The organism is Aeromonas sp. QDB54 (genome assembly GCF_027707385.1).
GTDB lineage: Bacteria > Pseudomonadota > Gammaproteobacteria > Enterobacterales > Aeromonadaceae > Aeromonas > Aeromonas hydrophila.
The window spans coordinates 1-57,671 of record NZ_JAPCIT010000016.1; the positions used below are offsets into that span (position 1 = coordinate 1).

Here is a 57,671-nt window from a genome sequence, read left to right on the forward strand (position 1 = left end):
CCGAACTCAGAAGTGAAACGCGGTAGCGCCGATGGTAGTGTGGCATTCGCCATGCGAGAGTAGGACACTGCCAGGCATCAATTAAGCAATCACAGCGATGTGGTTGGTCGCGATACAACGTCAGGTTGTATTGGACAGAAGATTTAGATAGCGCACATAGTGCGGTCTTTACCGGTTAGTGTGCTGATATGGCTCAGTTGGTAGAGCGCATCCTTGGTAAGGATGAGGTCCCCAGTTCGACTCTGGGTATCAGCACCATTATTGAAGTAGTAAAGCTTTTGCCTGACGGCAATAGCGCCGTGGAACCACCTGATCCCATGCCGAACTCAGAAGTGAAACGCGGTAGCGCCGATGGTAGTGTGGCATTCGCCATGCGAGAGTAGGACACTGTCAGGCACCTATTTAGAAGAGGCCTCCCATTCGGGAGGCCTTTTTGCATTGGCATTTTGCCATCCTGACGGGTTTCTTTTAGTAAAAATGCTGGGATGTCAGCACGTTGCCCGTTACTCTTGGTCTGGTATTGTCGGGAGTCATCGCCAGAGGAGTATGCATGGCCACGTTGAAGGAAATTGCACTGGAGGCAGGGGTTTCCCAGGCCACCGTGTCACGGGTGCTCAATGAAGATCCGACGCTGAGCGTCAAGGAAGAGACCAAGCAGAAGATCTTCGAGATCGCCGAGCGGCTGGAGTACAAGACCAGTGGTGCCCGCAAGGGGGTTCACAAGAGCAAACTGCACTTCCTGGCGGTTTATGCCTACCCGCAGAGCACCGAGGTCAACGACCCCTATTATCTGGCCATCCGCTATGGCATCGAGACCCAGTGCGCCCGTCTCAACATCGAGCTGACCCACTTCTACAACGGTGCCGAGGGGCGCGATCTCTCCGCCGTCGACGGTATCCTGGTCATCGGCCATCTGCCTGCAGAGCGTCTCGCCGCGCTCCACTCTCTCTCTGCCCAGCTGGTGTTCGTGGATTGCCGTTCTCAGGGGGACTTTGATTCGATTGACGTGGATCTGGCGCTGATCAGCCAGCAGGTAGTGGACTTCTTCATCGCCCAGGGACACCAGCGCATCGGCTATATCGGCGGTCAGGATGATGGCCCGGATCTGCGCGAGCTGGCTTTCCTCGACTATGGTCAGCGCCTTGGTGTGGTGCAGGAGAGCGACCTCTATCGCGGGGATTTCTCCAGCGCCTCCGGCTACAAGCTGGCCAAAGAAATGCTGGCGGGAGATTGGCCCAGGGCGCTGTTCGTTGCCTCCGACTCCATCGCCATCGGTGTGCTGCGTGCCATCCATGAGAAGGGACTGGCGATTCCCCAACAGATCGAGCTTATCAGCGTCAACGATATCCCGACCGCCAAGTTCACCTTCCCGCCGCTCTCCACGGTGCGGATCCACTCCGAGTTGATGGGCTCCCAGGGGGTCAATCTGCTGGTTGAACGGCTGCGGGACGAGCGGGATATCCCGCTGCGGGTGCTGGTACCGAGCAAGCTGACCCTGCGCGGTACCACTCAGTAGTTTTAGTAAAATATTCCATCTTTTAGTCGCACCATCTTGCGGTGGTGCGACACCTCTCCCAAGCAAACCTCTTTCCCATGTCATCCAATGACGTCATATCATATTGTTTTATAGTTGATTTTATTGCAGCTCAGCCAGCTACTATCAACATCCATGCCATTCATCCATATCTTGCCTTCCTTTATCTCCCGCTTCTGATCTTGCTCACAAAACCATCTGTTCATTGTGATCAGGTTAAAACTTTACCAATTCAAAGCTGATATTTAGTAAATATTTATCTAGAGTTTACCCAGTTAACGTTGCCTTGTTCCGGGAGGACATGTGAATAACTGGGAAAACGTCCAATTCGTTGGTGAAAACAGGCTGGCTCCGCGCGCCTACTTCTTCTCTTATGCCGACCACGCGCTGGCGGCCACCATGCAGCGCGAGCTGAGCCGCCGTTTTCTGAGCCTTAGCGGCCAGTGGCAGTTCCACTACTTCGACCACCCCCTGCAGGTGCCGGAGGCCTTCTATCACAGCCCCATGAGCGAGTGGGGCCAGATCACCGTGCCCAACATGTGGCAGATGGAAGGGCACGGCCAGCTGCAGTACACCGACGAAGGTTTTCCCTTCCCCATCGACGTACCCTTCGTGCCGACCAGCAACCCCACCGGCGCCTATCAGCGCAGCTTCACGCTGAGCCCGGCCTGGGACGGCGAGCAGGTGATCATCAAGTTTGACGGGGTGGAGACCTACTTCGAGGTCTATGTGAATGGCCACTATGTCGGCTTCAGCAAGGGCAGCCGCCTCACCGCCGAGTTCGATATCAGCGCCTACGCCAAGGTTGGCGAGAACCTACTGTCAGTGCGGGTGATGCAGTGGGCCGACTCCACCTATATCGAAGATCAGGACATGTGGTGGATGGCGGGGATCTTCCGCGACGTCTATTTGGTGGGCAAACCGGCCGCCCATGTGCAGGACTTCTTCATCCGCACCGCGCTGGCCGATGACAATCAAAGCGCTAGCCTGAGCTGCGACATTCAGCTGGAAAATCTGGGGGCGCCCGCCCGTGATCACCGTCTGGCCTGGTCGCTGCTGGATCAGGGCAGCGAGATCGCCAGTGGCTCGCTCGACCATCTCGCCATCGATGGCAAGTGTGATTGCCGCTTCACGCTGGATCTGGCCCACCCCCATCTCTGGAGCGCCGAAGATCCTTATCTCTATCAGCTGCAACTCTCCCTCTACAACGGTCAGGGCGAGCTGCTGGAAGTGATCCCGCAGCGAGTCGGGGTGCGTGAAATCAAGGTCAAGGATGGGCTCTTCTACGTCAACGGCCACTACCTCAAGCTGCACGGGGTGAACCGTCACGACAACGACCACCTCAAGAGCCGTGCGGTCGGCATGGATCGGGTGGAACGCGATATCGTGCTGATGAAGCAGCACAACCTCAACTCGGTACGTACCGCCCACTACCCGAACGACCCGCGTTTCTACGAGCTGTGCGACCAGTACGGCCTGTTCGTGATGGCGGAGACCGACGTGGAGACCCACGGTTTTGCCAACGTGGGCGATCTCAGCCGCATCACCGACGACCCCTTCTGGGAGCCGGTGTTCGTGGATCGCATCGAGCGCCACGTGCACGCCCAGAAGAACCACCCCTCCATCATCATCTGGTCGCTCGGCAACGAGTCCGGCTACGGCTGCAACATCAGAGCCATGTACCAGCGCTGCAAGGCGATCGACTCGACCCGGTTGGTGCACTACGAAGAGGATCGCGATGCCGAGGTGGTGGATGTGGTGAGCACCATGTATTCGCGCGTCTCCCAGATGAACTGCTTCGGCGAGTTCCCGATGGAGAAGCCGCGCATCCTCTGCGAATACGCCCACGCCATGGGCAACGGCCCGGGTGGCCTCAGCGAATATCAGCAGGTGTTTGACCGCCATCCCCACATTCAGGGCCACTACATCTGGGAGTGGTGCGATCACGGCATTCTGGATCAGGACGAGCAGGGCCGCCCCGTTTACAAGTACGGCGGCGACTACGGCGACTATCCCAACAACTACAACTTCTGCATGGATGGCCTCATCTATCCGGATCAGACCCCGGGGCCGGGCCTGCGCGAATACAAGCAGGTGATCTGCCCGGTCAAGGTGCGCGCGCTGGATCTGGCGAGCGGCAAGCTGGCGGTGGAAAACCGCTACTGGTTCTCCACTCTCGACGACATCCGCCTGCTGGTCGAGGTGAAGGCCGAAGGCGAACTGCTGGCCAGCCAGCAAATCCGGCTGGAAGGGGTTGCCCCCGGTGCCACCACAGAGCTGCAACTCGAACTGCCATCCCTCGATGGGCGGGAAACCTTCGTCCAGCTGCGGGTCATCAAGGCCAGTGCCACCCGCTACAGCGCGGCGGAGCATGAGCTGGGCCAGTACCAGTTCCAGCTGAAAGAGTCGACTCGCCAGCTGCAGCCCTTTGCCAATCCCAACGCCACGGCGTTGCAGATCGCCGACGAGCGCCTCGCGCTGACCTTGAGCGGCAGTGGCTTCGCCCTGCGTTTCTCACGCCTAGACGGCAAGCTGGTGAGCTGGCAGCAGGATGGTGTCGAGCTGATTGAGCGAGCCCCGCGTCTCACCTTCTTCAAGGCGATGATCGACAACCACAAGCAGGAGTACGAGAGCCTGTGGCACCCGAACCACCTGCAGATCATGCAGGAGCACTTCCGCACCTTAAGCTGGCGCCAACTGGGCGAGGCGGTCGAGGTGACGGTGGAGAGCCTGATCGCGCCGCCGGTGTTCGACTTCGGCATGCGCTGTCGCTACGTCTACACCCTGAGCCCGAACGGCCAGCTGCACGTGGCGCTCTCCGGTCAGCCCTACGGCGGTTATGACGACATCATCCCCAAGATCGGTTTCGAGCTGGGCATTCGTCAGGATCTCGACCGGGTGCACTACTACGGCATGGGGCCGGGCGAGAACTATCAGGACAGCCGCCAGAGCAACTGGATCGACAGCTTCCAGAGCACAGTCAGCGAGATGTGGGAGCACTACCCCTTCCCGCAGGACAATGGCAACCGCCAGCAGGTGCGCTGGGCGACCCTGACCAACCGTCACGGCGCCGGTCTCTACGTGCGGCCCGATGCCCCCATCAACCTGAGCGTCTGGCCCTACAGCTGGGAGCATATCCACGCGGCGCAGCACATCAACGAGCTGGAACCCTGTGGCTATCTCACCCTCAATCTGGATCACAAGGTGCTGGGGCTCGGCTCCAACTCCTGGGGCTCCGAGGTGCTGGACTCCTGGCGGGTGCGCTTCGAGCCATTCAGCTTCGGCCTGACCCTGCTGCCCATCGCCCGTGGCAACCTCAATCCGGCTGCGCTGGCCGGGCTCGATCTCACCATCAACGGCGGGAGGAACCTCGCATGATCACCCTGGACAACCTGACCCTGTTCAAAAACATCTACCGGGAGGGCAAGAAGTGGGGCCGCTGCGTGGAGGCCATCAACAACCTGCCGAACCTCAAGCCCGGTATCTGCCACTCCATCGGTGACTCACTCACCTATCGCTTGCAGGAGGGGGCCAGCCCGGCCACCTCCCTGTTCGAGGGGCAGCGCCGCTACTTCGACGTTCACTACTACCTGGAAGGGGCAGAGACGGTGGAGTGGGCTGCCAAGAGCGAGCTGGCGGTCGAGCAGGGCTATGACGACACCACCGACCGCGAGTGGCTGGCCGGCGAGGTGCACGAGCGCCAGAAAGTCGGCAACGGTCAGGTGGTGATCTTCGAGAACGACGAGGCTTACAGGTTTGTCGGCGACGGGCCGGTGCGCAAGCTGATCATCAAGGTCACCGTCGAAGGCGGCTACTTCAAGAACAAATAACAAGCCGCCGGTTCTGCACTGATAAAAGCCGGAAGGGCGGGGCTCACCCTACAAATCATGCCCCGCCCTTTCGCGAGATAACTACAGGTCTGGAGATGCACCATGTCTGATTCCAAACGCAATACGATAGGCAAGTTTGGTCTGCTGTCGCTCACCTTCGCGGCGGTATTCAGCTTCAACAACGTCATCAACAACAACATCGAGATCGGTCTGGCCTCGGCCCCGATGTTCTTTCTGGCCACCATTTTTTACTTCATTCCGTTCTGTCTGATCATTGCGGAGTTCGTATCACTGAACAAAAACTCCGAAGCGGGGGTGTATGCCTGGGTGAAGAGCTCCCTCGGCGGTCGCTGGGCCTTTATCTCCGCCTACACCTACTGGTTCGTGAACCTTTTCTTCTTCACCTCCTTGCTGCCGCGGGTCATCGCCTACGCCTCCTACGCCTTCCTCGGCTATGAGTACATTCTCACCCCGGTGGCGACCACGGCATTGAGCATGGTGCTGTTTGCCTTTGCCACTTACGTCTCCACCAACGGCGCCAAGATGCTCGGCCCTATCACCTCGGTGACCTCGTCCCTGATGCTGCTGCTGACCCTCTCCTACATCCTGCTGGCGGGCACGGCTCTGGTGGGCGGCGTGCAGCCCGCCGACCCCATCACGGTCGAGGCCATGGTCCCCGATTTCAGCTGGGCCTTCCTCGGCATCACTACCTGGATCTTTATGGCGGCCGGGGGCGCCGAGTCGGTGGCGGTCTACGTCAATGACGTGAAGGGCGGCTCCAAGTCATTCGTGAAGGTGATCATCGTCGCCGGGATCTTTATCGGCGTGCTCTACTCCATCGCGTCTCTGCTGATCAACGTGTTCGTCCACAGCGACACCCTGAAATATACCGGCGGCTCGGTACAGGTGTTCGAGGGGCTGGCGGCTTACTTCGGTTTGCCGGAGATCCTGATGAACCGCTTCGTCGGGCTGGTCTCCTTCACCGCCATGTTCGGCTCCCTGCTGATGTGGACGGCGACTCCGGTGAAGATCTTCTTCTCCGAGATCCCGGCCGGCATCTTTGGCAAGAAAACCGTCGAGTTGAACGAGAACGGCGTGCCCGCCCGTGCAGCCTGGATCCAGTACCTCATCGTGCTGCCGCTGATGGTGATCCCGACCCTGGGCTCCAACACCGCGCAGGATCTGATGAACACCGTCATCAACATGACCGCTGCCGCCTCCATGCTGCCGCCGCTGTTCATCATGCTGGCCTACCTCAATCTGCGGCTGAAGCTCGACCACTTGCCGCGGGAGTTCAAGATGGGCTCACGTACCACCGGCATCGCCGTGGTCTCGGTGCTGATCGCCATCTTCTCGGTGGGCTTCCTCGCCTCCACCTTCCCGACCGGCGCCGACATCATGACCATCATCTTCTACAACGTCGGCGGGATCCTGATCTTCCTCGGCTTCGCCTGGTGGAAATACAACAGATACGAGGCCTCCCTCAGTGCTGAAGCGCGTGCCAAAGAGGCCCAGCCGGCAGCGCAGGTCGCCATGCAGACGCCATAGCCACTGCATTGACTCCCAATCAAACCGGGTGGCCGTTGGCCACCCGCAAACCGTTGAACCAGAAAAGGAAAAGAGAATGAGCGAGACGATCGAGTTTGCCGAATTCAAGCGGGTCGAGATGAAGGTGGGCAAGGTGCTGGAGGTGGTGCGCCACCCCGGTGCCGACAAACTCTACATCGTTCAGGTCGACGTGGGCGGTGAGCGGCCGCTGCAGACCGTCACCAGCCTGGTGCCCCACTACCGCGAAGAGGAGCTGATAGGCAGTGAAGTGGTGGTGCTGACCAACCTCAAGCCCACCAGGATGCGCGGCGAGCGATCCGAATGCATGTTGCTGTGCGCCGAGACCCCGGACGAGAGCCAGAGCGTGCTGCTGCAGCCGCGGGTGCCGATGGCGCCGGGCACCCCGATCGTCTGACTGGTATTGCGAGCCGGTGCGGGAGACTGCACCGGTTCAGCAACGAGGCCGTCCAAACGGCCCGTTCATAACAAGAGAGTAAAGCGCGGGGCCGACAGACCCTTGCCAAACACATCACAGAGTCACAGCGTTACCCGCAGGGAGCGCGAGTCCATTGGAGGACACCATGTCTGAATCCGTACGCGGCACCATAGGCAAGTTTGCCCTGTTGTCGATGACCTTTGCTGCCGTGTTCAACGTGCGCAACATCGTCAACAACAACATCGAGCTGGGGCTCAGTTCCGCCCCCATCTTCCTGCTGGCGACCCTGGTCTACTTCATCCCGTTCGTCTTCATCATCGCCGAGTTCGTCTCGGCCAACAAAAACTCCGAGTCGGGCATGTACGACTGGCTTAAAAAACCGCTCGGTACCCGGATGGCCTATCTGGGCTCGTTTCTCTACTGGTTTGTGAACCTGTTCTGGTTCGTCTCCCTGCTGCCCAACGTCATCGCCTACGCCTCCTACGCCATGCTGGGCTATGAGTACAGCTTCTCGCCCATGGTCACCTCGGTCATCTCCATCGTGCTGTTTGCGGCGGCGACCCACATCTCCACCAAGGGGGCGAGCTGGCTCGGCAAGATTGCCGAGATCGTGGCCTACGGGGTGTTTGCCCTGTTCGCCATCTATGTGCTGGGTGCCCTGATGGCGCTGAGTGGCGACCATGTGCCGGCCCAGCCCATCACCCTGGAGGCGATGACTCCCACCATCAACTGGGCGACGCTCGGCATCATGTGCTGGATCTTCCAGGCGGCGGGCGGTGCCGAGACGGCGGCGGCCTACCTCAATGACGTGAAGGGCGGCCAGAAGTCCTTCATCAAGGTGATCATCAGCGCCGGTATCGTCATCGGCGCCATGTATGCGGTCGGTTCCCTGCTGGTGAACGTGTTCGTACCGCGCGAGAGCCTCACCTATGCCGGCGGCATGGTGGAGATCTTCACCGGCATGGCCCAGTACTTCCAGCTGTCGGAGGCGCTGGTGGGCCGTTTCGTCGGCGTGGTGCTGTTCATCGCCATGTTCGGCTCCATGATGATGTGGACCTCGGCGCCGGTGAAGATCCACTTCTCCGAGATCCCGCAGGGGGTTTACGGCGAGAAGACCACCCAGCTCAACGAGCACGGCGTGCCGGTGCGCGCCGCCTGGTGGCAGTTTGCCTTCGTGTTCGTGATGCTAGTGGTCAACGGCTTCGGCTCCGAGTCGGTGCAGCAGATGATGAACACCGCCATCAACCTCACTGCAGGGACTGCCATGCTGCCGCCGATCTTCATCATGGTGGCCTACTTCGTGTTCCGCTGGAAACATGACGACACCCCCCGCGAGTTCCGTATGGGGTCGCGCAAGTTCGGTATGGGGGTGGTGTCTGTGCTGATCGCCATCTTCGTGGTGAGCATGAGTGCCTCCGCCTTCCCGAGCGGGGTGGATCTGGTGCGCGCCTTCTTCATCAATGTCTTCATGACCGCGCTCTTCTCGGCGCTGGCCTACTGGTGGATCTCCCGCTTCGAGAAGCGCCAGGCCCGCAAGCAGGCCACCGGCACAGCCGGCGGCAAGCTGGCCAAGCAGAGTTGAAGCACAAGGCTGGCCGGATCCGGTGGCCAGCCGGGCTTGCTTAATTTCCGGCAGATAAAGGGGGGTCGCTCAACTTTGCGCCTCCCGCTTATCGGGGTAAGCTGGGGATTCGTTTCAACAGGAGCTGTGCCACAGCTCCTGTTGTGTTTCCTGTCGTCCCCGATCACCGGCCCCGCGAGGGGACGGGATCTGCTTTCACCGGAGACCGCTCGTGCGTCTGGATCCCTTTACCTCTGTACTGATTGTGGTGGTCGCCCTGGCCTCCTTCTTCCCCTGCGAGGGGCAGGTGGCCATCTGGTTCGGTCTGCTGACCAAGCTGGCGGTGGCGCTGCTGTTCTTCATGCATGGCGCCAAGCTGTCGCGCCAGAACCTGCTGGCGGGCCTCGGCCACTGGCGGCTGCACCTGGTGGTGATGGCCAGCACCTTCGTGCTGTTTCCGCTGCTGGGGCTGCTGCTCACACCGCTGGTGCCCCACTGGCTGAGCCCGGCCATCTACCTCGGTTTCCTCTACCTCTGTGCCCTGCCGGCCACGGTGCAGTCGGCCATCGCCTTCACCTCCATGGCCGGCGGCAATGTGTCGGCGGCGGTGTGCAGCGCCTCGGCTTCCAGTATCCTCGGTATCTTCCTCTCGCCGGTGCTGGTGGGGCTGATGATCAATGTGCAGGGGGAGGGGGTCGATACCTGGCACTCCATTCAGGCCATCATGGTGCAGCTGATGCTGCCGTTCGTGGTGGGCCACCTGTCGCGCCCGCTCATCGGTCGCTGGGTCGACAGCCACCGGCCGCTCATTGGCAAGCTGGACCAGAGCTCCATCCTGCTGGTGGTCTATGTGGCCTTCAGCGAGGCGGTGGTGCAGGGGATCTGGCATCAGGTCGGCTGGTATGATCTGGCCAGTATCGTGCTGCTGAGCTGCGTGCTGCTGGCACTGGTGCTGGGCTGGAACGTCTGGATCAGCCGTCGCCTCGGCTTCAACAGGGCGGACGAGATCACCATTGTCTTCTGCGGCTCGAAGAAGAGCCTGGCCAACGGGGTGCCCATGGCCAACGTCATGTTCCCGGCCGCCAGCGTCGGCGTCATGGTGCTGCCGCTGATGATCTTCCACCAGATCCAGCTGATGGTGTGCGCCGTGCTGGCCCGTCGCTACCGCGAGCAGGAGGCCGTGCCCCAGGTTCAGCAGGGGTAAGCCGTCTGGATAAAAAAAGGGAGGTCATGGGTCTCCCTTTTTCGTTTACCGCCTCGTCAGCGTTTGCGCCAGACGGTGAGCTGGGCCACCGTGTGCTGGTACTTGCGGGCGGTCTCGCGGATGACGAAGGGGACGTCCCGCGGGGGCATCTGTTCCTCAAACTCCGCCGCCAGCAGCCGTTGCAGCGCCTGATAGGTGCCGAGGGCCTCGCCGTTCTCGCGCACACCGCCGAGCCAGTTGGCCTTGGGGGTGTAGTCGGTCAGCCAGGTGTAGGGGCTGGTGAGCACCAGCAGGCCGCCGCTGCGCAGTCTGGGCGCAATGTCCCGCAGGAAGCGGGCGGGCTCCCGCAGCCGGTCGATCAGGTTGGAGGCGAGCACCAGGTCGTAGTCGCCGTATTTGGGCTTGAGGTTGCAGGCATCCCCCTGGCTGAAATGGACCCGCTCGCTCTGCTGGCGGCCGAGCTCGTGGCGGGAGAGCCGCGCCTCGCAATATTCCACCAGCTCCCCTTCCACCGGTACCGCGTAGCGGAAGCTGTCCTGGCTGGCGAGGGCCAGCGCCACGTCGATGAAGCGGGCCGAGTAGTCTACCCCGTCCACATGGGCGAAGTGACGGGCCAGTTCGAAGCTGGCACGGCCGGTGGCGCAGCCGATGTCGAGCGCCCGTTCATGGCGACCGCACAGCTCGCTGGCAAGGCTGGCCAGGGTCTGGGCGTAGTTGGCTACCCCGAAGTGGGTCGGCCCGTACTGGAAGTCGAGATACTGAGCGACGAGCGTGTCGGTTTCATAGGGATTTACGATAACGGGTTCCTGATGGCGGGAGACCAGATAGCGGAAACCCGCATGCTGGAAGAAGTGACGGCGGAAGGCGTAGCGGGAGGACTTGAGCGCCTCGTTGCCGGTGCTGATCCAGCTGCCCCCCTTGATCAGGGTGTGTTTGCCGTCGAAGGTGGGTGTGGAGAAGTCGTCGTAGAGGGGATGCACCTTGAACCCCTCGAAGCCGTCGATGGCGGTGCTGGTCCATTGCCAGACGTTGCCCACCAGATCGAAGAAGCTGCCCTGCGGGCAGGCATCCACCGGACAGGACGACGCGAAGCGGGCCAGGTTGAGGTTGCCGGGCGCCTCGATCCAGTCCGGCTGATCGCCGGTCAGCTGTTCGCGCAGCAGCATCCACTCCGCCTCGCTCGGCAGCTGGACGGGCAGGCCGGTCTGGGCTGCCTGCCAGCGACAGAAGGCGGCGGCCTCCAGCTGGTTCACCTCGGCCGGCCAGTCCCAGGGCATAGGGACCTGCTCGGTCATCAGCCGCAGTTGCAGTTGCTCGGGTTCGAGGGGATCGCCGACCCAGAAGGTGGGCATGCGGGCCCTGGCATACTGGCGCCAGCCCCAGCCTTCGTCATCCCACCAGGCGCGGTTCTCGTAGCCACCCGCCTGCACGAAGTCGAAAAATTCTGCGTTGCTCACCAGCATGCGGCTGGCCTGGAAGGGGGCCAGTTCGATGTGGCGCTCGCCGTATTCGTTGTCCCAGCCGTAGGTGGCGTCCTGTTTGCCGAGCCGCACCCGGCCACCGGCCACCGGCAGCAGGCTGTTAGCGGGCACCTCGTCACGGCGATGGCGCGCCTCGGGGCAGACTGGCCACTGGGGCTGGCTGCGCACCCAGGCCAGCGGCAGCTGGCGGATCAGCACGCTGGAGGTCTCGAGGTGGATGCGCTCGTGCTCTATCCCCATCAGGATGACCCAGGCCGGACTCTGCCAGTCGATGGGCAGGGTCAGCGGCATCCGCTCGATGAAATCACACACCAGGGCGCGCACCCGGCCACGGTAGTCGCGCAGCTCGCTGACGGAGGGCCAGTCGTAGTGGGTCTCGTCCAGATCGTCCCAGCTCATCTCGTCCACCCCGATGGCGACCATTGCCTCGATGCGGGCGTCGAGGCGGCCCTCGATGAGACGGGCCGCCAGCAGCTTGTTGATGAAGAAGGCGGCGGTGTGGCCGTAGTAGAAGATGAGCGGGTGGCGCAGGGGGATCGCCTTGTCAAACCAGGCGCGTTCGTCGGCCAGGCAGTCGAACAGTGAGTCGTAGAGATCGAAGGTCTGGCAGAAGTAGGCGAGCAGCTCGCGGCGCTTGTGTTCGGGATCGCTGCCGGTCAGCAGCGGGGTACGGGTCGGTTCCGGCAGGCCGGTGGCGGTGGAATAGAGAAGAGTGGCTTGGGTCACGCTCTGACTCCTTGTTGGCAGTGAAGACTGACAAGACAGTGGTAATGGCATTACCGCAATGGAGAGCTTTGTACGCACAAGGTACCACTATTGGCTCAACAGACCGGCTCGGCAACCAAAAACTTCCACGGCTTGTCAGCATAGCGACCCCGCGAACGGCTCGCCAATCGGTCGTCCACCTGCCCGTTCGGGGATGGTCAGATTCGCCAGATTATGGTCTGAATGACTCTCCACTTGTTGTGCTCATGTGGCGTAAAAATGGATATTTTCTTGTAAATCATGCGGTTGATTAACTGGCACAGGCTTTGCGATGGATGCTGACCAAGGGGCCACGACTGGCCAATACACAATGAGGAGAGTGGCAATGAAATGGATGATGGGCGTGGTGCTGGCGGTCGGGCTCAGCGGGTGCAGCTGGCTGGATGATACCCGGGTGAGCGGGGCGGGGGCCGTGATCGAGCAGCAGCACGGGGTGGGCCGGCAGGTGACGCGGGTGCTGGCCGGGGTGCCTGCCAGCGTCCATCTGGTGGCCGGCGAGCCGCGCGGGCTGCGCATCCGTGGGCAGGAGAACCTGTGCCCTACCTGGTGCTGAGCGAGCGGGGCGACAAGCTGGAGATCGAGGTGAAGGACGGCTACCGGCTCGATCTCTCCGAGCCCATCGATATCACCATCACCCTGCCAAGGCTAAATGAGCTGGCGCTGGCGGGTCTGGCCCGTGGCGATCTGGGCGGCTTCAAGGGGGATGAACTGGTGCTGTCGGTGGCAGGTCTGGGGGATATCGTCGCCAGCCAGCCAGCTGGAGCTGGACCGCCTGGAGGGCAACATCGCCGGCGCGGGCAACCTGGATCTGGGGGAAGGCTCGGCCATGGAGATAGAGCTGAATATCGCCGGTGCCGGCGGCGTGCTGGGGGCCGGACTGCAGGGGGAGAAGGTCGAGGTCAATATCGCGGGCAGCGGCGACGTGGAGGTGCGCGCCAGCGAGCTGCTCAAGGTCGGCATCGCCGGCTCGGGCTCGGTCAGCTACTGGGGAGATCCCGTGCTGCAGAGCGAGATCGCCGGCTCCGGCGAGGTGAGCCGGCAGGGCAGCTGATGGTTTTGTCCACCGAGCAGAAAAAAACAGGCCCGTCACGGGCCTGTTTCGATCAGAGGTGGCGGGCGTGAAAGCGCAGGTGCGCCTCGATGAAGCTCGCCACGAAGTAGTAGCTGTGGTCGTACCCGGCGTGGCGGTTGAGCTCCAGCGGCCACTCCTTGCCGGCAGCCGCATCGGCCAGGGCGTCGATGTGCAGCTGTTCGGCCAGGAAGGGATCGTCCAGCCCCACGTCCACCAGGGTCGGCAGCGGCGTCACCGGGTGGTGGCGCAGCAGCTGGCAGGCGTCCCACTCCTGCCACAGCAAGGGGTTGTTGCCGAGGTAGGCGCCGAGTGCCTTCTGGCCCCAGGGACAGCGGCTCGGGTGGCTGATGGGGCTGAAGGCCGACACCGAGCGGTAGCGACCGGGTTCGCGCAGGGCGGCGATGAGCGCCCCGTGGCCGCCCATGGAGTGGCCGCTGATGGCGCGCTTCGTCGAGACCGGGAAGTGGGTCTCGATGAGCTCGGGCAGCTCGCGGGTGACGTAGTCGTACATCTGGTAGTGATCGCGCCAGGGATGCTGGGTGGCGTTGACGTAGAAGCCGGCGCCCATGCCGAGATCGTAACCGGGGTCGTCCGCTACGTCTTCACCGCGCGGGCTGGTGTCCGGCGCCACCAGGGCGATGCCGAGCTCGGCGGCGATGCGCTGGGCGCCCGCCTTCTGCATGAAGTTTTCATCGGTGCAGGTGAGGCCGGAGAGCCAGTAGAGCACGGGCACCTTCTGGCCGGTGAGGGCCTGGGGCGGAAGGTAGATGGCGAAGCGCATCTCGCAACCCAGCACCTCGGAGGCGTGGCTGTAGCGCTTGTGCCAGCCGCCGAAGCTCTTGTTGCTGCTGATTATGTCCAGATTCATCGGGGGAACTCCTGCACCCCGCCCACGGTGGCGGGCGGGGTGATCATGCTCAGTAGTGGATGACGCTGCGGATGCTCTTGCCTTCGTGCATCAGATCGAACGCCTCGTTGATCTGCTCAAGCCCCATGGTGTGGGTGATGAAGTCGTCCAGCTTGAACTCGCCCTGCATGTAGCGCTGCACGTAGCTCGGCAGCTCGCTGCGACCGCGCACGCCGCCGAAGGCGCTGCCGCGCCAGACCCGGCCGGTGACCAGCTGGAACGGACGGGTGCTGATCTCCTGGCCGGCACCGGCCACACCGATGATGACCGACTCGCCCCAACCCTTGTGGCAGCACTCCAGCGCCGCGCGCATCACCTTGACGTTGCCGATGCACTCGAACGAGAAGTCGACGCCGCCGTCGGTGAGCTCGACGATCACCTCCTGGATGGGCTTGTCGTAGTCGTTCGGGTTGATGCAGTCGGTGGCGCCCAGCTTGCGTGCCAGCTCGAACTTGCTCTCGTTGATGTCGATGGCGATGATGCGGCCGGCCTTGGCCAGGCGAGCCCCGATCACCGCGGAGAGGCCGATGCCACCCAGCCCGAAGATGGCGACGCTCTCACCCTCTTTCACCTTGGCGGTGTTCATCACGGCGCCGATGCCGGTGGTGACGCCGCAGCCGAGCAGGCAGACCTCTTCCAGCGGGGCGGCCGGGTCCACCTTGGCGATGGAGATCTCGGGCAGCACCGTGTATTCGCTGAAGGTGGAGGTGCCCATGTAGTGATAGATGGGCTGGCCATCCTTGGAGAAGCGGGTGGTGCCGTCCGGCATCAGCCCCTTGCCCTGGGTGGCGCGGATCTTCTGGCACAGGTTGGTCTTGCCGGATTTGCAGAACTTGCACTCGCCGCACTCGGGGGTGTAGAGCGGGATCACGTGATCGCCCACCTTGACGCTGGTGACGCCCTCGCCGACGGATTCGACGATGCCGCCCCCCTCGTGACCGAGAATGCAGGGGAAGACCCCTTCCGGATCTTCACCGGAGAGGGTGAAGGCATCGGTGTGACAGACGCCGGTGGCGACGATGCGCACCCGCACTTCGCCTGCCTGGGGCGGCATGACCTCGACTTCTTCGATGGAGAGGGGCTGGCCCGGGCCCCAGGCGATGGCGGCCTTACACTTGATGCTTTGAACCTGTGCCATGACGGATGTCCTTATTGTTGAGTAGGGTGAGGAGAATGGGTTCGGACATCCAGTGTAGTTTCCCGCCTATTTGGTGATAATAAGGCGAAATCTGAAATCACTTTTACAGACAGGTAATAATGTTCGGCTGGGAAGGGATCTGTGAATTTGTCAGCGTGGCGGAGCAGGGGGGGTTTACCCCGGCGGCGCGCAAGCTGGGGGTGTCGGTGGCGCAAGTCAGCCGGCAGGTGGCACAGCTGGAGGATCGGCTGCAGGCCAAGCTGCTGCTGCGCACCACCCGTCAGGTGCGGCTCACCGAGCTCGGCGAGATCTACTATCGCCACTGCCGCCAGCTGCTGGACAACCTCTACGAGGCGGAGCTGGCGGTGGGGCGCCATCAGGCGGTGCCGCAGGGCACCCTGCGCATCACGGCCCCGGTCTCCTACGGCGAGAGCCGCATCGCCCCGCTGGTGAACGACTTCATGGTGCGCTTTCCCCAGCTGGAGGTGACTCTCAACCTCACCAACCAGCTGCTGGATCTGGTACACGAAGGCTACGATCTGGCGCTGCGGCTCGGCCACCTCAAGGACTCCAGCCTGGTGGCGCGCAAGCTGGCGCAGCGGGTGCCCTATGTGTGCGCCTCGCCCGCCTACACCGCCCGCCACGGCATGCCCAACAGCCTCTCCGAGCTCACCCGCCACACCTGCCTGGTGGGCAACAGCGACGAGTGGCACTTCACCCTGGATGGCCGCCCCCACAGCGTGCGGGTGCACGGTCTGCTGCACTGCAACAGCGGCCATGCCCTGCTGGATGCGGCGCTCAAAGGGATCGGCATCATCCAGCTGCCGGACTACTACGTGAGCGACCACCTGGCCCAAGGCGAGCTTATCGAGCTGCTGCCGGAGCTGCGGGCGCCGGCGGAGGGGATCTGGGCCCTCTATCCCCACAACCGCCACCTTTCCCCCAAGGTGCGGCTGCTGGTGGACTATCTGGCGGAGCGGCTGAGCGATCCCCATCAGCCCGCGCTGGTGCGCCCCGTCGGCTGACCTCGCTCAATAAAAAAGGCCCGCATGTGCGGGCCTTTTGCATGGCATGAAGGGCGGGGCTATTCCCGCTCCTTGACGTAGGGGGTGCCGAGCGCCTTGGGGGCCACCGCCTTGCCGATGAAGCCGGCCAGCAGGAACACGGTCAGGATGTAGGGCAGTGCCTCGATGGCCTGCACCGGGATCGGGAAACCGCCGATGCTGACCCCTTGCAGCCGGATGGCGACCGCATCGAGGAAGCCGAACAGCAGGCAGGCCGCCATGGCGTTCCAGGGGCGCCACTTGCCGAACACCAGCGCCGCCAGCGCCATGAAGCCCTTGCCCGCGCTCATGTTGGGGATGAACTGGGCGGTCTGGGCCACCGCCAGGTAGGTGCCGCCGATGCCGGCCAGCAGGCCGCCGATGATGAGCGCGGTGTAGCGCATGCGCACCACCGAGATACCGGCGGTATCGACCGCTGCCGGTGCCTCGCCCACCGCCCGCAGGCGCAGGCCGAAGCGGGTACGGAACAGCACCCACCAGGCCAGCGGCACGGCGGCGAACGCCACGTACTCCAGCAGGGAGTGGCCGCTCAGCAGCTCGCTGTAGAGCTGGCCGATGACCGGCACGTCATACAGCTCCTTGGCATAGGGCAGGTCGATGGGGGCGAAGCGGGCCGCGCCGGACAGCGCCGGGGTCTGACCGCCCTGATCGAACCAGTAACGGCCCAGGGTGACGGTCAGGCCGGCCGCCAGGATGTTGATGGCCATGCCGCTCACCACCTGATCGCCGCGGTGGGTGATGGTGGCAAAGCCGTGCATCAGGGCGAACAGGATGGAGACACCCACCCCGGCACCCAGCCCAATCCAGGCAGAGCCGGAGACGGCTGCCGCCGCCGCGCTGGCGAACGCCGCCGCCAGCAGCTTGCCCTCCAGGGCGATGTTGACCACGCCGGAGCGCTCGCAGAACATGCCGGCCATGGCCGCCAGGATCAGCGGTGGCGCGGTGCGGATGGTGGCATCCAGCATCAGGATCAGAATTTCGAACATGATCAGGCCCCCTTGACTTGCGCAGAGCGGTTGGCAAACGCCAGATAGAGCTGCTCGATGCGCGGACGCATCATGTGCTCAAGGGCGCCACAGAACAGGATCACCAGACCCTGCAACACCACCACTATGTTGCGGTCCACCCCGAACTCGAAGCTCAGCTCGGCGCCGCCCTGATAGAGGAAGCCGAACAGCAGGCTGGCGATGATGACGCCGACCGGGTGGTTGCGCCCCATCAGCGCCACCGCGATGCCGGTGAAGCCAAAGCCTTCCACGAAGTTGAGCTTGATCTGGTGCAGTTCACCCTGCAGCACGTTGAGGGCGAAGAAGCCCGACAGCATGCCGGAGATGACCATGGCCAGGATCACCACCTTGGGATAGGAGATGCCGGCATAGGCGGACGCACTCTGGCTGGCGCCGACCGAGCGGATCTCGTAGCCCCAGCGGGTATGCCAGATGAAGACCCACACCAGGGCCGCGCAGAGCAGTGCCCAGAAGAAGCTGATGTTGAGCGGGCTGTTCGACATCTCCATGCCGAATGCCCCCGCCAGTTCGCTCATCTTCGGCAGCCAGCTCGCCTCGGCAAACACCTTGCTCTCGGTGGCCATGGAGCCCGCCGGCTTGAACACCTCGACCAGCAGGTAGGCCATCAGGGAGGCGGCGATGAAGTTGAACATGATGGTGGTGATGACGATGTGGCTGCCGCGCTTGGCTTGCAGCCAGGCAGGGATGAAGGCCCAGGCCGCGCCGAACAGGCCGCCGGCGATGATGGCCAGCGGCAGCAGCAGGGCGAACGGCAGGGAATCACCCAGCAGCAGACAGACCAGACCGACGCCGAGGCCGCCGATATAGGCCTGCCCCTCGCCACCGATGTTGAACAGACCGGCGTGGAAGGCCACCGCCACCGACAGACCGGTAAAGATGAAGCCGGTCGCGTAGTAGAGGGTGAAACCGACCCCTTCACCGGTGCCGAAGGCGCCGTACCACATGATCTCGGCGGCATCGACCGGGTTGATGTCGAGGTAGTAGAACAGGATGGCCGACACCAGGAAGGCCAGCAGGATGTTGACCGCGGGCAGTACGCCCACGGAGATCCAGGCAGGGATACGTGCTTGGCTCATGGGCGAGCCTCCTTGGCAATCTGGCCGGTGACGGGGGTATTGACCATCAGCAGGCCGAATCCGTTACAAGTGGCTGTGAGCTTCATGATGTGGCTCCTTGTGATTGGCTTGCCGCCACCTCGTCAGGAACTATGTTTGCCATCATCAGACCGATAGTGCGCTCATCCGCCTTGGCGGCATCCAGCTCACCGACGATGCGACCGTCGGCGATGACCAGAATGCGGTCAGAGAGGCTCATGATCTCGTCCAGTTCCACCGATACCAGCAGCACGGCTTTGCCCTTGTCGCGCATGGCAATAATCTGCTGGTGGATGTACTCGATGGCGCCGATGTCGACCCCGCGGGTCGGCTGGCCGATCAGCAGCACGTCCGGGTCCTGCTCCACTTCCCGGGCGATCACCAGCTTCTGCTGGTTGCCGCCGGAGAAGTTGGCGGTCTTGTGCTCGGGATGGGGCGGGCGCACGTCCCACTTGTCCATCTTGGCCTGGCAATCCTGCAGGATCGCCTCTTTGTTCTGCAACCAGCCCTTGTTGTACTGGGGACGGCGGTGATAGCCGAGGATGAAGGCCTCTTTCGCCTCGAAGCGGTTGATGAGACCCATCTTGTGTCTGTCTTCCGGCACGTGGCCGAGACCGAAGTTGCGTACCCGCTCCGGGTCGGCCGGGTGGCTCACACTCACTTCGTGGGCCTGACCGCCACCGGTGATGGTGAAGCTGCCCTTGCTCGGCTTGAGGATGCCGCCGAGCAGGCTGAGCAGCTCGGACTGGCCGTTGCCGGAGACGCCGGCGATGCCGACCACTTCACCGGCCCGCACCTCGAAGCTGACGGATTTGACCCGCTCCACCCTGGCGTCGTCCACATAGCTGAGGCCATCGACCTTGAGCTTGGCGTCGCCCGGCTGGGTCGGCCCCTTGTCGACCTTGAGGCGCACCTTGCGGCCCACCATCAGTTCGGCCAGCTGCTCCTTGTCGGTATCCTTGGTGGCGACGTGGGCCACCATTTCACCCCGGCGCATGATGGAGACCTGATCGGTGATGGCCAGGATCTCGCGCAGCTTGTGGGTGATGAGGATGATGGTGGCGCCCTGATCGCGCAGCTTCTTGAGCACCTCGAACAGGTGATCCGCCTCTTGCGGGGTCAGTACCCCGGTCGGCTCGTCCAGGATCAGGATGCGGGCGCCGCGATAGAGCGCCTTGAGGATCTCGACCCGCTGTTGCAGGCCTACCGGCAGATCCTCGACCTTCTCGTGCAGCGGCACTTCGAGACCATAGTCCCGTGCCAGCTCGCCCAGCAGTTTTTCGGCCGCCGCCAGGCTCTTGCCCAGGTGCCAGCCGTTTTCCGCGCCGAGAATCACGTTTTCTAACACTGTAAAATTGTTAACCAGCATAAAGTGCTGGTGCACCATGCCCACGCCTGCGGCAATCGCATCTTGTGAGCCATGGGGTTTGAACGGGTTGCCGTCGATGAACATCTCGCCTTTGTCGGCGTGGTAGAAACCGTAGATGATGCTCATCAGGGTCGACTTGCCGGCGCCATTTTCGCCGACGATACCGTGAATGCTGCCTTTACGAACCTTAAGGTCGATCTGCTTGTTGGCGTACACTTCGCCAAACCGCTTATCGATACCCCTTAATTCGATGGCATAGCGATCTGTCTGGTCCATGATGCAGTCCTTGCGGGTCATGAAAAGAGACTAAAAACCGGCCCGTGCGGGCCGGTCGTTGGGTTGAGAGTAGTAGCGGTTACTCAGTATTTGCAGGTGCTGTCGCTCATGTAGTCGTGCACCTTGACCTTGCCGGAGATGATTTCGGCCTTGATGGCGTCCACCTTGGCTTTCATCTCGGGGGTGATCAGCTTCTCGTTGTCTTTGTCGAGTGCCCAATCCACACCACCCTCGGCCAGGCCCAGGTTCTTGATACCCGGTTTCCAGGTGCCCTTGGCGGCGTCATCCCAGGTCTGGTAGGCGGCCAGGCCAACCGACTTGACCATGGAGGTCAGCATGGTGCCCGGTTGCAGGTGGTTCTGGTTGGAATCTACGCCGATGGCCAGCTTGCCTTCGTCCTTGGCGGCCTGGTAAACACCGATGCCGGTACCGCCGGCGGCGGCATAGACTACGTCGGCGCCCTTGGCGAACTGGGACTTGGCCAGTTCAGCACCCTTGGCCGGGTCAGCAAACGCCGCCGGGGTGGAGCCGGTCATGTTCTGGAACACTTCGATCTTCGGATTGACGTACTTGGCACCCTGCTCGTAGCCGCACTCGAACTTGCGGATCAGCGGGATGTCCATGCCGCCCACGAAGCCGACCTTGCCGGTCTTGGAGGCGATGGCAGCCAGCGCGCCCACCAGGAAGGAACCTTCATGCTCCTTGAAGATGACGGACTGGACGTTCGGCTTGTCGACCACCATGTCGATGATGGTGAACTGGGTTTTCGGGAACTCGGTCGCTACTTTCTCTACCGCGGAACCCATGTTGAAGCCGACGGCAACGATCGGGCCGTTGCCACGGCTGGCCAGACGACGCAGGCCCTGCTCACGCTGGGCTTCGTTCTGGGGTTCGAACTCCTTGACCTTGACGCCTTTGTCTTTGTTGTAGACTTCGACGCCATTGCGGAACACGGCTTCGTTGAACGATTTGTCGAATTTGCCTGCGGTGTCGTAGATGACGGCGGGCTGGGAGGCTGCCTGGGCAGACAGGGCAGCGAGAGTGAGGGCGGCAACGGTGGCCAGCTTGAGCACTTTAGTCACGATCGTATCCTTGATTGTTATGTGAGGGTCCACAACCTGCCGGGGCAGGCCATAAAGCACGCTGGCTAACTGTAAGTGAGCCACGGTGTGGGTCAAGGAGATCATAAAGGAAAAACGTTTGCGTTAACGGTTTGAAATATAAGCAAATCGCTTTATAAGTGGTTGTTTTGATGCCTGTTTTCAGATTTAAATTCTGTGAATAATTAGCTCCAAATGACATTTCTGTTTGTATTCATAAGGTTATAAGCAAGCGTTTTCACATGATGACCAATATTTGAGATTCCATTGGCGCCATTTGATGGTTTGGTATCAGTATCTTTCGTTATTAGCACTAGTTGGAGAGTACCCCAGATAGTGGATTTGCCGGCGAGAGTGAACGAGCTCATATAGCTGCACATTACCGCTTTTCATATGAGTACTCTTGTGTATTATGCGACTCGACTGCCCTCCTGGATGGGGGCGTGTTTTTTCACTTATTCGAGCGATAAAAAATGAAAAAAAATGTGCTGAGTGCAGCAGTGGCTTGCGTATTGTCAGGTGTCATGTTGACCGCTTGTGGAGGTGGCGGCGACGAAGGTGGCAACGGTGGCAACAGCGGTGGTGGCACCGACACCGGCAGCAAGCCCCTGCACACAGCAATTTTCCTCGATGCCGCCGTTGCTGGCCTCAACTACCGGTGCGCCAATTACAGCAGCATCACCAACGCCAATGGTGAGTTTCTGTTCAATGATGGCGACAGCTGTTCCTTCACTCTGGGCAACCAACTGTTGGGTTCGGTGACGCTCAAGGCTGGTAGCTCTTTGGTCACTCCCTATACCTTGGCGGGTGATGACAAGAACAAGGCGATCCGCATCGCAGCCCTGTTGCAAACTCTCGACAGTGATAACAACCCGGAAAATGGCATTACCCTCGACAAGGCACAGGTCGCACAACTGGGGATCATCGAATTAGGTAGCGATGACGCCTTTAACACCTCACTGGTCGAGGCCCTGAAAACGGCAGGCCTGACCAAGGATGTCGTCTCCCTGGCCGCAGCGAAAGACCATCTCTCTGCCACTCTGGCGGGTGTCAATGGCCGCTCTGTCGCGGTCGACAAGGTGCTATCGGATTTACAAGCGCTGACCGATCTGAAAACCCTTAACGTTGAAGAGAAACTCAAGGAGTACAAAGACACTCTGCTGGCTGAAACCACAGATAATGGCAAGATTGACCGCCAGATCGTGCTGGCCACGCTGGCCATGCTCGAAGTAACCAACGACCCCATTGTTGCAGAACGCCTGGGCTTTACCTCCTCTGAAATGGGCGTGAATTACAGCACCAACCTGGCCAAAGTGATCGATGTCATCATCCACACCCCCTATTCCGCCTCCGTTATCCTCAAGGGTGACAAGGGGTATACCCGCGACGTAGCCAAGCTAATGGGGACCTATGCCGATAGCATGGACAAGGTCGCCGCCACCCTGGCCGATATTCAGGACCCGGGTTACAGCGCTACCTATGGTGATGACAAGTCTGTCACTCTCAACTTCGACGGCGCCAAGGCACTGCGCGCCTCAGCCATCGCGATGGCATCGGCACTCAATATTGCCGCATCATACCAATATGGCCCGGACAAAGCCTATTCTGTCCAGGAAGAAGAGGTGACCTTGCCTCGCATGCTCATCACTTACTCTTGGGATGGGCAACAGCAAAACACCATCTATGGTGAGAATGCCAGCACCTTCAAGACCCAGTTCAGCCCGGTGGATATCGAGCCGGATAGCCTGATGAGTCACCCCGATTTCTTCCGCCTGACTGACGAGGCCAAGATGCACTTGGGCAAGGCCAAAGCTCAGCTGAAGCAAGCGGTAGACATTGCGCTGACCATCGATCAGAGCAAGCTGGACGACTCTTTGACCGAAGAGGATATCGCCGCCAACACCAAATTCCTGACCCAGCTGGCGAACCATTTCTTGGGCAAGGAGCCTACTGTCGAGTGGACAAATCGCAAGATCAAGTACGTCAATACCGGCATGAATTGGGAGCCCAAAGAGGTGGGCGTCAAGTTCAACATCAACGTCATCCCGTTCTTTGACGAGATGCTGGATCGCAGCGATATGACCATCAAGGTATCTGGCAACTGTGCTGTGGGTATTCGGGATGCCGAACTCTCCAAGGCAATGGGAGAACCCATGTGCCTGATCTCGAGTGACGAGTTCAAGGCGCTTCTTGCCCAAAACGATTACGATGCACTCAAGTACATCGGCTGGATACAGGAAGATCAATACAGCCACACTAGTATCTATGCCAAGGGAGTGGGCTATGATTGGTCAACCCAAATGACACCGGTGGCCGGGTCGACCTTCGACAAGGTCTTCGTATCTTGTACCGATCTGGATGGCAACAAGGTCAGCTGTGCTGATCAGCTGTAAACAATGCAGAGCGCTCCTGTTGGGAGCGCTCTTTTTGCTGATGCCGGCGGCGCAAGCTGCCGGCATGTTGGCACGCTACAACGACTATCGGGAGCGTGTCTTCGATAGTCAGGGCCAGTTGCAATATCAATTGAACACCCGTGAATACTTGCAGCGGATGCCCAGCGGGCGTCCGTCATTGTCCAGTCTCTTTGCGTTGCGCGAAATACAACGGGAGTCACTGGAGTTGAAACAAGGCACCTTGATGGTGGATGCCGTCATAGTGCACTTCCAGCATGGGTATTATCAGGACGGCATGCTCATGATGGGTAGCACGGAAGTGACGCTGCCTGAAGGCCGTTTGCGAGCCGCCTCCCTTCGTTTTGATCCTGTTCATCAGGTGCTGGATGCACCACGCGCCATGTTATTGAGCTTTTCTGGTGATGTGTTGGGCCAATATCGGAACTATCACCGCCCCCTTCGTTGATCCTGCTGGTTGGTCTCTGGCCACTCAGGTCGTATAATCCCCGCCTGTATAAATAAACAGGAGTGGTGATGGACGTTTCAACCCTGCTCGACGGGCTCAACGACAAGCAAAGAGATGCCGTTGCGGCCCCCCGTTGCAACCTGCTGGTGCTGGCCGGTGCCGGTTCGGGCAAGACCCGGGTGCTGGTGCACCGTATCGCCTGGCTGATGCAGGTGGAACGCTGTTCACCCTTCTCCATCATCGCGGTGACCTTTACCAACAAGGCGGCGGCCGAGATGCGTGGCCGGGTCGAAAAAGTGATCGGTGACGGCGTGCGCGGCATGTGGATCGGCACCTTCCACGGCATCGCCCACCGATTGCTGCGGGCCCACCATCTGGATGCGGGGCTGCCGCAGGATTTCCAGATCCTCGATTCCGACGACCAGTACCGCCTCATTCGCCGGGTGCTCAAAGCGCTCAACCTCGACGAGAAGCACTGGGCCCCGCGCGCCGTGATGGGCTACATCAACGGCAAGAAGGACGAGGGGCTGCGCCCCGGCGACATCGACCTCTACGGCGACCCCGTCACCCGCACCTATCAGCAGATCTACAAGACCTATCAGGAGACCTGCGATCGCTCCGGGCTGGTGGATTTTGCCGAACTCTTGCTGCGCGCCCACGAGCTGTGGCTGAACAAGCCCCACATCCTCGAGCACTACCGCGATCGCTTCCAGAACATCCTGGTGGACGAGTTCCAGGACACCAACGGCATCCAGTACGCCTGGCTGCGGATGCTGGCGGGCGACACCGGCAAGGTGATGATCGTCGGCGACGATGACCAGTCCATCTACGGCTGGCGCGGCGCCAAGATCGAGAACATCCAGCGCTTCCTGACCGACTATCAGGGCGCCGAGACCATTCGCCTCGAGCAGAACTACCGCTCCACCGCCAATATCCTCAAAGCGGCCAACTGCGTCATCGCCAACAACGCCGAGCGCCTGGGCAAGGAGCTGTGGACCGAAGGGGCCGAGGGCGAGCCGATTTCGCTGTACGCCGCCTTCAATGAGGTGGACGAGGCCCGCTTCGTGGTTGGCCGCCTCAAGGACTGGAAAGAGAAAGGTGGCTTGCTCGCCGACTGCGCCATCCTCTATCGCTCCAACGCCCAGTCGCGGGTGCTGGAAGAGGCGCTGATGCAGGACGCCATGCCTTATCGCATCTACGGCGGCCTGCGCTTCTTCGAGCGGCAAGAGATCAAAGACGCCATGGCCTACCTGCGTCTCATCAACAACCGTGGCGACGACGCCAGCCTCGAGCGGGTGGTCAACACCCCGACCCGCGGCATCGGCGATCGCACCCTGGAGATCTTGCGCAACAACGCCCGGGATCAGGGCCAGAACCTGTGGCAGTCGGCCAAGACCCTGCTCAATGACAAGGTGCTGACTGGCCGTGCCGGCAACGCGGTGCGCGGCTTTGTGGAGCTGATCGACGCGCTGGAGGAGCAGGTCTCCATGCTGCCGCTGCACCAGCAGGCGGATATCGCCATCCAGAACTCTGGCCTCAAGGCCATGTATCTGGCGGAAAAAGGCGAGAAATCCCAGGCGCGGGTAGAGAACCTGGACGAACTGGTCACCGCCTGCCGCCAGTACCAGCGCCCGGACGAGCTGGAGGATATGAGCGATCTCTCCGCCTTCCTCGCCCACGCGGCGCTGGAATCCGGCGAGAATCAGGCCGACGAATATGCCGATGCAGTGCAGCTGATGACATTGCACAGCGCCAAGGGGCTGGAGTTCCCGCTGGTGCTGCTGGTCGGCGTGGAGGAGGGTATGTTCCCCAGCCAGCAATCGACAGAAGAGTCGGGCCGCCTCGAAGAGGAGCGGCGTCTCTGTTACGTCGGCATGACCCGCGCCATGGAGAAGCTCTACATCTGTTATGCCGAGAGCCGCCGCATCTACGGCCGCGAGATGTTCCACAAGCCGAGCCGCTTTATCCGCGAGATGCCCGCCGAGTGTCTGGAAGAGATCCGGCTGCGCACTCAGGTCAGCCGCCCCACCCAGTACGGCCGCTTTAGCCAGAACGAGGTGCAGCAGAGCTTCGACGCCAGCGGCATCAAGCTCGGCCAGCGGGTGCTCCATCCGAAATTCGGGGAAGGTATCGTGCTCAACTTCGAAGGGGTCGGCCAGCAGAGTCGGGTACAGATCCAGTTCGACGACGTCGGTGCGAAGTGGCTGGTGACTGCTTACGCGAGATTGGAGGCGCTCTAATCCCCTCACCCTGACCCTCTCCCAACGGGAGAGGGGATCATCCCCGCGATAGTCTTTGCCTCTTTCTCCCATTGCGGGAGAGGTGCTTGTTCCCGTGATCGTCTTTGATCCCTTCTCCCCTTGCGGGAGAAGGGTTGGGGATGAGGGGTTCGTAAATGGCTTTGGATCTTGGCACGGCTGGCGCCGTGCAGGATGCGAGTGCTGGGTCCTCGACAGGATTTCGCCCGCCCTTCGGGCTGGGGCGAGTGACTTTGGAAAGACCCAAAGTCACCAAAGGTCTTCTCCCCCGCCAATCCGCTGGCTTCGCCAGTCCCCTCCGCTCAGAGCCAACGTCGGACGGGTCGCCGCAGACGGCACTTTGGCCTGCGCCATCCATGGCTTCGGCCAAAGCCCGCTTCGAACATCCCTGTTCTCGCGCCAAATCAGGGTCGAGCTGTGCTCGCCCTGACCCGATTTGGCCCCTGTCCGCTGCGGCTACGCCATCATCCCTGATGGCGTCCCTGACGTTGTTTCTGATCCTCGGTGGATTGGAGGGGGAGCAATACCGTGCCTGTCTTTGACTTGAAGGTATCCAGTACAGCCGCTTTAGTCAGAATGAGGTGCAACAGAGCAGGATGCAGATCCAGTTCGGCAATGTTTGGTTATCGCTTACGCCAGATTGGAGGCGCTCTGATTTTTCCCGCCTTTTGATGCAATCAACCCGGCTTAGGCCGAGCTGATTTTTATTTTCGCAAGCACTGGAAGAATGTTCATCGCGTGTCAGGACCGATATCATCATCCCCCTGCGATAAGGAGTGATGATCCATATTTAAACGTAAGAAGTCATTTAAGAATGATACCATCGTATTATTTTCTCTATCAGCATAGATGGTACTGTTATCAGTGAATCCAGAGATTATAGATAACTGTTCAGCCATATTTTCAACCGTTTGTTGAATATTGGACATAACGGTATCATTCACATCGCATCTCAAAAGAGAAAATAATTCAAAACTATATTTTTCAGCCTCATCCAAGTTGTCAAGTCTGACATACATGGCTCTAATGTAGCTTTTGTAATCAGTATGCTCGACGCTGGCCGCTGATTCAATCTTCTCAATATGTTCTGCAAGAATAGGAGCCAGATAGTCATTGAATTTATTAGGAAGCCCGGTTCTATAGTATCGATTTGCTCTCCATACTGGAATAGTCATGCTATATTCTTTTGATAAATCAAAGACACTAAAACTTGCATGTGACTCAATGATAGATAACAGCTCATCCTTAGCTACAGTTACAATGTATTCTGAGCTGGCTTCATACCATTGTTCTCCATGTTGAAACTGAAGTTTTCTAGAGCTAATAGCAAACATATTAGCGTGAAAAACTTGTTTCGGTTTGATCGGTTTGCAAACAAGCAGTTCAATTGCACTTTCCAAGTCATCATTGTAGGCAGCAATATCACAATTCTGGGACAGAACGAGAAAGATAGTTGAGTCACTAATTTTCGACTCAATACCACGATGCTTAAATTTTGAGAATGAGTCAGTCCAAGCAATTCTCACCTCTTTTCCTATAAGAGATGCATGAAAACATGTTGCCTGTTTTATTCCGTGTTCAAAGAGTAACTTTTGACCATTCGAATACATGTAGTCATTCCTTTACACAGATCTTGTTAGATTGAACAACGTAGTTTCATCCTTTGAATGAGATGCAGGGATTTTATTCATCTTATCAGCAAGTAGCTGCGAATGATGGAGTATTTTACTAGTATCCAACGTCTCAGAAGTTAACAAATCCAGCAATGAACTACCTTCAATAGTAAAGTTCTTGGACATGGCTCCAGGGCTATGGGGAAGCAACGGTGAAATCGCCTTGATAATCTCATGTAAAGCAATCACCCTATCTCTGGTGCTAGACTTCATTGATTGAGATATTTCAGCCTCGGTTGCATATGAATGTAATGTCTGTCTTGTCACTCCAAAGATTGAGGCGATATCCTTATTTGGTAAACCCAAGGATACTTTTACAAAAGAAATAATATCTGAAATTCCCAGCAATTGTTTTTCTTTGCTGGGTTTTGTTCCATGAAAATTATAAGACGCCCAACGACCATTATCATAATTAGATGAGTTTTGATCGTGAAGAACATCATAAGTAGTAGGGTGTGAAATAACCCCGGCATGAGTCTGAAACATGACTGCCCCAGCCATAATTACCGCGCTAGCAGGGGAGTTTTTGATAGCAGAAGCACTATTCCACATTGACAATCTCCTCACCCCAAGTATCCCTTGCCTTTTCTGAAATAACGTTCCAGAAAACATCGCTTGCATGTTGATATAACTCATTTGCAGCTGATTCTATCAGGGTTATTGAAAATTTTGGGCTTCCGACAAAATTATGTGAGTGATCGACATCTAATAGACCATATGTCTCAGAAGAAACAACTAGCCACTCTGATTGGCCATTAATTATTAACCCACAATTAGGATCAGGTTCAACAAGATTGTCAGGTAATATCTTGTATACTCTACCCCCATTGCATCGTAGCTCTTCGAAATTAACAACAAGAACTTGTCCGGGTTTAGTTTCGATAACTTTTAACGTAGCACCTTGCACATGGTGGGTTAGAGGGCCAACCATGTCGAGTGAAGGTGGTAACACTTCGGAACTAACAAACTCTTTTAAAGTGCATCCACCGGTAGGTGCAATAACATCAACATATCTCAAGCCAACACTTTTCAGGAGTGTCGAATTTAACCCACTAAATATGTCTAAACATCCATTTAAGACGCGATGGAATTTATCATAAAAGTCTTTGAAACCTTGATAGTTTGTTGTTTTAAGCACAATGGAGTCGTTAAGAATCTCAACAATATCTTGTTCACCAGCAGCCCGGAAGAGAACCCTCTTTCTTTGAACTTGATTTTGCACCATTTGCTGTCTGACCGGGTCAAAACCAACATCAACGATGTTAGCTTCACTTTCGATCTTTTCTTGGAATCCTTCGCTAATCATCCTTTCATGCAGAGCCTTCATCAGCTCATTACTGATAGGATTTAGACTTGGCGCCTCACTAAAACGCAGGTGTAAAACTGCATGCACTAGAGGGGCGTGTTTCAAAATTCTTTTGCTCATCAATGGCAACCTTACTGTTCATGCTTTACTTCATTTTACACATTTTTTTACATCAGACAGCTTACTTTCCTCAAAATCAGAAGTATCAATCGTTAACTGAGTCGCAAAAAAGAAATCTAGGCGCCAACCTTTCTGACGGGGCCGTAGGTTCAATAATGACTGTGCTAATCGAACCTACAACCCCTTATGTTGTGTCATTCCCGTCATCTCATATCGGCCATTGTCTTCCAGAGCCCCGCTGACGACTAAACGCAACTCTGGCTCGGACCCCCGTGACAGGCACCAACAAGAGGTTGGCCGACTTCAATTGCGGCTGCACCTTGCTTTAACCCCACCGCCAGCCAAGGCATACTGCTCCATCATCAAATGGGAGTCATTGATGTCTAAGTGGATGCTGGCGCAACGTAGGCCAGAGACTTAGGTTCGATTACACCTCGCTGATCGAACCTGCACGGGCTGACAGGGAGAATGGCCACTTACCGTCTGATATCAAACATGGCCGTCAGTTATTTGAGTGCGCTTTTACGTCAGGGTGTTGCAGGCTTGTCAGCGCACTCTGGACGGTCTGGAACAAGCTGATCAGGCGCGATCGATAGGTGTGGTGGATCAGCACCGTCTGTTGCCCATGGGCGGCGATGGCGGCGCGCTCTTCCTCGTGGCTCAGGTAATAGCGACAGATCTCCAGCAGGTCCTGCTTATCGCGGAAGATCACCAGATCCTTGCCCGGGGTGAAGAGATGATGCAGATCCTCCTTGTCGTTGGTCACCATGAATCCACCGGCGCCAAGAATATCAAACACCCGCATGGGGAGCCCCGACTCGACGAAACTGCGCACCAGATTCAGGTTGATCCTGCTGCGTTGAAACAGGCGTGGCATCGCTTGGTAATGTTCTGCGTATCCGCAATAGGTCTCTGTGTGTGTCGCCCATTCCGGGTTTCCATACACGGCGACCCGCTCAAACCGGGCCGCCAGAGCCTGGATGCAGGACACCCTTTCCCGATAGGAGTGTTCGCGGCCCAGCAGATAGGCCAGTTTTTCATATTCACTCAGGTAGGCTAGCCCGCTCAGCGGATACACCTCTTTCACAAGCCGTATATGAGATTCCGTGAGTTGTGCGGTCAGGGGCTGCCCCTCAAGGTGCGCATCGAGGTGCCCAATCAACGCTTCCAGCGTTTGCAGTGGTCCGGGGGCCAGCCGTGGTTTGATGTGGGTCTGGTATTCCGGCGGGGTCAGGTTGGCGATGAGGGAAATATCGTGGTCATAGCCCGGCTCGGCTGACGGTTGGCGCTGCTCGTTGACGGCGACCGGCAGGTAGTAGACGTTGCCATTGCTCCGCTCCTTGAGCCTGCTTGCTACGGCAAGGTCGTAGACAAACGTGAAGGAAAAGGGGTTGGAGATGGCCTCATGATGCATGCCATAGCAAGGCGTATCGACCACCCACGCAATGTAGGGCTTGCGCAACGCTTCGGCCGCTTGAGAGAGGAGGGGGTTGAAGTTGATGCTGAAGAGGTAATCAAAATTGAGAAACGGCAGCTTGGTAAACACCTCGGCAGAATAGGCGATGCGTATCACGTTAAACCCCAGCGCCTGGAGCGTGTCCATGCAGTCTCTCGCTATGGTGACATGCTCAAAGCAGAGAACGGTTGCAGCCTGATCCTTCATGTTTTCTCCCCATTATCCCGTGTGTGTCTCGTCAAGGAGAGGGCACTGCAAGCGCTTGAAGACTCCTGCCCGGTGACAACCTTGAGGCCCTGTGCCCTCGTAAAGCTCTGATGAGTGTTTTGCGACCCATATCATGGGTGGCGCCTGTTGTTGGCCCTCGCCTCTTGGCTTGTCAGGACAGAGAGGTGACCAAGGCGACGTTGTTTGAAGTGGTCTCAATTGTGCCTTTATAACGCAGGGTTAAGTCTCGGGTGAAGCTATTTGACCAACAGTCACCCAAGTAGGTGCCAACGAATGGCAGATCTTCAGATGCGGGCACTCACCTTGCTTCCCATAAGCTCGGGCCTGCTAACGCTTTATGACGCTTCGCTAATCGAGTCAGTGCAATGGGAGGGTGGGTAAAACAGAGAGGAGAAATCAGAAACCCGGCCACTGACGGGGCGTGGTGGCCGGGTGAATTGTAAAGAGTAGGGTGACAGAGAACGCGGGGTATCAGCCTAGTCTAATCAACTCGATGGGGGCGTACTGCTCCCGGGAGTTGGCCAGCAGCACGCACTTCTCATGCTCGGCCTGATAGGGGGTCAGGTTGTCGGTGTGGGCCTCTTTCAGAAAGTCGACGGCGCCGGTGGCGGCGATCATCACGCGCTGACCCGCTGTGAGCGCATTGCGGTTTCGGTCATAGATTTTCATGGCACTCTCCTTTTGTGGGGCCCGGCGGTATGCCCGGGCTGCGCGAATCAGCCTACACCCCTGCCAAAGTGTGATAAATGTCACAGATCAAAAATGAGCCAAAGAGGGACTCGGTGCGTCGGCAAGGGCGAGCGGGCTTGCCGCGCGGGGTCGTCCAATCCTGTCGCTGGGAAGGCAGGTGGATTCTGCTTTTTGCGGGGGCGGGCTCGAACAAACGGGGGGATACGCTATAGTGGATGCCGCTCGTACAACTGCCTTCAACCAACCGAGAGCGCATTATGAATCGTGATATCGTCGCCCAGTTTATCAAGATGCTGACCAACCTCGACCAGTGCCTGGCCAAGGCCGAGGCCCACGCCGCCGCCAAGAAATTCAATGTGGAGAACTTCTTCGGCGATCGGCTGATCGTCGACATGCTGCCATTCAGCAAGCAGGTGCTGATCTGCTGCGACAGTGCCCGCGCCGTGGTGGCCACCGCCAGCCTGAGCGAGCCGCCGGTGCTGGGGGATGACCCCAAGACCATGGCGGATCTGCGCGCCCACGTGGCCAAGACCCTCACCTATCTGCAGAGCAAGCTGGATGCCGATTTCAGCCAGTATGCGAGCGGCCACTACTACCCCTACTGGGCCGGTGGCAAGGGGATGGACGGCTACACCTGCGTGCACGAGTACGGCATCCCCAACTTCTACTTCCACCTCACCATGACCTATGCCCTGCTGCGCAAGGCCGGGGTCGAGCTTGGCAAGGGGGATTACCTGGGCGCCATCAACCTGCAATAAGCGCTCCGCGTCATCCGGGCTTTGGCCCCGCATAAAAAGAGCCTGCCACTGTGGCAGGCTCTGTCGTTTTCGGGGTCACCGCAGGTGGGTTACTGCGCCGGGATTTCGGGCTCCACCAGGGCGGCCAGCTGGGCCAGCGACTCCTGCCAGCCGAGATAGCACATCTCCACCGGGATCACCTCGGGGATCCCCTCCTGCACGATGGCGAGCTCGGTGCCGCACACCACCCCGGTCAGGATCACGGTCACGTGCATCACACCCGGCAGGTTGGGATCGTCGAACCGGTCGGTGTAGCGGATGCGCTTGCCCGGTTCGAGCTCCAGGTATTCGCCGCCAAAGGCGTGGCTGTTGCCGTTGCCAAAATGGGTGAACGCCATCCGGAAGTGGCCGCCGACCTGCGCCTCCAGCTGCTCCACCCGGCAGGTGAAGCCATAGGGCGGCAGCCACTTGGCCAGCGCATCGGCCTCGATAAAGGCCCGGTAGATCCGCATCGGCGGTGCCTTGAGCACCCGGTGCAGCCGCACTGTTCCTGTCCTCATCTCTCTGTTCCTCGTTGCCTTGGGTCCATCAAGGATAGTCGGTTGCGTCCGTTTGCCGACGGCTGGCCGGCTGCGGGCCCTAGAAGGGGCCGTTGCGCTCGCGCAGCTGGTCGGGCAGGCCGTCGTGATCCCCAAGCTCGCGCTCGGGCACCGCATCCCAGTGCCGCGCGCCGATGAAGCGGTTGCGCTCGGGGTGCACGGCATAGTGGATGTGGTTGTCCGCCCGATCGGTGTCGCCCACGCAGAGCAGTCGCACCGGCTGATCGGTATTGTTGATGAAGGTGTGGGCCAGCCCGTCACCGGCCTTGAAGCCGACCGAGTCACCGGGCTGTAGCCGATGCAGCACGCCATCGAGCCAGACGTCCGGGGTGCCCTCCAGCACATGGACGAACTCGTCCTCGGTCTCCTCGGCGTGGGGCCAGCTGGTGCGCCGGCCCGGCGGCAGCAGCTCGTGGTGAATGCCGAGGCGGGCAAAGCCGTAGTGCCTGCCGAGGGCGCTGCCCAGGGAGAGTGGCTCCTCGCTGCCGGAGTAGCGGCCGGGCTCGGGCTCCTGCAGTTCGCGCCAGTGCTTGATGCTGGGGTGACGGTTCATGACGGCTCCTTGTCGAATGAAAGGGGAAACAAGCGGCCCCGTGCGGGCGCACGGGGCCGGGATGGGCGTCTTGCGCCCGGGAGGCGGCGAGCCGGACTAGCGGCCCAGGTTGTCGGCCAGCTGCTTGGCGCGGCCGGCGGCCCACTGGTCGATCATCTTCTCCATCTCGCTGGCGGTGATGGGGCTGTCCTTGTGGGTGGTGTCCGGGCTCTCGCGCGCATCCATCACCCGCACCAGCAGCTTGCCGTTCTGGGAGTCGAGTAGTTGGGCCATGCTGCCCACCTTGAGCAGATAGGGCTCCTTGCCGATCACCTCGCGGGTGACGTTGATGGCGATCTTGGCGGGCAGCAGATCCCGCAGCTTGGGGTCGGGCCGGGTCAGGTCGAAGTTGGTGATGGCAGCCTGCACCCGCATCACGCCGGGGCCGGGGGCGGTGGCAATCTTGACGCCGTGGCTCATCAGCTCGCGCTGGAAGGTGGCGTGGTAGTAGCGGCCGATTTCGTTCTGTTCGTTGGCGGTCAGCAGGTACCACTGGCCGTTCTCCTGGCGGATGAACTGCAAGGGATCGAGCAGCACCTGATGGTACTGGCGCAGATCCACGCCGGGCTCCTTGTAGATGCGCTGGTTGGGGTTGCTTTCGCTCTGCTGGAAGGCGGTCAGCGGAATCGCCTGCAGGCTGTGGGATACCTGGTTCTTCACCGCGCAGCCACCCAGCAGAATGGCCACCATGCCCGCGATTACGGCTCTTTTCATCTTTTGCTCCTGATTGCGGCGCTTGCCCGACCCTGGCATCCGGTGCGCAGGGCATTGCAAGAGAAATAACCGATTCAAAGAGCGCCCACAAGCGAAGAGTGCAGCGGCGTTCAGGCGGGATCCAGCCCGCAGGCGGCAGCCACCCGTTGGCCGGGACATGACGCTAATACAATGATTTTGCTTCGGATAGGCAATCATTTGATCAAGGTTGCGGATATTGGCGCCGTTCGCTCATATAATCGCCGCCATGAAACTGATTCGGAAGGATTCGATGACCAGCCTGATGGCGGCCCTGTGCGGGCTGCTGCTCTCCTGCCTGGCCTGGGCGGCACCCACCCCCTTCGTCACCACGCCCCCTGACAGCACCACCACGGCACCCTCCGCCAGCATGGAGCCGCTGCTCTCCTGGTTTACCGGCGAGTTCTCCAGCCGCGAGCAGGCCAGCTACGACAACCGCTTCACCAGCGCCGAGCTGCGGCTGGTGGAGATCTGGCCCGGCTACAAGGGTTTTCGCTGGGTCTATGCCGAGCAGTTCCTGACCGAGCGGGCGGTACGCCCGTTCCGCCAGCGCATCTACCGCTTCTCGCTGGTGCCCGACGGTCGCATCCTGATGGCCGAGCTGACCATGCCGCGGGCCATCGACTTCGCCGGCGCCTGGCGCCAGCCCGAGCTGCTCGATTCCCTCACACCGCAGCAGCTCTCTTTGCGTCAGGGCTGCGAGATCTGGCTGACTCGCCAGCCGTCGGGGGAGTACGCCGGCCACAGCAAGGTGGGCAGCTGCTCCACCAATTTTGGCGGCGCCAGCACCCTGGTGCAGTACCTCTGGATCGGTCCCCACAGCGTGAGATTGCTGGACCGGGCCTACGACACCGAGGCCTATCAGCGCTGGGGCAGCCCGGGGGAGGGCTATGTCTATCTGCGCCGGGTGAAACAGCGCGGCGAGTAGGGCTACGCCCTACAGCTGGTGGCGCTGCTCGCTCAGGTAGTCGATGAGCAGCCGCAGGCGCAGTGGCAGCGGCTCCCTGGCCGGGTAGAGCAGGTTGACCGGGCGCGGGGCAGGCAGGGCATCCGCCAGGATCTCCTGCAGGGTGCCGCGTTCTAGCTCCTCGCTCAGCAGGGCGCGCGGCTGCAGCAGGATGCCGGCATGGTTGAGGGCGGCCACCTTGAGGGCGCTGCCGTGGTTGCTGATGAAGGGGCTGTCCCACAGGTGCAGCTGTTCGAGTGGAAAGGCCTCGGCCAGGCTCGACTGGCCGAGCCAGGGACTGAATCCCAGGCAGTGGTGGCGGGCCAGATCCGCCAGCGTGAGGGGAGTACCGTGGCGTTGCAGGTAGTGCGGGGATGCGCAGAACACCGAATCGGAGCTGGCCAGCGGCCGGGCGATGTAGCCGGCGTCCTTGGGCTGACCGACCCGGAAAATCAAATCAAAGCCGTCACCGATGACGTCCACCAGCCGATCCGACAGGTCCAGCTCGATGCGGATCTGCGGGTAGCGCTCCATGAAGCGGCACAGCAGCGGCGTCAGCCGGTAGCTGCCGAAGGTGACGGGGGCATTGATGCGGATCCGGCCCGCCGCCTGGCCGGTATTGGCCAGGGTGTTCTGCTCCAGCTCCCGGTAGTGTTGCAACAGGTTCTGGCAGCCGGCGAGGTACTCCTGGCCCGCCTCGGTCAGGCTCTGGCAACGGGTATTGCGATTGAGCAGGCGGGAGCCGACCCTGGCCTCCAGCCACTTGATGTACTTGCCGATCATGGCCGGCGTCATTGCGAAACGCTCCGCCACGGCGGCAAAACTGCCCGCGCGGGCAACCTCGACGAAGATCTCGATGGCCGTCAAGCGATCCACTCTAAACTCCTGGTTTATAAAGCCGAGCGCCACTATGTCTGGCTGGCGTCGCGGGTGTCAATATACTGGGCGGCAGCCAATCCACGCTGGAATCTCTCCCGATGACACTCGACTATTACGCCCTCTATCTGCTGCTCGCCATCGGCACCGTGCTGAGCCCGGGGCCCGCCGTGATCTACACCATAGGCAACACCCTGACCCGGGGCACCCGCCACGCCATCGCCGGCTTTTGCGGGGTGGCGGTGGGCATCCTGCTGGTGGCGAGCCTGGCCTCGCTGGCGGTGCTCTGGTTCACCCGCTGGCTGGCCGCGGGCCAGCAGATTCTCACCCTGGGCGGCGCCCTCTACCTGCTCTATCTGGGGCTCAACTCCTGGCGCCAACGGGCGGTGAGCCCGGTGCCGGGGGCCGGGCCGGATCGGGATTGCCGTCGCAGCTTCATCAAGGGGGCGCTCATCAGCCTGCTCAACCCCAAGGCGATCATCTTCTTCACCAGCCTGTTTCCCCAGTTCATCGACTTTCGTCACGGGGCCCTGGGCCAGTGCATGCTGCTGGCGATCACCTTCAGCGCCGTGGTGCTGGTGGTGCATGGCGGTTACTGCCTGGTGTTCCACTGGATAGGAGCGCAAGGCTATGGCGAATGCTTCGCCAGGGGGATCAACCGGCTGTCGGCGGTGATGTTCACCGGCTTCGCCCTGTTGCTGCTGTTCAAGGGGTTGAGGTAGAGAAGAATAGGGGCCGGTGGGCAGCGTGGGAGCTGCCCACCGGCTTGGAAGGGAAATCGTGACGGGATGGCGTTTAACCGCGCCATCCCGTTGTTTTATCAGAGCTTGAACAGCGGGCGCAGGCGGATGCCGATCAGGCTGCCGGCGAGGGCCATCAGCATCCAGACCCAGCCGTGCAGGCTGCCGGAGGCGGTGCCGTCGAAGAAGCCGCCGAGGTTGCAGGCGCTGTACATGGCGCCCATCCCCATCAGCAGGCCGCCGAGGATGGAGGCCAGGCTGTTGCCGAGCCGCATCGGGGCGAAGGTGCCGCCACCGCTGATGCAGCGCGCCAGCATGGCCCCCAGGATCCCCAGCCAGAACATGCCGACCATGGGGTTGATGAACAACGGTTGGGCCAGCTTGGGGTTCCCCTCGAACAGGCCGAACAGGGAGGCACCGCGCAGCGCCATGTCATAGACGGCGCCGGTGATGGTCCAGGCCGAGCCGTGCAGGGCGACCACGGACGAGTTGAGCAGAGCGATGATGATGCCGCCGGTCAGCACGGTGAAGCGGCCATCGCGCCAGAACAGGTTGCCGCCGCTGAAGAGAGGCTTGAGCTCGCCGGTACGCTTGAGTTCGCTCTTGCGAAACAGCAGGAACAGCGCGGCGACCAGCGCCAGGTTGAGCAGCATGCCGCTCCAGATATTGCCGGTCAGGTCTTTTGCCAGTACCACATGGCTGGAGAAGGTGGCCTCCAGTTCGGGGCGGAACTGGTTGCTGATGAGGGTGCCGATGCCGTAGCAGAGCAGCACCAGCCAGAAGCGGGGTTGCCCCTCGCCGCAGCAGTAAAGGGTGCCGGTGGCACAGACGCCCGCCAGCTGCATGCCGATGCCGAACAGGAAGGCGCCGACGATGAAGGGAATGCCGATGGCCATCACGTTGCCCACCATGGCATCGCCAAACAGGGCGTGGCTAAAGGAGAGGAAGCAGGTGAACAGCAGAATTTCGATGGCGATGGTGAGCAGGTGAACCCGCACGTAGTAGCTGTTGCGCTTGGTCAGCATCTCGCGCCAACCGAACACGATGCCGAAGCGGCTGAAGGAGAGGGTGAAGCCGAAGCCGAATCCGATCAGGGCCATCAGAGCCCATTTCATACCAAAGGTGTTGCCGAGCCAGAGTAACGCTCCCCCCGCGATTGCCACGATGGGGAGCGACCATTTTCGATTCATGCTGTTGTTTCCTGTGCGTCATGGATGGAAGCCGTGCATCCTATTCCCACATTGAGTCCGATTCCAGCCCGGATCGGGTGGATGGCCGGAAAATCCGGGCAAAACCCCATCCAGATCAATTCATGATGGCAGGGGAAGCGAAATGAGGATGAATCCGTTTTCGTGCGGGAAATAATGTAGCGGCAGCTCCTTGCTGGAATTAAATAGCAAAAGATGAATTTATATTTTGCGCCGCCAAATATTTCTGGGTAGAATCTTGGCGTGTTATCAACAGATGGAAGGATATTATGGAAAGCGACAGTTGTAGCCGATTGCACAGCGCGATGTGGGCTAATCAGAACTGAGGTTGATATCCCTTCTTCTCCCTCACTCTGATCGCTCAGAGTGTGGCATCTAGCGAGTCATCCCGACTCTTGCAACCCAGTCCCGCCGGGATCTGCGTTGCTCCCCGGATTGTTCCACTCACTCTGCGAGCCATGCCGCCTCGCGCCCCAGCAATTGCACGCCTTGCCACGTACGCCCTTTGTCATGGGCCCGGGGCTGCCCGTTGCGCCCGTTCACCGGATCTTTGGCGAGCAGGGACAAACAGGCCGGCGTGAAATAACAGGATGGACAGCTTGTATTGAAAACAACGTGGTTTTCGATAGGCTGTGTTGCGAATTTAAATAATGAAGGTCTCTTCTTTATATATTTGGAAATATGCGCTGGCTATTTCTCAATATATTCATGGGGTGCGGTTGATTGCTCATGTGACCGGACCATGAATCCTCCTCATTATTATTCGGCCATCATGCCGTTATTGTTGCCTGTGGTTATCCTGATCTCCTTTATCGGTCCGGTCGCCCCGTTGCGGCCCTTGCCTCCTGCCGATAACGCCGCCGCGCGGATCTGCCCGCCGGCGATGACCTGCCGTGCCCTCGATATGCCGGGGCCGGCTTGCTACCGCTCAACTCGGAGGAACCGTCATGACCGAAGAGCCCAAACCTAGACCCTCGGGGTCCACGCCTACCCACTCCTGATCCCCCTGCGGGGAACGGGATGCGGTGTCCTGACCCCTGATCCGACCCGAGCATGCCGGTGTGGTCGCGCAGACTGCTGTCTGCGGGCCCCCAGTGTGCGGCGGCTATTTGCCCGCTGCAGGGTCCATTGCATTTCACTTCAGTACTGACGCCAGGCCCGGCCCGCGACAGGGCCCGCTTGCGCGTAGAAATCAGGATAACGAGTCATGAAACAACAACATACCGCCAGCCGGCACAAGCAGCAGGGGTTCGTTGCCCCGGCCAGTGCCAGGGAGAAGCTCTCCTCCCGGGTGCTCGACGAGGCCGACAAGTCCCTCGAGTACACCCTCACCGCCGTGCGCGGCAACATCGATGGCCTCACCGCGACCGAGGCCGCCAACCGCCTGATCCAGTTTGGTCCCAACGAGGTGACCCACGACAAGCCGCCCCATGCGCTGATCCAGCTGCTGCAGGCGTTCAAGAACCCCTTCGTGATGGTGCTGATCGTGCTCGGGCTGGTCAGCTACGTGATGGACGTGCTGATGGCCGAGCCGGGCGACGAGGACTGGGTCAAGGTGATCATCCTCGGCGTCATGGTGGGCCTGAGCGGTCTGCTGCGCTTCTGGCAGGAGTACCGCTCCGCCAAGGCGGCCGAAGCGCTCAAGTCGCTGGTACGCAACACCGCCACCGTGCAGCGCCGCCCTTCGCCCGGGGTCGCCCCCCAGCGCAAGGAGGTGGCGATGACCGAGCTGGTGGCCGGTGACATAGTGCACCTGCAGGCGGGGGACATGATCCCGGCCGACATCAAGCTGATCGAATCCCGCGATCTCTTCATCAGCCAGGCGGTGCTGACCGGCGAAGCGCTGCCGGTGGAGAAGTACGACACCCTGGGCGCCGTGGCCGGCAAGTCGGCTGACGGCACAAGTGCCGGGGAGGCGGGCATGCTCGATCTGCCCAACATCTGCTTCATGGGCACCAACGTGGTGAGCGGTACCGCCCGCGCCGTGGTGGTGGCCACCGGCAGCGACACCTATTTCGGTTCGCTGGCCCGCAACGTGGTGAGCCACAAGCGCATCGAGACCAGTTTCGATCGCGGCGTGAACAGCGTCACCAAGCTGCTGATCCGCTTCATGCTGGTGATGGTGCCCATCGTCTTCATGCTGAGCGGGGTCAGCAGCGGTGACTGGATGTCGGCGCTCACCTTCGCGCTGGCGGTGGCGGTGGGGCTCACCCCCGAGATGCTGCCGATGATCGTCTCCGCCAACCTGGCGCGCGGCGCGGTGGCCATGGCCAAGCGCAAGGTGGTGGTGAAGCGGCTCAACTCGGTGCAGAACTTCGGCGCCATGGACGTGCTCTGCACCGACAAGACCGGCACCCTGACCCAGGACAAGATCATCCTCGAGCACCACTACGACGTGCGTGGCCAGCGGGACGACCGGATCCTGCAGCTGGCCTGGCTCAACAGCTTTCACCAGAGCGGCATGAAGAACCTGATGGACATCGCGGTGGTCGAGCACGCCGATGCGCTGGGGGAGAGCTGCAAGCCAGCCAACTACCGCAAGGTGGATGAGCTGCCGTTCGACTTCGTGCGCCGGCGTTTGTCGGTGATCGTGCAGGACGATCTGGGCCAGCAGCTGATGGTCTCCAAGGGGGCGGTGGAAGAGATGCTGGCCGTCTCCAGCCAGATCGCCGATGGCCAGGAGGTTAGGGAGCTGACCGACGCGGATCGCCGTGCCCTGCTGCGCCAGAGCGAGGAGTTCAACGCCGAGGGCTATCGGGTGCTGATCGTGGCGACCCGCGAGATCCCGGCAGGCGAGTGCAAGCAGAGCTATCAGACCCGTGACGAGATGCAGCTGGTGGTACGCGGTTTCCTCACCTTCTTCGATCCGCCAAAGGACTCTGCCGAGCCTGCCATCCGCGCGCTGCGCGAATACGGCGTGGCGGTCAAGGTGCTGACCGGCGACAACCCCATCATCACCAGCAAGGTGTGCCGCGATGTGGGACTGAATCCCGGTGTGCCGCTGCTCGGCAAGGATATCGAGGTGATGGACGACGTGGCGCTGTGCACCGTGGTCAAGCACACCACCATCTTCGCCAAGCTGACCCCGCTGCAGAAGTCGCGGGTGGTGAAGGCGCTGCAGGCCAACGGCAACACCGTCGGCTTCCTCGGTGACGGCATCAACGATGCGCCGGCGCTGCGGGATGCGGACGTGGGGATCTCGGTGGACAGCGGTGCCGACATCGCCAAGGAGACCGCCGACATCATACTGCTGGAGAAGAGCCTGATGGTGCTGGAGGAGGGGGTGATCAAGGGGCGCGAGACCTTTGGCAACATCCTGAAGTACCTCAACATGACCGCCAGCTCCAACTTCGGCAATGTCTTCTCGGTGCTGGTGGCCTCCGCCTGGCTGCCCTGGGCGCCCATGCTGGCGATGCAGATGCTGATCCAGAACCTGGTGTACGACGTCTCCCAGATGCTGCTGCCGTGGGACAAGATGGACCCCGAGTTCCTCAAGCGGCCGCGCAAGTGGGAGGCGAGCAACATCAAGCGCTTCATGCTGTGGCTCGGCCCGACCTCGTCGGTGTTCGATATCAGCACCTACTGCCTGATGTGGTTCGTGTTCGGCGCCGGCGCCCTCTATGCCACCGCCAACGGCAGCATGGATCCGCTGGTCAACGGTCAGGCCATCATGAACTCCGGCTGGTTCATCGAGGGGCTGGTGTCGCAGACCCTGGTGGTGCACATGCTGCGTACCCGCAAGATCCCGTTCCTGCAGAGTACCGCCACCCTGCCGGTGCTGCTCTCCACCTCGATCGCCATCGCCATCGGCTGCTACCTGCCGTTCTCGCCGCTGGCCGAGCACTTCGGCTTTATCACCCTGGATGGGCCCAAGTACTTCATGTGGCTGGTGATCACCATGCTGGCCTACATGGGGCTGACCCAGACCGTCAAGAGCATCTACATCAAGCGCCACGGTCAGTGGTTCTGATGAAGGGCCAGTGAGAGGGCCGGTTACCCGGCCAGGAATAGTGAACGCAAAGAGGGATGGCCCGGGCCATCCCTCTTTTTCATGGCTGGAACACGGGTGTCAGTGCAGGACCAGGGCATAGGCCTCGCCGGCCATGCCGGTCAGGATAGAGAGGCTGACGGCGCCAAACAGCAGGCCGGTGACCAGATTGAGCGGACGCTGCACGCGGCCGAGCAGGCGCTGGGCCCGCACGGTGGAGAGGCTCCAGGCCAGCACGCCGAACCAGACCAGGGAGAGCAGGAACAGCTCCAGCACCAGCAGGCCGCGAGTCAGGCCGTCCACCTGCGGCGTCACCATGGCGGCCAGCAGCCCCATGAAGAACAGCAGTGCCTTGGGGTTGAGCAGGTTGGTGGCAATGCCGCGCTGAACCCCCTTGCGCCAGCCCTGCGCCTCGCCGCCGGCGTGCAGGGCGAGCTCGGCCGAGCTGTGCCAGGCCGCCTTGAGCGCTCCCCAGCCGAGCCAGCCCAGATAGAGGGCGCCGACCACCTTCACCGTGATGAACAGCCAGGGGTGTTCGGCAATCAGCAGGCTGATGCCGGTGAGGCTGAGGGTGGCATGCACCAGGATGGCGAGCGCGATGCCGAGCGCCGCCCCGAGGGCGGTGGGCCTGTGCAGGCTGGTGCGCAGGATCAGCGCGAAGTCCGGGCCCGGGCTCGCCAGGGCGATGAGATGGATGAGACCTATGGTCAGAAACAGGCTGGTGAACATGGAAACCTCTGGGACAGTATCGAGTTCACAGCATGGCGGATTGCGGAATCGCCGGATTGTAAAAGATTGCAGTGCGGGGTTAGTCGGTGCGCCCGCTGGCGGCCAGCATCTGCTGGCGAAAATCGGCAGGGGTGAGGCCGAACGCCTGGCGAAAGCCGTGGTGAAAGTGGCTCTGATCGAAGAAACCGACCGCCAGCGCCACCTCGCTCACCGGCAGGCCGCTGCCGAGCAGGCGCTTGCTCTGTTCGAGCCGCAGTCGCTTGAGCCAGGCATAGGGGGTCATTCCGGTCTTCTTCTTGAACTGGCGCAGAAAGGCGAAGCGATCCAGCCCGAACAGGGCGGCCAGATCCTCCAGACTGTGGCGTTCATCCAGCCGGGCCAGCAGATGGTCGCGCAGGTACCTGAGCTGGGGGTCGGCCAGGGCGTGGCGCTCGGGTGCGATGTGCAACAGGTCGCCGAGCAGGGCCAGCAGCTCGCTCTCCGCCAGCAGGCCGTCTGGGCTGGGATTGTCCAGGTACATGTGCAGCCGGGCAAAGCCCTGATAGAGGTCGGGGCGGCGCTGCAGCCCCTGGTCGAAGAAGGGTTCCGGGCTGTCCGGCAGCCAGCGGGCCAGCTGCTCGGGGGCGATGGCGAACACTCGCACCTCGTACCCTTCCGGCAGCAGGCTGAGGCCGTCGTGCATCTCGTCCGGGTTGACGGTGGAGAGCTCGCCACGCACCAGGTGGTGGCTGCTGCCCTTGTGGATGAATTTCTGGCCGCCCTGCTGCACCAGACCTATGTGGTAGTCCAGGTGCACATGGCGGCCATAGCTGAACTCCCTGTGGTGGGAGTGGGAGAGTTCAACCCCCGGCAGCAGCCGGGATTGCCAGTAGTGGATGCGGGATTGGGGTGCGCTCATCGACTATTGATAACCTGAAACCCGAACGCGGGCTTGTAGATTATTGCAGCGCTGCGCCCCCTTGCCGTCAAGCCTGCTCCGCTGCCTGCCGGCGCTTGCCGCTGCGCAGTCCGTCCAGACTGAACAGTACCAGCGCGCTCCAGATGAAGGCGAAGGTGATCATCTTGTCCAGTGCCAGCGCCTCGCCATACAGGGTGACCGCCAGGATGAACATCAGGCTCGGCCCTATGTACTGGAAGAAGCCCAGGGTGGAGAGCTTGAGCCGGGTGGCGGCGGCGGTGAAGCAGAGCAGGGGAGCCGTGGTGACGGCACCGGCGGCGATCAGCAGCAGGTTGAGGTGCCAGTCATTCTGGGTGAGGTGGCTGGTGGGGCTGTCGGCAAAGCCCCACAGATAGATGGCGGCCGGCGGCAGCATGATCAGGGTCTCGATCAAGAGGCCGGTCAGCGCATCGAGGGCCAGCTTCTTGCGGATCAGGCCATAGATGGCGAAGCTCGAGGCCAGCACCAGCGCGATCCAGGGCAGGGAGCCGAAGGCGATGATCTGGATCGCGACGCCGATCGCCGCCAGCCCGACCGCCCACCACTGCAGCCGGCGCAGCTTCTCGCTCAGGAACAGCATGCCTAGCAGCACGTTGAACAGCGGGTTGATGTAGTAGCCGAGGCTGGCATCCAGCATGTGGCCGTTGTTGATGGCCCAGATGAACAGCAGCCAGTTGCCGCCGACCGTGATGGAGGTGAAGGCCAGGGTGAGCAGCACTTTCGGCTGGCGCAGCACCGCCTGTACCTTGTGCCACTGGCGGCCGAGCAGGGTCAGCACCATCAGCAGGGCGCACGACCAGATCATCCGGTGGGTCAGGATCTCGGCGGCCGGCACGGCGGCAATGGTCTTGAAGTAGATGGGGGCCAACCCCCAAAGGGTATAGGCGCACAAGGCGTAGATGACGCCCTGGCGCTGAACGTGTTGCTGCATGCGGATAACCTTCACTGGAGAGTTGGATGCGGGAAAACATCGCAAAAAATCAGTGTAGCGATCCTTTTGCGGGGAAAGAAGTTAATAAATGATGATCAGCGGATTTTAACGGCGTACTGCCCGGCTCAGCGGCCACCGCCCCGGCGGATCTTGTCTACATCCAGCAGCAGCCACAGCATGAGAGCGATGGCGGAGATCCACGGACCCCAGGTCACGTAGGCTTCACCGTGTCCCAGCATGTAGAACAGCAGCGGCAGTCCTATCACCAGAAACAGTACACTTCCCAGAAAAAATAACATTTTTATCTTTATATTTAAGGGCTTGTCTATTTGATGATTATATCGATTGAGGCTGGCGATGAAAGGGCAAAAATGAAAAAGGGGGATTTCTCCCCCCAATTCGCAGATAAGCGTCATTTCTGATGCTATTCGAGCTGGATCCAGGTGCTTTTCAGCTCGGTGTACTTCTCCAGCGCATGCAATGACTTGTCGCGGCCGTTGCCGGACTGCTTGAAGCCGCCGAACGGCATGGTCATGTCGCCGCCATCCCAGTTGTTGACGAACACGGTGCCGGCGCGCAGGGCGCGGGAGCCTTTCACCGCCTTGTTGAGATCCGCCGTCCAGATCGCGGCGGCCAGACCGTAGTCGGTGTCGTTGCCGAGCGCAATGGCCTCTTCCAGCGTGTCGAAGCCGGTCACCGCCAGCACCGGGCCGAAGATCTCCTCGCGGAAGATGCGCATCTCGGGGGTCACCTCGTCGAAGATGGTGGGCTCGATGTAGACGCCGCCGCTCTCGGTATTGGTGCGCTTGCCCCCTAGCAGCAGCTTGGCGCCCTCCTGCTGGCCGATGGCGATGTAGTTGAGCACCTGCTCCATCTGGATGTGGTCCACCATGGCGCCGATGCGGGTGGCAGGGTCGAGCGGGTTGGCCGAGATCCATTCGCGGGCATGGGCCAGCAGCCGGTCCATGAACTGCGGCTTGATGCTGTTTTGCACCAGCAGGCGGGAGGCGGCGGTGCACACCTCGCCCTGGTTGTAGAAGATGGCGCCGGCGGCGCTTTTGGCGGCGGCGTCCAGGTCCGGCGCATCCGCCAGTATGATGTTGGGGCTCTTGCCGCCGCACTCCATAAAGGCGCGCTTGAGGTTGGACTTGCCGGAGCACTGCACCAGATGCTTGCCGATCTTGGTGGAGCCGGTGAAGGTGATGCAGTCCACGTCCATGTGCATGGCCAGCGCCTCGCCCACGGTATGGCCAAAGCCGGGCAGCACGTTGAACACGCCGTCGGGGATGCCTGCCTCCTTGGCCAGACCGGCGATGCGCAGGGCGGTCAGCGGGGATTTCTCGGAGGGTTTCAGGATCACCGAGTTGCCGGTGGCGAGCGCCGGCCCCAGCTTCCAGCAGGCCATCACCAGCGGGAAGTTCCACGGCACGATGGCGGCGACCACTCCGAGCGGCTCGCGGGTCACCAGCGCCAGGGCGGACTCCTCGACCGGCGCGACCTGATCGTAAATCTTGTCGATAGCCTCGGCGTTCCAGGCGATGCAGTTGGCGGCGGCGGGGGCGTCATAGCCCATGGCGTCGCCGATGGGTTTGCCCATGTCGAGCGACTCCAGCAGCGCCAGCTCCACCTTGTTGAGCCGCATCAGTTCGGCGAAGCGCTGCAGGATCTGCTTGCGCTGCTTGGGCGGCAGACCGCTCCAGCGTTTGTCGTCGAAGGCGGCGCGGGCAGCCTGCACCGCCAGTTCGGCATCGGCGGCGTCGCAGGCAGCGACCTTGGTCAGCAGCTTGCCGTTGGCCGGGTTGATGCAGTCGAAGGTGGCGCCGTTGATGGCGTCCCGGTAGCTGCCGTCGATGAAGGCTTGCGAGGGCAGGGTCAGGTGGGAGGCCTTGTGTTGCCACTGGGCCAGGGTCAGGTCACTCATGTTCACTCCTTGAACCGGCAAAAAGTCAGTTTCCGCGTATCAATATGCTAAACATCCTGCCGCTTGTAAATCCATCTTGTAACAATTCGTTAAACACTTTGCCGGTTTGGCCTCATCCGGAATCCATGCCGGTGAGGGCGCTCGGCGGGGCAAACCGCACCGCAAGCGCGGGCCGTCGGCGCCTGCCGAAGCGGAGGCCGGCGCGAAGGGGCTGGTCGCTGTGCCGGGTCCGCCGAGGGGCGGGATCTCCCCTCGCATGGCTTAGAAGCTGGCGGGGGTGTTGGCCGAGATCAGCACGCATTCGTGCTCATCCACATTGCGGAAACGGTGCGGGGTGCGGCTGTCGAAGTAGTAGCCATCCCCTGGCGTCAGCAGGTAGACCTGCTCGCCGACGGTGACCTCCACCTGGCCCTGGATGACGATGCCGCACTCTTCGCCTTCGTGGCTCAGCATGTCGTCACCCGTGTCGGCGCCCGGTGGCAGTATCTCCTGCATCATGCCGATGGCACGGTTGGCGCGGCTGTGGCCCACCAGGCGGTAGCTGATGGGGTGGGTACCGAGATCCGGCATGTCGGCGGCGCGGAAGATCACCTCGGAGTCCATCTCCGTCTCATCGGTGAAGAAGGTGGCCAGCGACATGGGAATGCCTTCCAGCACCTTGCGCAGAGAAGCGACCGAGGGGCTCACCTGATTTTTCTCGATCTGGGAGATAAAGCCGTTGGTCACACCGGAGCGTTTCGCCAGCTCGCGCTGGGAGAGGGCCGCCTTGGTGCGAACCGCCTTGAGGCGGTGACCGATATCCATCGATAGACACTCCTTGACTGTTTACTATTATTAAATTTGTGTTAAATATCTTATACCACCCCGCTCAGAGCAGCTAGCCGGGTGATACCATATGGGGCAAGTTTGAGCCCTTTTTTAAGATTTCAGGTGTTTAATTTAATAGGCATTGGCCGATAGTTACTAAACACCTTAAGGATGAGGTGACCATGAAACCGATCAGCGACATCAATACCCCCTCCGACATGTCCGCTTTCTGGATGCCGTTCACCGCCAACCAGCAGTTCAAGGCGGCGCCGCGCATCCTGAAGTCGGCAGAGGGGATGTATTATCACTCAGAGGATGGCCGCAAGATACTGGATGGCACTGCCGGGCTCTGGTGTTGCAACGCGGGTCATGGTCGGCGCGAGATTGCCGAGGCGGTTTCCCAGCAGATTTCCCACCTCGATTTTGCCCCGACATTCCAGATGGGGCACCCCCTGCCGTTCGAGCTGGCCAACCGGCTGGTGGAGATCGCCCCCAAGGGGCTTGGCCACGTCTTCTATACCAACTCCGGTTCGGAATCGGTGGATACCGCGCTCAAGATCGCACTGGCCTGGCAGCGGGCGCGCGGCCAGGGCACCCGTACCCGGCTGATCGGCCGTGAGCGTGGTTACCACGGGGTCGGCTTCGGCGGCATCTCGGTAGGCGGCATCCCCGGCAACCGCAAGTGGTTCGGCTCCCTGCTGACCGGGGTGGATCATCTGCCCCACACCCTCAACATCGCCAAAAACGCTTTCACCAAGGGGCTGCCCGAGGAGGATGTGGCGCTGGCCGACGAGCTGGAGAAGATCGTCTTCCTGCACGATGCCAGCAACATAGCGGCGGTGATTGTCGAGCCCATCGCCGGCAGTACCGGCGTGCTGATGCCCCCCAAAGGCTACCTCAAGCGGTTGCGGGAGATCTGTACCAAACACGGCATCCTGCTGATCTTCGACGAGGTGATCACCGGTTTCGGCCGCCTCGGTGCTCCCTTCGCCGCCCAGGAGTTCGACGTCATTCCCGACATGATCACCTGTGCCAAGGGGCTGACCAACGGCGCCATCCCCATGGGGGCCGTGCTGGTGAGCAACGCCATCTATGACGACATGATGGCGGCCGGCAAGGGGGCCATCGAGCTGTTCCACGGCTACACCTACTCCGGCCATCCGGTGGCCGCCGCCGCGGGTCTGGCGACCCTCGAAATCTATCGCAACGAGAACCTGCTGAGCCGCGCCGCCGATCTGGCGGGCTACTGGGAGGAGGCGGCCCATTCGCTCAAGGGCTGCAAGCACGTGAAGGATGTGCGCAACTACGGGCTGGTGGCGGGCATCGAGCTCGAATCCATGCCGGATGCGCCGGGCAAGCGCGCCTATGAGGTGTTCGTGCGCTGCTTCGAGAAGGGGGCGCTTATCCGGGTCACCGGCGACATCATCGCCCTGTCGCCGCCCCTCATCATCGAGCGCAGCCAGATCGACGATCTCTTCACCCTGCTGCAGGACGCCCTGCAGGCCCAGGACTGACTTTTAACCGGTTGATGGCGCCCGTCGCGGCGCCACTTGCCCGTGCCTGCTCCCCGGGGCGGCGCGGGCAGGCACGCATAACCCATCACGGAGGATTTATGACATACAGGGTCAGCAACTTCATCGACGGCGAGACGACCGAGAGCCGCAGCGAGCGCTTCGGAACCATCTTCAACCCGGCCACCGGCCAGCAGCAGGGTCAGGTGGTGCTCAGCACCGCCGCCGAGTGCCAGGATGCCATCGCCAGCGCCGAGCGCGCCCTGGCTGACTGGGCGCAGACTCCGCCGCTGGTGCGGGCCCGGGTGCTGTTTCGCTTCAAGGAGTTGATGGAGCAGCACAGGGACGATCTGGCGCGGCTGATCAGTCGCGAGCACGGCAAGGTGTTCTCCGACGCCCAGGGCGAGCTGACCCGTGGCCTCGAGGTGGTGGAGTTTGCCTGCGGCATTCCCCACCTGCTCAAGGGGGAGCACTCCCTCAACGTGGGGCGCGGGGTCGACAGCCACTCCATGATGCAGCCGGTGGGTGTCTGCGCCGGCATCACCCCGTTCAACTTCCCGGCCATGGTGCCGCTGTGGATGTTCCCGGTGGCCATCGCCTGCGGCAACACCTTCATTCTCAAGCCCTCCGAGAAGGATCCCTCCCTCTCCCTGCGCATGGCCGAGCTGCTCAAGCAGGCCGGCCTGCCGGACGGGGTGCTCAACGTGGTGAACGGTGACAAGGAGGTGGTAGACGTGCTGCTGACCGACCCGCGGGTCGGTGCCGTGTCGTTCGTCGGCTCCACTCCCATCGCCCAGTACATCTATGCCACCGCCTCGGCCCACGGCAAGCGGGTACAGGCGCTGGGCGGCGCCAAGAACCACATGCTGGTGATGCCGGATGCGGATCTCGAGCTGGCGGTCTCCGCCCTGATGGGAGCGGCCTACGGTGCGGCCGGCGAGCGCTGCATGGCCATTTCGGTGGCCGTGGTGGTGGGGGATGAGACGGCCGATGCGCTGGTGGCCAGGCTGTCGCCGCTGGTGGCTGCGCTGCGGGTAGGCCCGGGGTTGGGCCAGAGCCCGGAGAACGAGATGGGGCCCCTCATCAGCCGCGAGCACCTCGCCAAGGTGCGCGGTTATGTGGATCAGGGGGTGGCCGAGGGGGCCGAGCTGGTGGTGGACGGCCGGGGCCTGAGCCATGGCGAGGGTTACTTCATCGGCGGCAGCCTGTTCGACCGGGTCGGCCCCGAGATGCGCATCTACCGGGAGGAGATCTTCGGCCCGGTGCTGGCCATCGTGCGGGCGCCGGACTACGAGACGGCGCTCAGGCTCATCAACGAACACGAGTACGGCAACGGCACCGCCATCTTCACCTGTGACGGCGACACCGCGCGGGACTTCACCGCCCGCGTGCAGGTCGGTATGGTAGGGGTGAACGTTCCCATCCCGGTGCCCATGGCGTTTCACAGCTTTGGTGGCTGGAAGCGGTCCATCTTCGGGCCGCTCAACATGCACGGGCCGGATGGGGTGCGCTTCTATACCCGGATGAAGACGGTGACTGCCCGCTGGCCCCAGAGCCTGCGGGCGGGCGCGGAGTTCTCCATGCCGACCATGAAGTAATCAACCATGCAGCAGCTAGCCCGGACATGGCCCGGTGGCAGGAATCCACCTTCGTTCGCCGCTATCACTGTGAAGGAGTAACAGATGCGACTGGGAATTCTCGATTGTGACCGGCTGGACCCCGACTTGGTGGGGGATTTCGGCCCCGTTTACTCCGAGATGTTTATCAAGGGCTTCCGGGCGCTGGCCCCCGGGCTGGAGTTTCGGGTCTGGTCGGCGCTCGATGGCGAGCTGCCGGCCGATCTGCACGAGTGCGATGCCTGGCTCATCACCGGCTCGCGCCATGATGCCTACAGCGACATCCCCTGGATCCGGGCGCTGCGCGACTGGATCCGGCGCGCCCACGATGCCGACGTCAAGCTGGCCGGGGTCTGCTTCGGCCACCAGGTGATCGCCCAGGCGCTGGGGGGCGAGGTGATGAAGTCCACCAAGGGCTGGGGGCTGGGGGTGTCGGTCCATCCCATGCTGGCGCGACAACCCTGGATGGAGCCGGGGCTCGAGACCATCCGGATCCTGGCCAGCCACCAGGATCAGGTGGAGCAGCTGCCACCGGGGGCCACCCGGTTGGCGGGCAATGATTTTTGTCCCAATTTCATGTTTTTGCAGGGTGACCACATAGTGGCCATCCAGGGACATCCGGAATTCTCGGTGGAGTACAACCGGGCGCTGATCGAGCGGCGGCGGGATCTGCTGCCGGACGATCGTTACCAGCGCAGCCTCTCCTCGCTGGAGGGGGAGGTGGATTCGGCCACCATGATGCAGTGGTTGTTGCAATTTTTGGGCATCCTGCCCGGCGCCGACACGGCTGCCGGCGGGATCACAGCAGGAGAGCGAGCATGATTATTGGCGTACCCAAGGAAATCAAAAACCATGAATACCGGGTCGGCATGACTCCCGCCGGAGTGCAGGAGCTGACGGCCCGGGGACACAAGGTGCTGGTGCAGCAGCAGGGAGGCGAGGCGATCGGGCTGTCCGACGCCGAGTACCAGGCAGCCGGTGCCGAACTGGTGACCAGCGCGGCGGAGATTTTCGCCCGGGCCGAGATGATAGTGAAGGTGAAGGAGCCCCAGCCGGAGGAGTGCGAACTGCTCAGGCCGGGTCAGCTGCTGTTCACCTACCTGCACCTGGCGCCGGACCCGGTGCAGACCCAGCTGCTGGTGCACTCGGGGGCGGTGGCCATCGCCTACGAGACGGTGACCGACGATCGCGGCGGCCTGCCGCTGCTGGCGCCCATGTCCGAGGTGGCGGGGCGGATGGCGATCCAGGCCGGCGCCCACAGTCTGGAGAAGGCGCAGGGGGGCAACGGCACCCTGCTGGGTGGGGTGCCTGCGGTGGCACCCGCCAAGGTGGTGGTGCTGGGTGGCGGGGTGGTCGGCGTCAACTCGGCGCGCATGGCGCTGGGACTGGGGGCCGACGTCACCATCCTGGATCGCTCCCTGCCGCGGCTGCGGGAGCTGGACAGCCTGTACGGCCCGGCCCTCAAGACCCTCTACTCCACCCGCACCAACATAGAGGCGTGCATCGCCCAGGCTGATCTGGTGATCGGTGCCGTACTGATCCCGGGGGCGGCGGCGCCCAAGCTGCTGACCCGCGACATGCTCAAGCTGATGCGCAAGGGCTCGGTGCTGGTGGACGTGGCCATCGATCAGGGCGGCTGTTTCGAGACCTCCCATCCGACCACCCATGAGGAGCCCACCTACGTAGTGGACGGCATCATCCACTACTGCGTGGCCAACATGCCGGGCGGGGTAGCGCGCACCTCCACCTTCGCGCTGACCAACGCCACCCTGCCGTTCGTGCTGGCGCTGGCCGACAAGGGTTATGCCCGGGCGCTGCAGGACGATCGCCACCTGCGAGCCGGTCTGAACGTGTTCAAGGGCAAGATCACCCAGGCGGCGGTGGCGCAGGCGCTCGGCTACGAGTACGTCAGCGCCGAGTCGGTACTGGGCTGACGCAGCCGTCGCGCGCTCGCTCGGCAAACGTCGAGCGGGCTCACAAACCCCGCGATTTCAGAGAGGGCCGTCACGGCCCTTTCTCATATACTGGGCTCCCCTGTCAGTGAGGTCTCTTCATGTCCCGCATTCTGCTGCTCGCCAATCTCAACTGTGATCACGTGCTCTCCCTCTCCGAACCCCTGGTGGCCGGTGCCCGCCTGCAATACCTGGATCAGGGCCGCCGGCTCGGCGGCGGTGCCGCCAACACCGGCATCGGGTTGGTGTGGGCCGGCCATGAGGTGACCATCGCCTCGCGCATCGGGCTGGATGAAACCGGTGACTGGCTGCTGGAGCAGGCGGCGGGCTACGGCCTGGACTGCAGCCATGTTGAGCGCTTTGGCGGCGAGACCGGTGAGCTGCTGATCCTGGTGGACTCCACCGGCGAGCGCACCATCCTCAGGCGGCCACGGCGCCCGGACCTGCCGGGTGATCTGCCGAGCGAGGGGGTGGACTGCCTCTACGTGAACTACCCCGGCACCGCCATCATCGGGTATATGCGCCAGATGCTCGGCAAGAGCTTCGTGGTGGCCCAGTATCCCAAGGGCGGCCAGGCGCGTCGCCCCTGCCACGTGCTGGTGGCCTCCCGCTCCGATCTCGGCGAGGTGGATGACCCCTGGCAGCACGCCCGCCAGATCGCCGGCGAGCAGCTGGCCTGGCTGGTGTTGACCGAAGGCAAGGCGGGGGCGGTGGCCATTCACGGCGAGGAGCAGATCCGGGTGGCGGCGCGGCCGGTGTCGGTGGTGGACACCACGGGGGCGGGGGATGCCTTCGCCGGCGGCCTGATCCACGGGCTGGCACGAGGCATGGCGATCCGGGATGCGCTGCAGTGCGCGGTGGACTGGGGCGCCTTCGCGGTCGCCTCCGAGAGTTCCATCCCCTCCAGCGCCCTGAAAAACTGGCTCAGGCAGCCGCACTGAGCCGCCATGAACTGTTGCCGTTGAGGTCTCCTTGCGCGGGCCTAGGTGGAGGGGAAAACCGGTGAATTTAACCGCCATAACCCCCCAAAACCTTGGACTAACCCTGCAAGTTTGCGATCAATCAAAGAAAGTGTCGATTTATGTGCATCTTCATCGACACCCGCCTGAGCTGCTCTTAACCTTGTCATTCCACGACTCAGATTAAGATGCGGACCTTGCGCGGGCGCAAGCGCTTCCCCGCCTCTTAGCTTTAGGTTGTCGTCCTGATTTCTGACTTGTAGTAAGAGGCAAGTGCGACCATGCAACTGACACGATTTACCGACTATGCCCTGCGTACCCTGACTTTTCTGGCGGTCCAGCCGGGAGATCGCCTGTCGACCATCACCGAGGTGGCCGATACCTTTGCCATCTCCCGCAACCACGTGGTCAAGATAGTGCATCAGCTCGGCATCAAGGGGTACATAGAGACGGTGCGTGGCAAGCATGGTGGCATCCGGCTCGGCCGCTCCGCCGTCTCCATCAACCTGCGTGACGTGGTGATGGACATGGAGCACGTGCTCTGCCCGGTGGACTGCAAGCGCGAGAATTGCCGCCTCTCCGGTGGCTGCCGCATCCAGGGTATTCTGCGCCGTGCCATGAACGCCTTCCTCGAGGTGCTGGGGGAGTACACCCTGGCCGATGCGGTGCGTGATCCGACCCGGCTCTGCCATCTGCTCGGCATCGAACAGGATTCGATTCTGGCCATGGCATAAGCCAGGCAAGCATGACAAAGGGGCCCACGGGCCCCTTTGTCATGTCCGGGATTTGGGTTCAGAGCTGGGGGATCAGGGTGATGGCGCCGTGCAGGCAGGCGAGACCACAGGCGCCGCAGCCGTCGCAGGCCGCCATGTTGATGCTGACGCCGTCGGCGGTGGCCTTGATCGCCTGCTGGGGGCAGGCATCTTCACACAGCAGGCAGTAGAAGCCCTGCCGGGCCTGGCAGCTGGCCTCGATCCGTACCCGGGTCTGCACCTGACGACCCAGCTGCAGGTCGAGGGCGCCGGTCGGACAGGCCCTGGCGCAGCTGCCGCAATAGCTGCACTGGCCGCAGGCGAGATCCAGCACGGGCGTGCCGGCGATGGGGGAGTCGTCATATTCGGGCTGGTTGGCCGGTTTGAGCAGGCCGTTGGGACAGGCCTTGAAGCATTCACCGCAGCGGGAGCAGAGGGAGAGGAACTGGGACTCTTCGATGGCCCAGGGGGGACGCGCTTCGTGACAAACCACCTCCGGTTTGCGAGAGCCCCCCAATGCTTGCGTCAGCCAGCGACAGAAAAAATGAGTCATGCTCACCCCTGATACCTATTAGGGGTTAATTTTATCCAAGTTTCCCTTCGCAAGCCAGAGAATAGCGCCGGCCAGGATCGCAAGCCGGGTTGCCCTTGTGTAAGCTAGGCGGGTCTTTTTGCAGGATTGAATGAACTCATGTGGTTATTTCTGTGGCGTGCTTCTCTGCTCTATGTCTTCCCCTTGCTGATGTGGGGCTACTGCCGCATCAAGGGGATCGAATTCGTCGAGCTCGACACCGGAGTTAACAGTCACAAGTGGGTGGTGCTGGCCGCCTATCTGCTCTACGTGCTGCTCTGGCTGCTGCTCAACCGCTATCTCGAACTCTTTCTGCGTCAGCGGAGCCGCAAATGATCGAGCCCGGGCTCTGGGGCCTGCTGCTGGCTGCCGCCGTGCTGGCGGTCGGCTTGGGCTGGCTGGCGGGCCGGCGTGGTGCGGCCCAGCTGGCCCAGCAGGTGCTGCTGAGCCAGGAGCGCCAGCAGGCGCTGCAGGATCGCTGTGACGAGCTGCAGGATGAAAAGTTGCAGGGCCAGCAGAAGCTGGAACAGCAACAGACCCTGCTGATCAAGCTCACCGCCCGTCTCAAGGATGCCGAAGCCACCCTGCGCAGCGAGCGGCTGGCCGCCGCCGAGAAGCTGCAACTGCAACAGGAGGCGGAGCAGCGCCTCAGTCAGCAGTTCGAGAACCTCGCCAACCGGATTTTCGAGCAAAACTCGGGCAACTTCCGTGAACTGAACCAGAACAGCCTGGATCTGCTGCTGACGCCGCTGAAAGAGCAGCTTGAGGGCTTTCGCCGCCAGGTGGGGGAAACTCACGCCCAGGAGACGGCCCAGCGTCACAGCCTCAAGTTCGAGCTGGAGCGCCTGGCCGAGCTCAACGCCCGCATGACCGAGGAGGCGGCGGCGCTGACCCGTGCCCTCAAGGGCGACAGCAAGCAGCAGGGCAACTGGGGCGAGGTGGTGCTGGCACGGATCCTCAGCGAATGCGGCCTGCGCGAAGGCCACGAGTACCACACCCAGGTCAACATCGAGGTGGACAAGGGCAAGCGCTATCAGCCTGACGTCATCGTTCACCTGCCGCAGGACAAGGACATCATCATCGACGCCAAGGTGTCGCTGACCGCCTACGAGCGCTGGTACAACAGCGATGACGAGCTGGAGAAGGCGGTGGCGCTGAAAGAGCACGTCACCTCGGTGCGCAACCACATCCGCGAGCTGGGCCGCAAGGATTACCAGCAGCTGCCCGGGGTGCGCACCCTCGATTACGTGCTGATGTTCGTGGCGGTGGAGCCCGCCTTCCTCACCGCGGTGGAGGCCGATCCCTCGCTGGTGCGATTCGGGCTCGACAACAACATTCTGCTGGTGAGCCCTACCAACCTGATGGTGGCGCTGCGCACCATAGAGAACCTGTGGCGCTACGAGCGGCAGAACCAGAATGCCCGCCAGATCGCCGAGCGGGCCGGCCGCCTCTACGAGAAGCTGCGGCTGTTCGTGGAGGAGATGCAGCAGCTGGGTGGCAGCCTGCACCGGGCACAGGAGAGCTACGACAAGGCGATGGGGCGGCTGGTGAACGGGCGCGGCAACCTGATCGCCCAGGTGGAACGCTTTCGCGAGCTGGGGGTGGAGGTGACCAAGACCCTGCCCGAGCCGCTGGTCAACCGGGCACTGGAACGGGAAGACCCGGCCGAGTGAGACGGAGCTTCATGCAACAAGAAGGGCAGCCAGTGGCTGCCCTTCTGCATTTGCGTGTCCGAATACACATCGTTACCAACCCCGTTGCCGCGTCCGAATACGCTTCGCTATTCGAACCTACGGATCCACAGGCTTGTCGATTGCAGCCAAGGCCGTAGGTTTGATTAGCCGCGCAACGGCGTAATCAGACGTTCGCGGTCATGCCATCTTCCCGTCATTGCTTCCAGAAGGAGGGGAAGAAGAGCACCGCCACGGTCAGGATCTCGAGCCGTCCCAGCAGCATGCCGAACGACAGGATCCACTTGGCCGAGTCCGGCAGGGTGGCGAAGTTGGTGCTGGGGCCGATGATCGGCCCCATGCCCGGACCCACGTTGGCGACGGCGGTGATGGAGCCCGAGATGGCGGTCAGGGGATCCAGCCCTATAGCGGCGAGCAGAGCGGCGATCAGCAGGATGACAGCGAAGTAGGCCAGCACGAACGAGATCATCGAGCGGATGATGGCGTCGTTGACCGGGCGGCCGTTGTACTTCTGCGGGAAGACGCCGGAGGGGTGCATCAGCTGGCGCATCTGCTTCTTGAACAGGGCGAACGCCACCTGCACCCGGAAGATCTTGAGGCCGCCAGCGGTGGAGCCGGAGCAGGCGCCGAGGGCCAGCAAAATGATGAAGATGATGTTGGTGAGCGGGCCCCAGGTGCCGAAGTCACCGAGCCCGAAGCCGGTGGTGGTGAGCACGGAGACGATGTTGAAGCAGCTGATGCGCAGGGCATCCATGAAGCCGTAGATGTCCCTTAGCCACAGGTAGAAGGTGACCACCACGGTGACCCAGACCACCAGCCAGAAGAAACCCTGTACCTGGGCATCCTTGAGCAGGCTGTTGTCACGCCGGCTCAGGCTCT

48 protein-coding genes, 1 tRNA gene, 1 rRNA gene and 1 pseudogene (1 of these 51 running past the window's edge) are annotated in these 57,671 nt (G+C 61.4%); 26 read left to right on the top strand and 25 right to left on the bottom strand.

The features are described from left to right. The first annotated feature begins 182 nt into the window (after positions 1-182). The 9 genes from PG881_RS15710 (at position 183) to PG881_RS15750 (ending at position 10,113) form a co-directional block, all read left to right on the top strand. Positions 183-258 (top strand) — tRNA-Thr (locus PG881_RS15710). Between the two features lie 23 nt (positions 259-281). Then, positions 282-396: ribosomal RNA gene (gene rrf, locus PG881_RS15715) — 5S ribosomal RNA — on the top strand. Positions 397-550: 154 nt separating this feature from the next. Then, a complete protein-coding gene (ebgR, locus tag PG881_RS15720; RefSeq protein ID WP_270801219.1) occupies positions 551-1,516 on the top strand; it encodes a transcriptional regulator EbgR in 966 nt (321 codons plus the stop codon). A gap of 321 nt (positions 1,517-1,837) precedes the next feature. Continuing rightward, entirely contained in the window at positions 1,838-4,912 is a 3,075-nt protein-coding gene (gene ebgA / locus PG881_RS15725; RefSeq protein ID WP_270801222.1) for a beta-galactosidase subunit alpha, read from the top strand. Continuing rightward, complete coding sequence (locus PG881_RS15730) at positions 4,909-5,364, top strand: beta-galactosidase subunit beta (protein WP_270801225.1); 456 nt, start codon at positions 4,909-4,911, stop codon at positions 5,362-5,364. The genes ebgA and PG881_RS15730 overlap by 4 nt, the downstream gene beginning before the upstream one ends. A 102-nt stretch (positions 5,365-5,466) precedes the next feature. Beyond that, the gene (locus tag PG881_RS15735) at positions 5,467-6,912 is read left to right on the top strand and encodes an amino acid permease (protein WP_270801229.1); all 1,446 of its coding nucleotides are present in this window, start codon (positions 5,467-5,469) and stop codon (positions 6,910-6,912) included. Between the two features lie 76 nt (positions 6,913-6,988). Next, a complete protein-coding gene (locus PG881_RS15740; RefSeq protein ID WP_270801231.1) occupies positions 6,989-7,327 on the top strand; it encodes a tRNA-binding protein in 339 nt (112 codons plus the stop codon). 166 nt (positions 7,328-7,493) lie between these two features. Next, the gene (locus PG881_RS15745; RefSeq protein ID WP_270801234.1) at positions 7,494-8,930 is read left to right on the top strand and encodes an amino acid permease; all 1,437 of its coding nucleotides are present in this window, start codon (positions 7,494-7,496) and stop codon (positions 8,928-8,930) included. 211 nt (positions 8,931-9,141) lie between these two features. Next, complete coding sequence (locus tag PG881_RS15750) at positions 9,142-10,113, top strand: bile acid:sodium symporter family protein (protein ID WP_270801236.1); 972 nt, start codon at positions 9,142-9,144, stop codon at positions 10,111-10,113. Positions 10,114-10,169: 56 nt separating this feature from the next. Here PG881_RS15750 and ovoA read toward each other — a convergent pair whose 3' ends face one another. Continuing rightward, positions 10,170-12,320, bottom strand: a complete 2,151-nt coding sequence (ovoA, locus tag PG881_RS15755) for a 5-histidylcysteine sulfoxide synthase (protein WP_270801239.1) — start codon at positions 12,318-12,320, stop codon at positions 10,170-10,172. A gap of 364 nt (positions 12,321-12,684) precedes the next feature. Here ovoA and PG881_RS15760 point away from each other — a divergent pair. Beyond that, positions 12,685-13,410: pseudogene (locus PG881_RS15760) on the top strand (GIN domain-containing protein). A 52-nt stretch (positions 13,411-13,462) separates the two neighbouring features. On the opposite strand, the gene fghA reads toward PG881_RS15760, so the two are convergent. Beyond that, positions 13,463-14,299 (bottom strand): S-formylglutathione hydrolase, encoded by an 837-nt coding sequence (fghA, locus tag PG881_RS15765; RefSeq protein WP_011704224.1) that lies wholly within the window; start codon positions 14,297-14,299, stop codon positions 13,463-13,465. A 49-nt stretch (positions 14,300-14,348) separates the two neighbouring features. Next, positions 14,349-15,476, bottom strand: a complete 1,128-nt coding sequence (locus PG881_RS15770; RefSeq protein WP_005307638.1) for an S-(hydroxymethyl)glutathione dehydrogenase/class III alcohol dehydrogenase — start codon at positions 15,474-15,476, stop codon at positions 14,349-14,351. A gap of 119 nt (positions 15,477-15,595) precedes the next feature. Between PG881_RS15770 and PG881_RS15775 the strand changes: the two genes are divergently transcribed. Then, a complete protein-coding gene (locus PG881_RS15775) occupies positions 15,596-16,501 on the top strand; it encodes a LysR substrate-binding domain-containing protein (RefSeq protein WP_005307641.1) in 906 nt (301 codons plus the stop codon). A gap of 59 nt (positions 16,502-16,560) precedes the next feature. Here the strand turns inward: PG881_RS15775 and PG881_RS15780 are convergent, their stop codons facing one another. The 4 genes from PG881_RS15780 to PG881_RS15795 form a co-directional block, all read right to left on the bottom strand. Continuing rightward, positions 16,561-17,526, bottom strand: coding sequence for an ABC transporter permease (locus tag PG881_RS15780; RefSeq protein ID WP_016349044.1), 966 nt, complete (start codon positions 17,524-17,526; stop codon positions 16,561-16,563). Positions 17,527-17,528: 2 nt separating this feature from the next. Further along, entirely contained in the window at positions 17,529-18,644 is a 1,116-nt protein-coding gene (locus tag PG881_RS15785) for an ABC transporter permease (protein WP_005307647.1), read from the bottom strand. Positions 18,645-18,726: 82 nt separating this feature from the next. Then, positions 18,727-20,307 carry an ABC transporter ATP-binding protein gene (locus tag PG881_RS15790; protein ID WP_029302435.1) on the bottom strand — a complete coding sequence of 527 codons (1,581 nt, stop codon included), beginning with the start codon at positions 20,305-20,307 and terminating at the stop codon, positions 18,727-18,729. A gap of 83 nt (positions 20,308-20,390) precedes the next feature. Next, on the bottom strand, positions 20,391-21,389 hold the full coding sequence (locus PG881_RS15795) for a BMP family lipoprotein (protein WP_024944638.1): 999 nt from the start codon (positions 21,387-21,389) through the stop codon (positions 20,391-20,393). Between the two features lie 491 nt (positions 21,390-21,880). Between PG881_RS15795 and PG881_RS15800 the strand changes: the two genes are divergently transcribed. The 3 genes from PG881_RS15800 to uvrD all read left to right on the top strand — a co-directional run bounded on the left by PG881_RS15800 (position 21,881) and on the right by uvrD (position 26,506). Beyond that, a complete protein-coding gene (locus PG881_RS15800; RefSeq protein ID WP_270801246.1) occupies positions 21,881-23,800 on the top strand; it encodes a hypothetical protein in 1,920 nt (639 codons plus the stop codon). A 64-nt stretch (positions 23,801-23,864) separates the two neighbouring features. After that, positions 23,865-24,266 carry a hypothetical protein gene (locus tag PG881_RS15805; protein WP_270801248.1) on the top strand — a complete coding sequence of 134 codons (402 nt, stop codon included), beginning with the start codon at positions 23,865-23,867 and terminating at the stop codon, positions 24,264-24,266. 68 nt (positions 24,267-24,334) lie between these two features. Further along, a complete protein-coding gene (gene uvrD, locus PG881_RS15810; RefSeq protein WP_270801249.1) occupies positions 24,335-26,506 on the top strand; it encodes a DNA helicase II in 2,172 nt (723 codons plus the stop codon). A 749-nt stretch (positions 26,507-27,255) separates the two neighbouring features. On the opposite strand, the gene PG881_RS15815 is transcribed toward uvrD, so the two are convergent. From PG881_RS15815 to ydfZ, 5 genes are all read right to left on the bottom strand, one after another. Next, positions 27,256-28,134 carry a hypothetical protein gene (locus PG881_RS15815; RefSeq protein WP_270801251.1) on the bottom strand — a complete coding sequence of 293 codons (879 nt, stop codon included), beginning with the start codon at positions 28,132-28,134 and terminating at the stop codon, positions 27,256-27,258. Between the two features lie 12 nt (positions 28,135-28,146). Continuing rightward, entirely contained in the window at positions 28,147-28,749 is a 603-nt protein-coding gene (locus tag PG881_RS15820) for a hypothetical protein (RefSeq protein ID WP_270801254.1), read from the bottom strand. Further along, on the bottom strand, positions 28,739-29,623 hold the full coding sequence (locus tag PG881_RS15825) for a TIGR04255 family protein (RefSeq protein WP_270801256.1): 885 nt from the start codon (positions 29,621-29,623) through the stop codon (positions 28,739-28,741). Before PG881_RS15825 ends, PG881_RS15820 begins: the two co-directional genes overlap by 11 nt. A gap of 502 nt (positions 29,624-30,125) precedes the next feature. Continuing rightward, a complete protein-coding gene (locus PG881_RS15830) occupies positions 30,126-31,286 on the bottom strand; it encodes a CgeB family protein (RefSeq protein ID WP_270801258.1) in 1,161 nt (386 codons plus the stop codon). Positions 31,287-31,778: 492 nt separating this feature from the next. Further along, complete coding sequence (ydfZ, locus tag PG881_RS15835) at positions 31,779-31,976, bottom strand: putative selenium delivery protein YdfZ (RefSeq protein ID WP_041217242.1); 198 nt, start codon at positions 31,974-31,976, stop codon at positions 31,779-31,781. A 278-nt stretch (positions 31,977-32,254) separates the two neighbouring features. On the opposite strand from ydfZ, the gene PG881_RS15840 reads away from it, so the two are divergent. Then, positions 32,255-32,755 carry a DUF1993 domain-containing protein gene (locus tag PG881_RS15840; protein WP_039214812.1) on the top strand — a complete coding sequence of 167 codons (501 nt, stop codon included), beginning with the start codon at positions 32,255-32,257 and terminating at the stop codon, positions 32,753-32,755. Positions 32,756-32,844: 89 nt separating this feature from the next. Here the strand turns inward: PG881_RS15840 and PG881_RS15845 are convergent, their stop codons facing one another. From PG881_RS15845 to PG881_RS15855, 3 genes are all read right to left on the bottom strand, one after another. Next, positions 32,845-33,294: an SRPBCC family protein gene (locus tag PG881_RS15845; protein ID WP_011704236.1), complete on the bottom strand. Its 450-nt coding sequence runs from the start codon at positions 33,292-33,294 to the stop codon at positions 32,845-32,847. A 79-nt stretch (positions 33,295-33,373) separates the two neighbouring features. Further along, the gene (locus PG881_RS15850; protein WP_017410560.1) at positions 33,374-33,886 is read right to left on the bottom strand and encodes a cupin domain-containing protein; all 513 of its coding nucleotides are present in this window, start codon (positions 33,884-33,886) and stop codon (positions 33,374-33,376) included. A 96-nt stretch (positions 33,887-33,982) separates the two neighbouring features. After that, positions 33,983-34,639, bottom strand: coding sequence for a DUF3313 domain-containing protein (locus PG881_RS15855; RefSeq protein WP_017410561.1), 657 nt, complete (start codon positions 34,637-34,639; stop codon positions 33,983-33,985). Positions 34,640-34,910: 271 nt separating this feature from the next. On the opposite strand from PG881_RS15855, the gene PG881_RS15860 reads away from it, so the two are divergent. Next, positions 34,911-35,585, top strand: coding sequence for a chromophore lyase CpcT/CpeT (locus tag PG881_RS15860; protein ID WP_201887367.1), 675 nt, complete (start codon positions 34,911-34,913; stop codon positions 35,583-35,585). A 9-nt stretch (positions 35,586-35,594) separates the two neighbouring features. On the opposite strand, the gene PG881_RS15865 is transcribed toward PG881_RS15860, so the two are convergent. After that, a complete protein-coding gene (locus PG881_RS15865; protein ID WP_043163415.1) occupies positions 35,595-36,479 on the bottom strand; it encodes a LysR family transcriptional regulator in 885 nt (294 codons plus the stop codon). A gap of 101 nt (positions 36,480-36,580) precedes the next feature. Here PG881_RS15865 and PG881_RS15870 point away from each other — a divergent pair, with 101 nt between their 5' ends. Further along, the gene (locus tag PG881_RS15870; RefSeq protein ID WP_270801265.1) at positions 36,581-37,201 is read left to right on the top strand and encodes a LysE family translocator; all 621 of its coding nucleotides are present in this window, start codon (positions 36,581-36,583) and stop codon (positions 37,199-37,201) included. Positions 37,202-37,299: 98 nt separating this feature from the next. Here PG881_RS15870 and PG881_RS15875 read toward each other — a convergent pair whose 3' ends face one another. Beyond that, a complete protein-coding gene (locus PG881_RS15875) occupies positions 37,300-38,409 on the bottom strand; it encodes a YeeE/YedE thiosulfate transporter family protein (protein ID WP_175044385.1) in 1,110 nt (369 codons plus the stop codon). Between the two features lie 1,225 nt (positions 38,410-39,634). Here PG881_RS15875 and mgtA point away from each other — a divergent pair. Beyond that, on the top strand, positions 39,635-42,397 hold the full coding sequence (gene mgtA, locus PG881_RS15880) for a magnesium-translocating P-type ATPase (RefSeq protein WP_270801267.1): 2,763 nt from the start codon (positions 39,635-39,637) through the stop codon (positions 42,395-42,397). A 99-nt stretch (positions 42,398-42,496) separates the two neighbouring features. Here the strand turns inward: mgtA and PG881_RS15885 are convergent, their stop codons facing one another. The 6 genes from PG881_RS15885 to PG881_RS15910 all read right to left on the bottom strand — a co-directional run bounded on the left by PG881_RS15885 (position 42,497) and on the right by PG881_RS15910 (position 47,737). Continuing rightward, positions 42,497-43,144, bottom strand: coding sequence for a LysE family translocator (locus PG881_RS15885; protein WP_162275563.1), 648 nt, complete (start codon positions 43,142-43,144; stop codon positions 42,497-42,499). Between the two features lie 79 nt (positions 43,145-43,223). Continuing rightward, positions 43,224-44,042: an AraC family transcriptional regulator gene (locus tag PG881_RS15890; RefSeq protein ID WP_270801269.1), complete on the bottom strand. Its 819-nt coding sequence runs from the start codon at positions 44,040-44,042 to the stop codon at positions 43,224-43,226. A 67-nt stretch (positions 44,043-44,109) separates the two neighbouring features. Further along, the gene (gene rarD, locus PG881_RS15895) at positions 44,110-45,012 is read right to left on the bottom strand and encodes an EamA family transporter RarD (RefSeq protein WP_011704249.1); all 903 of its coding nucleotides are present in this window, start codon (positions 45,010-45,012) and stop codon (positions 44,110-44,112) included. Positions 45,013-45,137: 125 nt separating this feature from the next. Beyond that, entirely contained in the window at positions 45,138-45,311 is a 174-nt protein-coding gene (locus PG881_RS15900; protein ID WP_016349064.1) for a hypothetical protein, read from the bottom strand. A 125-nt stretch (positions 45,312-45,436) separates the two neighbouring features. Continuing rightward, positions 45,437-46,933 carry an aldehyde dehydrogenase gene (locus PG881_RS15905; protein WP_270801271.1) on the bottom strand — a complete coding sequence of 499 codons (1,497 nt, stop codon included), beginning with the start codon at positions 46,931-46,933 and terminating at the stop codon, positions 45,437-45,439. 261 nt (positions 46,934-47,194) lie between these two features. Continuing rightward, entirely contained in the window at positions 47,195-47,737 is a 543-nt protein-coding gene (locus PG881_RS15910) for a cupin domain-containing protein (RefSeq protein WP_011704252.1), read from the bottom strand. A gap of 185 nt (positions 47,738-47,922) precedes the next feature. On the opposite strand from PG881_RS15910, the gene PG881_RS15915 reads away from it, so the two are divergent. The 6 genes from PG881_RS15915 (at position 47,923) to PG881_RS15940 (ending at position 54,512) form a co-directional block, all read left to right on the top strand. Further along, positions 47,923-49,254 (top strand): aspartate aminotransferase family protein, encoded by a 1,332-nt coding sequence (locus PG881_RS15915; RefSeq protein WP_043126513.1) that lies wholly within the window; start codon positions 47,923-47,925, stop codon positions 49,252-49,254. 98 nt (positions 49,255-49,352) lie between these two features. Beyond that, positions 49,353-50,849, top strand: a complete 1,497-nt coding sequence (locus tag PG881_RS15920) for a CoA-acylating methylmalonate-semialdehyde dehydrogenase (protein ID WP_077095849.1) — start codon at positions 49,353-49,355, stop codon at positions 50,847-50,849. Between the two features lie 84 nt (positions 50,850-50,933). Further along, positions 50,934-51,689 carry a glutamine amidotransferase-related protein gene (locus PG881_RS15925; RefSeq protein ID WP_011704255.1) on the top strand — a complete coding sequence of 252 codons (756 nt, stop codon included), beginning with the start codon at positions 50,934-50,936 and terminating at the stop codon, positions 51,687-51,689. Further along, positions 51,686-52,801 (top strand): alanine dehydrogenase, encoded by a 1,116-nt coding sequence (gene ald, locus PG881_RS15930; protein ID WP_270801279.1) that lies wholly within the window; start codon positions 51,686-51,688, stop codon positions 52,799-52,801. Before PG881_RS15925 ends, ald begins: the two co-directional genes overlap by 4 nt. Positions 52,802-52,920: 119 nt before the next feature. Further along, entirely contained in the window at positions 52,921-53,760 is an 840-nt protein-coding gene (locus PG881_RS15935) for a PfkB family carbohydrate kinase (protein ID WP_011704257.1), read from the top strand. Between the two features lie 299 nt (positions 53,761-54,059). Then, the gene (locus PG881_RS15940; RefSeq protein WP_011704258.1) at positions 54,060-54,512 is read left to right on the top strand and encodes an Rrf2 family transcriptional regulator; all 453 of its coding nucleotides are present in this window, start codon (positions 54,060-54,062) and stop codon (positions 54,510-54,512) included. 58 nt (positions 54,513-54,570) lie between these two features. On the opposite strand, the gene PG881_RS15945 is transcribed toward PG881_RS15940, so the two are convergent. Continuing rightward, positions 54,571-55,083, bottom strand: a complete 513-nt coding sequence (locus tag PG881_RS15945) for a ferredoxin-type protein NapF (protein WP_270801282.1) — start codon at positions 55,081-55,083, stop codon at positions 54,571-54,573. A 138-nt stretch (positions 55,084-55,221) separates the two neighbouring features. Here PG881_RS15945 and PG881_RS15950 point away from each other — a divergent pair, with 138 nt between their 5' ends. Next, positions 55,222-55,437 carry a hypothetical protein gene (locus PG881_RS15950; protein ID WP_016349071.1) on the top strand — a complete coding sequence of 72 codons (216 nt, stop codon included), beginning with the start codon at positions 55,222-55,224 and terminating at the stop codon, positions 55,435-55,437. Then, complete coding sequence (gene rmuC, locus PG881_RS15955) at positions 55,434-56,774, top strand: DNA recombination protein RmuC (protein ID WP_270801285.1); 1,341 nt, start codon at positions 55,434-55,436, stop codon at positions 56,772-56,774. The genes PG881_RS15950 and rmuC overlap by 4 nt, the downstream gene beginning before the upstream one ends. 214 nt (positions 56,775-56,988) lie before the next feature. Here rmuC and PG881_RS15960 read toward each other — a convergent pair whose 3' ends face one another. Further along, positions 56,989-57,671 carry the 3' end of a TrkH family potassium uptake protein gene (locus tag PG881_RS15960; protein ID WP_166464622.1) on the bottom strand. The gene runs 760 nt beyond the window's last position, so the window shows 683 of its 1,443 coding nt (coding positions 761-1,443); the start codon falls outside the window, past its right edge; its stop codon occupies positions 56,989-56,991.

Coding starts and splice junctions, on each gene's coding strand:
- ebgR (WP_270801219.1), top strand. CDS start 551: ATGGCCACGTTGAAGGAAATTGCACTGGAGGCAGGGGTTTCCCAGGCC.
- PG881_RS15730 (WP_270801225.1), top strand. CDS start 4,909: ATGATCACCCTGGACAACCTGACCCTGTTCAAAAACATCTACCGGGAG.
- PG881_RS15735 (WP_270801229.1), top strand. CDS start 5,467: ATGTCTGATTCCAAACGCAATACGATAGGCAAGTTTGGTCTGCTGTCG.
- PG881_RS15740 (WP_270801231.1), top strand. CDS start 6,989: ATGAGCGAGACGATCGAGTTTGCCGAATTCAAGCGGGTCGAGATGAAG.
- PG881_RS15745 (WP_270801234.1), top strand. CDS start 7,494: ATGTCTGAATCCGTACGCGGCACCATAGGCAAGTTTGCCCTGTTGTCG.
- fghA (WP_011704224.1), bottom strand. CDS start 14,299: ATGAATCTGGACATAATCAGCAGCAACAAGAGCTTCGGCGGCTGGCAC.
- PG881_RS15770 (WP_005307638.1), bottom strand. CDS start 15,476: ATGGCACAGGTTCAAAGCATCAAGTGTAAGGCCGCCATCGCCTGGGGC.
- PG881_RS15775 (WP_005307641.1), top strand. CDS start 15,596: ATGTTCGGCTGGGAAGGGATCTGTGAATTTGTCAGCGTGGCGGAGCAG.
- PG881_RS15780 (WP_016349044.1), bottom strand. CDS start 17,526: ATGTTCGAAATTCTGATCCTGATGCTGGATGCCACCATCCGCACCGCG.
- PG881_RS15785 (WP_005307647.1), bottom strand. CDS start 18,644: ATGAGCCAAGCACGTATCCCTGCCTGGATCTCCGTGGGCGTACTGCCC.
- PG881_RS15790 (WP_029302435.1), bottom strand. CDS start 20,307: ATGGACCAGACAGATCGCTATGCCATCGAATTAAGGGGTATCGATAAG.
- PG881_RS15800 (WP_270801246.1), top strand. CDS start 21,881: ATGAAAAAAAATGTGCTGAGTGCAGCAGTGGCTTGCGTATTGTCAGGT.
- PG881_RS15805 (WP_270801248.1), top strand. CDS start 23,865: ATGTTGGCACGCTACAACGACTATCGGGAGCGTGTCTTCGATAGTCAG.
- uvrD (WP_270801249.1), top strand. CDS start 24,335: ATGGACGTTTCAACCCTGCTCGACGGGCTCAACGACAAGCAAAGAGAT.
- PG881_RS15815 (WP_270801251.1), bottom strand. CDS start 28,134: ATGTATTCGAATGGTCAAAAGTTACTCTTTGAACACGGAATAAAACAG.
- PG881_RS15820 (WP_270801254.1), bottom strand. CDS start 28,749: ATGTGGAATAGTGCTTCTGCTATCAAAAACTCCCCTGCTAGCGCGGTA.
- PG881_RS15825 (WP_270801256.1), bottom strand. CDS start 29,623: ATGAGCAAAAGAATTTTGAAACACGCCCCTCTAGTGCATGCAGTTTTA.
- PG881_RS15830 (WP_270801258.1), bottom strand. CDS start 31,286: ATGAAGGATCAGGCTGCAACCGTTCTCTGCTTTGAGCATGTCACCATA.
- ydfZ (WP_041217242.1), bottom strand. CDS start 31,976: ATGAAAATCTATGACCGAAACCGCAATGCGCTCACAGCGGGTCAGCGC.
- PG881_RS15840 (WP_039214812.1), top strand. CDS start 32,255: ATGAATCGTGATATCGTCGCCCAGTTTATCAAGATGCTGACCAACCTC.
- PG881_RS15845 (WP_011704236.1), bottom strand. CDS start 33,294: ATGAGGACAGGAACAGTGCGGCTGCACCGGGTGCTCAAGGCACCGCCG.
- PG881_RS15850 (WP_017410560.1), bottom strand. CDS start 33,886: ATGAACCGTCACCCCAGCATCAAGCACTGGCGCGAACTGCAGGAGCCC.
- PG881_RS15855 (WP_017410561.1), bottom strand. CDS start 34,639: ATGAAAAGAGCCGTAATCGCGGGCATGGTGGCCATTCTGCTGGGTGGC.
- PG881_RS15860 (WP_201887367.1), top strand. CDS start 34,911: ATGACCAGCCTGATGGCGGCCCTGTGCGGGCTGCTGCTCTCCTGCCTG.
- PG881_RS15870 (WP_270801265.1), top strand. CDS start 36,581: ATGACACTCGACTATTACGCCCTCTATCTGCTGCTCGCCATCGGCACC.
- PG881_RS15875 (WP_175044385.1), bottom strand. CDS start 38,409: ATGAATCGAAAATGGTCGCTCCCCATCGTGGCAATCGCGGGGGGAGCG.
- mgtA (WP_270801267.1), top strand. CDS start 39,635: ATGAAACAACAACATACCGCCAGCCGGCACAAGCAGCAGGGGTTCGTT.
- PG881_RS15885 (WP_162275563.1), bottom strand. CDS start 43,144: ATGTTCACCAGCCTGTTTCTGACCATAGGTCTCATCCATCTCATCGCC.
- PG881_RS15890 (WP_270801269.1), bottom strand. CDS start 44,042: ATGAGCGCACCCCAATCCCGCATCCACTACTGGCAATCCCGGCTGCTG.
- rarD (WP_011704249.1), bottom strand. CDS start 45,012: ATGCAGCAACACGTTCAGCGCCAGGGCGTCATCTACGCCTTGTGCGCC.
- PG881_RS15900 (WP_016349064.1), bottom strand. CDS start 45,311: ATGTTATTTTTTCTGGGAAGTGTACTGTTTCTGGTGATAGGACTGCCG.
- PG881_RS15905 (WP_270801271.1), bottom strand. CDS start 46,933: ATGAGTGACCTGACCCTGGCCCAGTGGCAACACAAGGCCTCCCACCTG.
- PG881_RS15910 (WP_011704252.1), bottom strand. CDS start 47,737: ATGGATATCGGTCACCGCCTCAAGGCGGTTCGCACCAAGGCGGCCCTC.
- PG881_RS15915 (WP_043126513.1), top strand. CDS start 47,923: ATGAAACCGATCAGCGACATCAATACCCCCTCCGACATGTCCGCTTTC.
- PG881_RS15920 (WP_077095849.1), top strand. CDS start 49,353: ATGACATACAGGGTCAGCAACTTCATCGACGGCGAGACGACCGAGAGC.
- PG881_RS15925 (WP_011704255.1), top strand. CDS start 50,934: ATGCGACTGGGAATTCTCGATTGTGACCGGCTGGACCCCGACTTGGTG.
- ald (WP_270801279.1), top strand. CDS start 51,686: ATGATTATTGGCGTACCCAAGGAAATCAAAAACCATGAATACCGGGTC.
- PG881_RS15935 (WP_011704257.1), top strand. CDS start 52,921: ATGTCCCGCATTCTGCTGCTCGCCAATCTCAACTGTGATCACGTGCTC.
- PG881_RS15940 (WP_011704258.1), top strand. CDS start 54,060: ATGCAACTGACACGATTTACCGACTATGCCCTGCGTACCCTGACTTTT.
- PG881_RS15945 (WP_270801282.1), bottom strand. CDS start 55,083: ATGACTCATTTTTTCTGTCGCTGGCTGACGCAAGCATTGGGGGGCTCT.
- PG881_RS15950 (WP_016349071.1), top strand. CDS start 55,222: ATGTGGTTATTTCTGTGGCGTGCTTCTCTGCTCTATGTCTTCCCCTTG.
- rmuC (WP_270801285.1), top strand. CDS start 55,434: ATGATCGAGCCCGGGCTCTGGGGCCTGCTGCTGGCTGCCGCCGTGCTG.